The following is a 55020-nucleotide window of genomic DNA, read 5'->3' on the forward strand; positions in this document are numbered from 1 at the left end:
GATGCCGCTAAGGCTATGGATGTTGGTCTTTCCACGATGACGAAATGGGTCAGGCAACTGCGTGAAGAACGTCAGGGCAAAACGCCAAAAGCCTCCCCGATAACGCCGGAACAAATCGAAATACGCGAGCTGAAGAAAAAGCTCCAACGTATTGAAATGGAAAACGATATACTAAAAAAGGCTACCGCGCTCTTGATGTCAGACTCCCTGAACAATTCTCGTTAATCGGGAAACTCAGGGCGCGTTATCCAGTGGCCTCTCTCTGCCGCGTGTTCGGGGTTCATCGCAGCAGCTACAAATACTGGCAAAACCGTCCTGAAAAACTACGAAGCCAGGTGCTGGAGCTGCATAACATCAGCCACAGTTCAGCCGGAGCAAGGAGCATCGCGACAATGGCAGCCCAGAGAGGCTACCAGATGGGGCGCTGGCTTGCTGGCAGACTAATGAAAGAGCTGGGGCTGGTCAGTTGCCAGCAGCCGACTCACCGGTATAAGCGAGGCGGTCATGAGCACGTTGCTATCCCGAATCATCTTGAGCGACAGTTCGCCGTAACGGAGCCTGGATTTGCCCCTATATTTCCAGACACCTGTTATCACTTAACCCATTACTGGCCTGCTGCCGTAGATATTCCCGTGGCAAGCGATAACCCAGTGCACTATGCGGATGCCATTCGTTATAATGCTCGAACGCCTCTGCAAGGTTCTTTGCTGCCGTTAACCCGTCTGGTTTAGGCATGATACTGATGTAGTCACGCTTTATCGTTTTCACGAAGCTCTCTGCTATGCCGTTACTCTCCGGACACCGCACCGCCGTGTTCTTCGGTTCAAGCCCCAACATCCGGGCAAACTGCCGTGTTTCATTAGCCCGGTAGCATGAACCATTATCCGTCAGCCACTCTACTGGAGACGCCGGAAGCTCGTTGCCGAAGCGGCGTTCCACCGCTCCCAGCATTACGTCCTGTACTGTTTCACTGTCGAAGCCGCCCGTAGTGACTGCCCAGTGCAGTGCCTCACGGTCACTGCAGTCCAGCGGGAACGTGACTCGCAGTTTTTCTCCGTTATCACAGCGGAACTCGAACCCGTCAGAGCACCATCGTTGATTGCTTGCTTTCACGGCCACTTTGCCAGTATGTGCCCGTTTCGATGGCGGTACAGCGGGTTTTCGCTCAAGCAACAGCGCATTCTGGCGCATGATCCGGTAAACACGTTTGGCATTGATCGCAGGCATACCATCAGGTTCTGTTTGTCTGCGAAGCAGCGCCCATACCTGACGATAACCATACGTGGGCAGCTCTCCGATAACATGGTGTATACGGAGAAGCACATCCGTATCATCTGAGTGACGGCTGCGGCGACCATCTTAACCTCCAAAGGGTACTCCCGCCGACATAAGGCGGGAGTACCCTTTGGAGGTTAAGATGGCAAGGGGCTATGGCGAGGTCAACCGCGCAACGGGCACAAGCCCCTCATTTTGAGGTGAATATTTTTACCGACGATGCGCACAGGTTATCCCCCAAATTTGTGGATAACGTCCTGGTTGTGAGTGGCGCGGCGCCGTTGGCGGAATATTTGAACCGTGTCGGTCGTGGTGTTACGCCGGTTCAAGCGCGATGGTGTGGCAGGCTGACGTGCTGCCCTGCCGGCGCGTACACAGACCGTACTCGGCCAACACATGCATAAACCGGTCGGCGTCACCGACCACCCGAAACGTGACGGAGTGCAGATGGCGACCGTCCTGGGCAAAAGCGGCATTCAGCGCCGTTTTTTCGACGTAGAACCCGTTATGCTGTGACGGTGTCGGCACGACGCCGGACTTCCACTCTTTCGCGTCCAGCACATAATTGTCCCAGCCCAGGTCTTTCAGGGGTTCGGAGGCGTAGGTGAGTCGGAACAGGTCGGATTGAGCGGCCAGGTTGCCGCTGCAGGAGCGAAAGAGGTATTCCAGATGCTGGCGCAGGTGACCGGCCGGGCCGTGCTTACGGCCGCGGTCGAGTAACCACTGGATATCAATCGCGACGCTCCTGGGGAAGCGTTTTTGCTTCTGGGCTGTGGCCAGCCAGCGGATCAGGAACAGGTTTTCGGCATAGGGCGTGTCGGCGTTACCGTCCTGGCGCGCCAGCCCCAGCGCCGCCAGGGCGCAGAACGCCAGATGGCTGAGCGCTGAGGTGGTGTTTTCCGGGGAAACGGATGCGGTTTTATCTGTCAATGGCTGCCCTGCCCCTCAAGGCAAAGGATTAGTGGCGAATTTGTGCCAGGTCGTCAGCGGTCAGCCCGGTCATCTTCATGACCGCGTCGCGATCGAGGCCGTTGGCCAGCATGGTGCGGGCGATTTTCAGTGAGGCTTCACGCTCACCTTTTTCAATACCGCGCTGTTCACCCAACTGGATACCTTTCTGAATACCCTTCTGGATTCCTTGCTCGATACCCTTCTCGATACCTTTTTGTTCAAGCTGTTGTGCGATGGTCATCAGTTCCTCCTCGTGTTGCGGAACCCGCAGGGCCAGTTCGCGGACAAATGCCTCTGCATTCGCCGATTCACCGGCCTGGATAATATAGTGTATCAGCGAAATCACCAGTGGCGAAGAGAGATAGCCGGCCAGCAGAATGGCGGACAGCCTGTCGGTCAGCTCGGCGAGGTCGCGTTGGCGAATATGTTTCTGCAGCAGAGTCAGTGCAGCCATGCTGCGGTGGCTCATAATCTCTTCGTCGGGAATGACCGTCACATCAACCAGCGGAAAATCGCCGGTGTACAGTTTCCCGGCCAGCGTCGGATCATCAAACTCCTGCAGCCAGTTGGTCGAGTAAGGGTACGGGCTGCGTTTGCCGGTGTAGAACAGTACCGGAATGACCAGCGGCAGCTTTTTGTGGCCGGCGTCGAGGTGACGCTGCATGGCGGCGACGGCATAGCGAATGAGGCGAAACGCCATGTGCTTATCCGGGCTGGACTGGTGCTCGATAAGCACGTGCACGTAACCGTCAGCGCCGTCGTTGGTTTTCAGGCTGTAGAGCACGTCGCTGAAATACTGGCGCAGGTCATCTTCGACAAAGGAGCCGGACTCCAGCTTCAACGTGCTGAGGTCACAGATGGCCCGCAGTTCGGCCGGTAAATGTATCTCCATGAAGTCGCGGGCTATTTCAGGTTGCGTCAGAAATTGCCGGAAAGTAGCATCATGAGGCGTTGGATTTTTTTTCATGGCGCTATCGTAACATGTTCGGTCGATGGCCCACTATGGCTGAGCGAAGGCTTCACCCGTTCTCCGGGCAGAATAGCGTCGGGATGTTGCTGCCGCCAGGTTTTTAATATTCGGTAGACGCTGGCCCTGCCAATGCCTAGTTGGTCGGCAACCGCTTCGCGGGTGAGTCCGGCCAGCGTCAATTCAATCACCTGCTGCGCTTTCGCCTGAGCGGTGGGTTTTCTTCCTTTATATGCCCCTCTGGCTTTCGCGCGGGCAATGCCTTCCCGCTGCCGTTCCTGACGCAGGCGTGTCTCGAACTCGGCGAATACGCCCAACATATCCAGGAAAGCCTTGCCGGACGCAGAAGAGGTATCGATGGCCTGCTCGGTCGCCCTGAGCTTGATGTTTTGCCCTTCAAGTTCATGAACCAGATTCTGTAAGTCGCGCAGACTGCGTGACAGGCGATCGATACGTGTGATCACCAACGTATCCCCTTCTCGCAAGTAATCAAGGCAGTCATCGAGTGCCTGACGGCCCTCTTTCCTGGCGCCGGTCATTTTCTCCGAGAAGATTTTACGGCAGCCGGCTGAAGTCAGCACCGCTATCTGATGTGTCAGATCTTGATCTGTCGTGGATACACGAGCATAACCGACGAGCGCCATACGATTTAATCTCACTAGACATTAGATAATGAGATTTTTGCGTATCAAATTTACTAAATCAAGTTATGTGATACTTGTTTTGAACAAATCACCCATACTCTCACAAAGGTATACCTTAATGTGACAGAATTACAAACCCGAGGATTGCTCAGCCACTCGTCTGCTGAGAAAAGTTATGGAAAGAGTCACGGTTTTCTGCGTGGATAGTTGAGCTGGGTAATGGTCCCAACTTATTGATAGTGTTTTATGTTCAGATAATGCCCGATGACTTTATCATGCAGCTCCACCGATTTTGAGAACCACGGCAGCCTGGCGGCTGCAAATCGGGGTGTGGCAGAATATGAGCTTTCAGAGTAACCATCCAGAATGAGTTCCCATGTCACATGGAGCACCAGAAAGTCCACACCAGAATGGTGAAAGAGGTTCTGAAGAGCCTGTACATAGATTTGTGTAATTGCCTGATTTTGATATGTTCAATCCAGCATCAAATGAAGGTTAATTTATGGACGAAAGACAGTTACAGGCTCTGGCTAACGAACTGGCCAAAAACCTCAAAACCCCTGAAGACCTCAGTCAGTTTGATCGGCTGCTGAAAAAGCTCAGCGTTGAAGCCGCTCTCAATGCAGAGATGACACACCATCTTGGGTATGAGAAAAATCAGTCCAGACCAGGAGCTAACTCCCGCAACGGTTATTCCACAAAGTCAGGCAATTACACAAATCTATGTACAGGCTCCATTGTTTAAATAAAATTTAATGCTCTCATTTGCTCCCTTTAGAATATCCTCCGGTAGCGTGAACGTATAATGCCCCAATATGTTGATATGACCGTGTTTAATGGGTAATCACTTTCCTGTTCCAACCTTTCCTACTATCGTTAAAAAGTAGTAATGGTAAAAAATGCGCTCGCTTTCCAGGTAAATCGGTAGCTCGGACTATCCGGGGAGTGGCGTGCCGTTGCTCAATCTGTATCGCCTACTTTCTGCCCGCCCATCCGAGCGGGCTTTTTTCCCCTCTGTATCCTTGTTATGTCGAAAGTTAGCCCTTTTTATAAGGCCTCATCGACCACTTTCGACAACGAGTTATACATTGACTCTGCTAATGATTGCATCGGAAAGTATCGACGTGGTGAATCCCCCTGAGCGGAGGGGCGGCCAGTCAGTTACAGTGATCTATAAATGCAGCGCGAGCCATGTAGACTGGGACTGGTTCACCGGGAGGCACCCGGCATCACACTCGTTACTAAGCAAATTCGTAGCAGGTTTAATCCCCTTATTAACCCTGCTATGTTTAATGCCGGTAATGGACTGGAGTTAAATGCTGTCTGATAAATCGGTCGCTCGGTTTTCAGGAGTACTCCATTCTGTTGCTACCCTGGAAAGCCAATTTCAGCCCGCCTACTTGTGCGGTTTTTTTTTTAGCTGCAGAAACGTGGTCCTGCGCTCCCGGGAGAAAACTGAACCTGCGTATTCCTGTAGCCAGGGGGGGCATCCCGACACATCAGCTGAACGGAAAGGCGTTAAGGATATAATTCCGGACGTATGCCGTTCGTCTGTTATTCGAAATACTCTTGTTCCAGGCAAGATAAAGGTGATTTTCCGGGACAGTCTCTGCCTTCGTGACTGACGCTTTTCAGGTCATCCAGACAGTGATAATCAGGCAGAACACTCCACCTGTGACCGTCCCGTACCTTCAGGGTGATCGTTGATAAAGCAGTACTTCAGTCGGGCTCCACAACCCTGTATCTGCCGGAGAAAAGGATAACCAGCGACTGCTGGCGCTCATCCGCGACTCCTGTACGCTGAGTGGTGGGGTTTATGGTTATCGCCGAATCCATGGCGATCTTCGTGAAATTGGTGAAGTGTGAAGCAGAAACCGGATCGCCAAAATCATGAGGAAAAACAGGATACAGGCCATACATGGTTATAAAGTACCACGCGGGACCCGGGGACGACCCTCACTGATAACGCCTAACCATGTACAGCGTGAATTTACTGTGGTAAAGCACAGTCAGGTCTGGGTAACAGATATTACCTATATCCGCACCTGGCAGGGCTGGCTGTATCTGGCAGTGGTCATCAATCTTTTCGCCCGTAATGTGGTGGACTGGTCGATGAAACCAACACTGTCGCGCGAGCTGGCACTGGATGCGTTGCTGATGGCGGTCTGGCGGCGTAAGCCTTCAGAAAACGTCATTGTGCACAGCGATCCAGCGCCATCGGCGCGATGAAGCGGCTGGCGGAGCGCGGCGTGGCGGTGCCGGAGGCGGTATAGGTCATCGGCTTCGACGACATCCCGCTGGCGCCCTGTACCGTGCCGTCGCTGTCGGGCATGAAGATGCCGGTCACCGAGATGATCCAGGAGACCATCAACCGCCTGCTATCGATGCTGGACGGCGGCGAGCTGAGCAAGCGCCTCAAGCCTGATCGAGCGCGAGTCGGTGGCGGCGGGGCCATATTGGGGTGGTAACTGATCTGCCAATTTTCATACATCGCCTCAATAGACAAACCCGTCGGCCGGCCTTATATTGCTAATGAGAATCACTATCAAAAACCTCACCAACGGTCGGCGTCATCACTTACAGACAGGGCGAACATGTCTACGTCACCCCAGCGGTTACTGCAGGAATATCATCAGCAAGCGCAGGGCTATGTGCTGTCGGACATGCTGCGTGCGCGGCGCGGCGTGTTAGCCGCCGATGTCGATATCGAGATGGATGAACCCCACCGCGCGGGCCTGAAGATCGTGGTGATCCGTCGCGGGCGTCTGCGCTGTGAAAGCGGAACGGGGCCGCAGGTGGAGCTGAACAGCCCTTCGCTGTTGCTGGCCGCCGGGCGAGACGACTTCGTGTTGAACAACTTGTTCCAGGCCGGCGAACCGCTCGATTACACTCTGCTGCAGTTCTCCGTCGCCTGGCTGGAGCAGAACGATGTCCGCCTGCCGCCCAGTCTCGATGGGCGGCGGCATGCGCAGTTGGTGCCGCTGGCGGCGCCGGCAGCGCTGATCGGCCAGGCCCGGCAACTGTTTGCCTGCCCGCTGCACGAGTCGCAGCGCGGGCTGTGGTTCAGTGCCAGGGCCAACGAGCTGGCGGCGCATTGCCTGCACCAGTGCTGGAGCCGCCGCGCCGTCGCACCGCCGTCCGGCGTGCACCTGGCCGCACGCGATGTGGCGCGCCTGCAGCTGGCGCGCGAAATCCTGTTGGCGGAGATGGAGCAGCCGCCGAGCCTGGATCAACTGGCTCAGCGCGCCGGGTTGAACACCCGCAAACTCACACAAGGGTTCCGCCAGCTGTTTGGCGCCAGCGTATTCGGCCTGCTGCAGGAGCACCGGCTGCAAACGGCCTGGCGCTTGCTGAGCGAGCAGGATCTGCACGTTTCCACCGTCGCCTGGCAGGTGGGTTATACGCCGGCGCACTTCTCCGTCGCCTTCCGCAAACGTTTCGGCGTCATGCCCTGCGACGTCAAAAAGCGTTAGCCACGCAATCGAAAGAAAAAGTCTCGCCGGCGAAAGCCTTTACGGATGAGGACGTCCGCCGCTTTTGGCTACAGTAAGTGCCTTTGCCGTGGAGGATCTCATGCTTAGTGACCTGCGGGCGCTGACGCGTCCTTTCCACATCATGCTGTATTCCGCGCTGGCGCTGCAGGTGCTGGCCGGCGTCAGTTCGCTGTTTCCCTGGCTGGCGATTGCCCGGCTGGTGGACGCCGATCCGGCGGCCTATCCCTTCTGGCTTGGCGTCGCCGCCGGTGGTCTGGCGCTGTGGCTGTTCGCCCAAACGCTGGCGTTGCACCTGACTCATCTGCTCGACGCGCATTTGTGTCATTGGCTGCGCAGCCAATTGGCCGCCGAGCTGGCGGATCATCCGGCATTGTTGGCGGCGTTGGCCGAGCGCCAGGAGGCGGACGATGAAGTTTGAGTTGGTAAAAGCGTTGGCCCCGGCGCTGTTGCTGATGGCGCTGGCCGCCGCGTTGGATGGCGTCTGCGCCTTGCTGCTGGCGGCAGCGGTGGCGAACTGGCAGCAAAATCCCGGCCATTGGCTAGGGCTGCTGGCGCTGGCTACGCCTCTCTTGCTGACGGTGCAGTATGCGGCGGCCACCCGCGGTTTCTTCGCCGGCGGCGCGGTGATGAGCGCGTTGCTGCGGGCGCTGTTCCGCCGTCTGCCGCGCGCGCTGTCGCCGCAGGAGCAGGCACCGGGTCTGTTGGCCGGGGCCATCGGTCAGACGATGTCGGCACCCGCGCACCTGCTGGCGCCGTTGGTTGGCGCGGTCGCCACGCCGCTGGCGCTGATCGCCGGGCTGGCCTGCCTGAGCCCGGGAGTGGCGCTGATGCTGCTGGCGGCCTGCGTGCTGTTGATGCTGGTGTTGCGCGGTTCGGCGGCCCGGCTGCACCGGCGAGAGCGAGAGCTTGGGGAGGCCAATCAGAGTATTGAAGGGGCGCTGATGCAGTTTGCCCGTCATCAGGCATTGCTGCGCTTCGGCTACGGGCAGGCGGCCGCCGCCGAGGCGTTGACGCAACGGTTGGATGACCATCATCGGGCGCACGCTGCGCTGCTGCGCCAAAGCTTGCCATATCACTTGTTGTTCAGCGCCGGGCTGCAGCTGACGCTGTTGGCGGCATTGTGGTTCGGTGCCCATGAGGTGCTGGCGCAGCGCCTGAACGTCGCCCAATGGCTGGCGCTGATGATTGTCCTGGCCCGCTTGTTGGAGCCGTTGCTTCAGCTTTCTCACCTCGATCAGGCGCTGCGTCAGTTGAAGAGCGCGTGGGCGCAACTGCGGCAGGCGCTGAGCCTGGCGGCGGCGCACGGCGGCTGGCGACTGCGGGAAATAGGCGGAGCCTGCGCCGCCGGAGAGATGTTGGCGATCGTCGGCCCTTCGGGCGCCGGCAAAAGCAGCCTGCTGAGCCTGATGGCGCGCACGCAGGATCCGACGGCGGGGCGGGTGTTCTACGGCGGCCGTGACGTGCGCGCGCTGTCGGCGCGGCAATTGGCGGGCGGTCGCGGCGTGATGTGGCAAGACAATCGCCTGCTGCGCGGCAGCGTGCGCTGGAATCTGACCCAGGGGCGAACGGATATCGGCGATGAGCGTCTGCTGGCGCTGTTGGCGGCGCTGGATCTGCCGCCCGACGTGCTGGAAGAAGAGGTCGGCAGCGACGGCGATCGTTTCTCCGGCGGGCAGAAGCAACGGCTGTGCCTGGCGCGCACGCTGCTGCAGGGGGCGCCACGATTGTTGTTGGACGAACCGGGCGCCAGTCTGGATCTGCGCAACGCCGAGCGCGTGGCGGCCCTGCTGGCCGGCTGGCCCGGCACGCGGGTCGTCGTCACCCACGATCCCGCGTTGGCCTGTCGGGCGGATCGAGTGTGGGTGCTGGAAGGCGGGCGGCTGACGGCGGCGGGCAGCCCGGATGCGCTGCGCGAGGCGGGGGGCTGGTTCGCCCGTTTCTGCCAGGCGAAAATGACCGGCGATCGATAGAGAAACTCCGGCAATCGAAAAAGTCGCGGCGGCCGTTTTGTTAGATTGATAACGATTATCATTTAACAATAACAACCAAGGAAAAACATGCGACTCATTCACCTCTCACCAGTGGCGGCCGCGATGCGCCGCGGCGCGTTGCTGTGCGCGCTGTGCGGCACCGGGGCACTGGCGCAGGATGCGCCGGCCAAAACGGACGTAAAAGAAGATACCCTCACCGTGACCGCCGGCGCGGCGGCGCGGGATGACTATGTGGCTCCCGGCGTCACCACGCTGGGGAAAATCCCGCTGAAACCGCGTGAAGTGGCTCAGTCGGTCAGCGTGATCGATCGCCAGCAGATGGAGCAGCAGAATCTCACATCGCTGGATGCGGTGATGACGCGCGCCACCGGCGTCACCAGCGCCCCCTTCGTGTTGCTGACCACCGCGTGGTATGCGCGCGGCTTCAAGATCGATTCGTTCGAACTGGACGGCGTGCCGACGCTGCTGGGCAATACCGCCAGCTCGCCGCAGGACATGGCGGTGTATGAGCGGGTGGAGATCCTGCGCGGCTCCAACGGCCTGCTGCACGGGCTCGGCAACCCGGCGGCCACGGTCAACATGGTGCGCAAGCACGGACTGGCGCAAAACCGCGCGCAGTTTACCGCCAGCGCCGGGAGCTGGAATCAGTATCGCGGCGAAGCGGACGTGGGCGGCCCGCTGAACGCGTCGGGCAGCGTGCGCGGCCGTGCGGTGATGGCATGGGAAGATCGCGATTATTTCTATCGCGTCTCGGATCAGAAAACCCGTTTGCTGTATGCCACCGTCGACGCCGATCTGACGCCGGATACCCTGCTGCGTGTCGGCGCGCAGTACCAAACCATCGATTCCGTCACCAATATGGCCGGGGTGCCGATGGGGAAAGACGGCAGCGATCTGCACCTGCCGCGCAGCACCTATCTGAACGTGGACTGGGATCGCTTCAAATGGGACACCACGCGGCTGTTCGCTGCGGTGGAGCATCGGCTGAACGACGACTGGCAGGCCAAGCTGAGCGGCGACTATCTGCACGCCAAGTCTCGCCTGCTGTATGCCGGCGCCTGGGGCAACGTCGATCCGGCCACCGGCGACGGCGCGGCGCTGATGGGCGGCGCCTATCGTTTTCGCAATCAGCAGCTGGGGCTGGACGCCAGCCTGAACGGCAAGATCGACGCCTGGGGGTTGCGGCACGAGCTGGTCGTCGGCGCCAGCTACACCCATGCCGAAGAAGAACAGTTCACCGCACGGTTTGATTCTGTGTTTCAGGTGCCGGTGAACGTCTACCGCTGGGATCCGCACGGCGTGCCGAAGCCAGCGATCGGCGCTTACAGCTCGCCGGGGTCGACCAAAACCGTTCAGCGCGGGGTGTACGGCATGGGCCGCATTAAACTGGCGGAGCCGCTGACGCTGGTGGCCGGCGCGCGCGAAAGCTGGTGGCAACTGCGTTCGCCCAGCGACACTCTGGAAGAGAACGCGCGTCTGACCCCCTACGGCGGCCTGATCTGGGATTTCGCCAAAGACTGGTCGTGGTATGCCAGCTACGCCACGGTGTTTCAGCCGCAGAGCGGCAAAACCTGGAGCGGGCAGATGCTTAAGCCGGTGGAGGGCCGCACGCTGGAAAGCGGGGTGAAGGCGTCGCTGATGAATGGCGCGCTCAACCTCTCGGCCGCGGCGTTCCGCATCGATCTGGAGAACAACCCGCAGGTGGATCCCGATCACCCGGACGGCGGTTTCGATACCTGGTATATCAGCGGCGGCAAGGCTCGCAGTGAAGGCTTCGAGGTGGAAGGGCGCGGATACCTCACGCCATGGTGGGACGTCACGCTCGGCTACACCTATACCGACACGCGCTACACCCGCGACGCCGGCAACCAGGGGCGCGCCTACAACAGCCTGACGCCGCGTCATATGCTGCGGCTGTGGAGCGATTACGACCTGCCGTGGGATCAGCGCAAGTGGAGCATCGGCGGCGGCATCCAGGCGCAGAGCGCGTTCAGCAGCGCCAATGGCGCGACGACGCTGCGCCAGGGCGGCTATGCGCTGGTCAACGCACGGCTGGGGTATCGCATCGACGAGACCTGGTCGGCGGCGCTCAACGTCAACAATCTGTTCGATCGCCGCTACTACGCCGGGCTTTTCTCGCCGCAGTGGAACAACCGTTACGGTGAACCGCGCAACCTGATGTTCACCGTCAAGGCCGAGTTTTGATGAATATGCGCGTATGGGCGGCGTGCCTCGGCAGCGCCATGGGGGGCGTTACCCTGGCGCTGCTTTTGGCGCGCGGCTATCCCTCGGCCGACCCGCTCGATCGGCTTTACGGCGCGCTGTTTCTGGCGTTGTTCGGCGGCATCGCGTTGCTGACGTATAGCCTGCTGGAGCCGGACTGGCGTCGCACGCTGCTGCGCGCCTGGTTGTGGTGGCCGCTGCCGCTGGCGCTGCTGGAGGCGTGGCGATGAACGCCGTCGCGCGACGGGCTTTGGCGGCGCTGCATCGGGGCTGCGGCGCGTTGTTCGGCTGCGCGCTGTTCGTGGTCCTGTTCACCGGCTGCTGGAGCCTGGCCGGCGACAGCTTCACGCTGTGGTGGAACGGCGTGACGATGAGCGGCGAGCAACGGCCGTTGGCGCAGCTGCTGGACGACGCGAAAGCCTACGGTGAAGACGGCGCGGCGCCTTACGTCATGCTGCCGAGCGCGCGTTATCCGGTGATTCGCTTTTGCCGCGCCCCGGACGACTGCGCCCTCGCGTTTAGCGCCGTCAGCGGGCGGCTGGTCAGCCTGACGGCGCCGACCACGCTGTTGGTGACGCTGCACAAGAACCTGTTTCTCGGCTTTCCCGGTCGGGTGTTTCTCAGTTTGTTCGGCATCGCGTTCGCTTTGCTGCTGATCAGCGGGATTGCGCTGCATGGTCGACGGCTGCGCCAGCTGTTGCAGCTGCGGCGGCGTCAGGGGCTGCGGGTGCTGCTGTTCGATCTGCACAATCTGTTGGGGCTTTGGTGCTATCCGTGGCTGGTGATGTTCGCTTTGACCGGCGCGTTATCCGGACTCGGCGCGCTCGGTACTGTGCTGCTGGCCGACCGCGTCAGCCCCGGTGCGCCGCAGCGGGTGATGGCGCAGCTGATGGGCGGTGCGCAACCTGCACCGCCCTTGCCTGACGCCGGGCGTACTCTTGCGCAGACGATGGCGGCGCTGCGGCGCCAGGCACCGGAATTTACGCCGCAAACCCTGCAGCGCGCGCCGGATGGTGCATTGCTGGCGGTGGGCGGCGTCACTCGCGGTATTCCCAGCAGCGCGCTGTTCGAGCAATTTCGTTTCGGCAGCGGCGAGCAGCCGGCGCTGATGCGGCGCAGCGCCGCTCATCAGGGGCCATGGACGCGCACGTTCATCGCCGTTCAGCCGCTGCACTATGGCCAATACGCCTGGTTGCCGCGGGCGGCGGCGGCGGTGAGCGCGCTGCATTTTTTGGCCGGGTTCGGCGCGGCGACGCTGGCGCTGAGCGGGCTGGGATTGTGGTGCCTACGGCAGCCGCAGCGCCGTGCCGCGCGCTTTATCACCGGCGTCTGCTGTGGTCTGACGGTGGCGGGAAGTCTGCTGTTGGCCGCCCGGCCGCTGGCGGCGTTCCCTGCCGCCTGGCTGTTTTGGGGAATGTGGGGCGCGGTGGCGCTGTTGGCGTGGCGAGTTTGGCCGGGGTGGTTATTGTTCCTCAGCGGAATGGCCAGCGGTACGGCGCTGCTGGTGGCGGCGCTCGGCCATATGCTCAGCGCCGGCCCCGGCCTGTACTGGCTGGACAGCGCTTTATTGTTGGTCAGTGCGGCCCTGTTCGCCGCCGGCTCCTTGTTATGGCAATCGCGCGGTGCCTGGCCGCGCCAATTGGAGTAAAACATGCGACAACTATTGCAACATCGGCATCTGGTGCTGACTCTGGGGCTGCTCTATTTTAGTCAGGGCATCCCGATCGGCATCGCCATGGATGCGTTGCCGACCCTGCTGCGCCATGACGGCGCCAGCCTGCAGGCGCTGGCGTTTTTGCCGCTGGTGGGGTTGCCCTGGGTGGTGAAGTTTCTTTGGGCGCCGCTGGTGGATAATCACTGGTCGCCACGCTTCGGACGCCGCCGCAGTTGGATTATTCCGCTGCAGTGCGTGGTGACGATGTGCCTGATCCTGCTCAGCGCGGTCGGCATTTCCGCGGCGGCGGCAGGGCTGTGCGTCGCGCTGCTGGCCGTCGCGTCGCTGGCCAGCGCTACGCAGGATATCGCCACTGATGGCATGGCGGCGGAACACGTCAGCGGTGAGTTGCTGTCGCGCGTCAATGCCATTCAAATCGCCGGGGTGATGAGCGGCTTCTTCGTCGGCGGGGCGGGCATGATGATGCTGAGTGCCCGGGTAGGCGTGCAGGGTGCGCTGCTGGCGATGGCGATCTTCCCTGCCGTCAGCCTGCTGGCGATTGGCCGCCTCCGACAACACGCCGATCTACCGCCCGAACGCGCCGATTCGCGTCCGGCCAACCTGCTGCGCACGCTGCGCCGTCACGGGGCGGTGAGGTTGTTGACGCTCACGCTGCTGTCGGCGGTGACTGCGGTATCCGGCCTCGGGGTGTCTAAGCTGTTTTTAACCGATAACGGTTGGACACCGGCTCAGGTCGGCCAGATCAGCATGGCCGGCGGTATGGTGACGCTGGTGCTCGGGTGCGGTGGCGGAGCTTGGCTGGTGAGCCGGCTCGGGGTGTGGAAGGCGTTCGCGGTTGGCCTTGGTTGCGCGTTGGGTGCCGCGTTATGCTGGCTAGCGATGGCCAACTGGGGCTTACAATCCGGCGGCGTGATCGCCGCGGTGATTGGAGGCGCGCTGGCTTCCGGCGTGACCTCGGTCGCTATCATGACTGCCGGCATGCAGTTTGCCGCACAGGGCGATCAGGCGGGTACCGACATGACAATGGTGCAAAGCTCGCGCGATATAGGGGAAATGGTCAGCAATATGCTGATGGTGGGAATGACCGCCAGCCTGGGCTACTGTTCTTCCTTCGCGTTGGCTGCCGCACTGGCTGTGCTGCTGCTGGGCATCAATCTGGTCAACGACCGGCACTCTGCGGCGGTGCAGCGGCAAGAAGAGTGGAGGCGATAACGGGGGCCGGTTAAGCCAGGTATCGATGTTTAACCGTAGTGAGTTCATTTAACAAATGTGACAGGATCGCCGATTACTTAATAATAACCGGCTATGCCTGTAACTGTTCATCCCATTCCGGCAGTGCAAGGAAGATAATAACAGATTGTACGTGTTACCTCAGTTCCTGCTATGCCTTTTTTCGGATCTGCGGTGGAGAAATGAGTAAACCAGATATGCACAGCATATCCATATGCCACGCATCTGCACAGGGCAGGCATACGCATATGTCAGTCATTTGCATATGTGACACCTATACAAACCAATCCGACAGGCATATACTGAACATATGCACTCATACATCATGCATGATCAGCCGGAGGAACATCCATGCGCACAGTTTCGATATTTAAAAACGGCAATAACCGCGCCATCCGTCTGCCCCGGGACCTGGATTTTGAGGGGGTGAGCGAGCAGGAGATCGTCCGGGAAGGGGACAGCATCATCCTGCGTCCCGTCCGGCCGACCTGGGGCTCGTTCGCGCAACTGGACAGGGCCGATCCGGACTTTATGGCGGAGCGTGAGAATGTGGTCAGCGATGAAGGACGCTTTAAGCCATGAAGAAAACCTGGATGCTCGACACTAACATCTGCTCATTCATCATGCGCGAGCAGCCGGCAGCGGTGCTGAAGCGCCTGGAGCAGGCAGTGCTGCGCGGTGATCGCATCGTGGTCTCGGCCGTGACGTATGCCGAGATGCGCTTCGGCGCCACCGGCCCGAAAACCTCCCCGCGCCATATTCAGCTGGTCGACGCGTTCTGCGCGCGCCTCGATGCCATCCTGCCCTGGGACCGGGCCGCAGTGGACGCCACGACGGGCATCCGGGTGGCGCTGCGCCTCGCCGGGACGCCGATCGGCCCGAACGACACGGCTATTGCCGGCCACCCCATCGCGGCCGGCGCCGTCCTGGTGACGAACAATGTGCGGGAGTTTGCGCGGGTCCCGGGTCTGGTGCTGGAAGACTGGGTGGAATAATCCCGTAAAAATTTCCGTGACGGAGACGACAGACATGAATGCTGAACACACCGACTACGGCTGGCTTTTCAGTGAACCGGCTGAAGAAATTTCCGGCGATATTGTTATTGATCCGGAACTCCTTCCGGAGGAGATTAAACTCGCAGCTATCCAGATTTTGCTGGATCGGATTGACCGTGATACGGCAGAGAAAAAACTGGCCGAATTAATACAGAAGCTTGACGTATAGGAAATTGAAAAACCAGTCGGGTAATGACTCCAACTTACTGATAGTGTTTTATGTTCAGATAATGCCCGATGACTTTATCATGCAGCTCCACCGATTTTGAGAACGACAGTGACTTCCGTCCCAGCCTTGCCAGATGTTGTCTCAGATTCAGGTTATGTCGCTCAATGCGCTGAGTGTAACGCTTGCTGATAACGTGCAGCTTTCCCTTCAGGCGTGATTCATAAAGCGGCCAGGTAATGCTGCCAACTTACTGATTTAGTGTATGATGGTGATTTTAAGGTGCTTGCGTGGCTTCCATTTCCATCAGATGTCCCACTTGTTCAGCTACCGAAGGCGTCGTGCGTAACGGTAAAGCACTGCCGGACATCAGCGCTATCTCTGCTCTCACTGCCGTAAAACATGGCAAATCAGCTTCACTTACACCGTCTCTCAACCCGGTACACATCAGAAAATCATTGATATGGCTATGAATGGGTTGGGTGCCGTGCCAGTGCCCGCATTATGGGCGTTGGCCTCAACACGATTTTACGGCACTTAAAAAACTCAGGCCGGAGCCGGTAACATCGCGCATACAACCGGGCAGTGACGTCATTGTCTGCGCGGAAATGGACGAACAGTGGGGCTACGTCGGGGCTAAATCACGTCAGCGCTGGTTATTTTACGCCTATGACAGGATGCGCAGGACGGTGGTGGCACACGTCTCAAATTTGATTACCAATTTCCGGTGTATAACTTTTTCTTTCCTAATCAGGGAAAGAGTTTATCATCTGAAAGTCTGTCTGATGTACTGAGTCACAGCAACGCCAACGTTTCATCAAGAGCACTTTATTTTCATATCCCTTTCTGTGAAACCATTTGTAGCTTCTGCCCTTTTACGCGCGGAGCCTACAGAGATAGTGAGCTTGTTGATCAGTATACCCGGGCATTAATCAGAGAAATAGAAATAAAATCAGATCTTAATGATTATCATGCAGTTCCGGTAAGATCAATTTTCTTTGGAGGAGGTACCCCTTCACTTCTTTCGCCAGAGAATATTGCTCAGATTGGTTCAGCGATACATAAAAAATTTTCAATTTCATCTGATTGTGAGTTTTCGTTTGAAATTGAAATCAAGAGTCTTAATGAAGAAAAAGTTTCTGCAATGAAGGGGATAGGTGTGACGCACCCCCGTTTCGGGCTAAAGACGTTCAATCCAGTGTGGCGTGAACTGTTCAATCTGACCTCGACATTTGATCACATTAATTATGCCGCAGATATACTCAATCGTAATTTCAGAACTGTTCTTTTCGATATACTTTACGGGATGAACGGGCAGGATGAGGAAGACATTATTAGAGACTTGGAAAAGGCGGTTTCTCTAGGAACAACAAACATAGACATTTATCCAATAGATAATGTCATGACACAGTCAAAACTGCATAAATCTATTCAGGATAAGGGAATGCCCGTCACATCAGCAACCCGGAAATTTACTATGAATATGCTGGTTGACGCTTACATGCGGAGTAAAGGATTTATGCCACATAACGGCCATGGCTACGTCAGAACGGCCAATGTAGATAGTTCTGTAGTAAGTCAGGATTACAGTTTCGTATATCATGAACACGTGTACGGATATGCCGATCATGATTTGCATGGTTTTGGCGTTAATGCTGTATCTTCCCTGCGTGGACATGTCATTACGAACACATCGAGTCGTCAGAAGTATATTACTTCAGTACTTGAAAAAAATACTGTTCCATCGACTATTAGCCAGCATCCCAGAATTCTGGATGAAATGAAACCATTAATTCTTCGACTGCCCTATCATGGTGTAATAGAAAAATCTAAAGTGAGTATGTTACAAATACCATTTGCGCTACAGGAAAAACTTTCCCAACTGAAAGAGCATCAACTTGTCACGGAGGACGCTGAAAAATTATACCTTACTAAACTGGGCTGGTACTGGTATACCAATATTATGTACTGGCTCATGCCAGAGGCCGATCAGATCGCTATGAAACGGTTCATTACTGAACAGTTGGAAATTCCTGGGAAATTCATCGCTAAAAAAGAGCTTCTGTATGTCTGAATTATCTTTTTCGCTCACAGAGGCATATAAACAGCGGTATGATGACATTGTTCGTGGTGACAATGAACGCACAGGTATATATTATCATTCTGACAAAAAATACTGGATCATTTATGATTATCAGTCATGTTCACAATTGCTCAACAGTCAATATGTTACAAAGAAAAGAATGATTATTCCCCTAAGCATGTTTGATGGTGAAAAAACAGTCATTGAACGTTTTATCTCACTTATTAATCAGTCGCTGATTTTTCGGGACGAAAGTAACAGTGATGTAGTCAGGGTAATCCATCATAATTTTAAAAATATTCCCCGTGATGAGTTGATTGACCGGACTTTGTCATTGTTCAATCAGAAGAAATGCCTTAATGAATATGATCTCATTACTCTTAATAATACACTTGCAGCCAGACTAGTCGGATTAGAGCCGTCCGATACACTGGCGGTTCATGCCCACAATGTAGGAATGCTCTTCGACGGAAGGGGGCAGGGAAAAGATCATTTCATTGAAATAGCTCATTCTTTCCTTACAGTGTTTGATTCCTGCAGGAATCTGGTTACAGGCGATGTTCCATGTAGTGATATTCAGGTGTCAGATAGAGCTATAGCTTACATTGCGGCTCATCAGACGACCATGCAACTTATTGTGGCGACACTCTGGGCCATATCACACTTCAGTCTGAAAGTTGGAGCAGAGAATGCCCGTGAAGTGGTGATTGAAGCTTCACGCTTATACAGCCCCGTCCTTTCTGTAGGCAGGGTGATGTCTCAGGATCTCAGTTTCAGGGGGCAGAGTCTGAAAAAGGGGGACAGGGTAATGTTTTATACCGGCCTGGCGAATTTCGATCCCGAAGTTTTTAATGAACCATTCCAGTTTATTCCGGGACGGAAAGAAAAACCACTGTCCTTCGGAGGGTCTTCCCTTGTTGTGGTGGCTGAGGGCATGATAATGGTATGTTTTATCACCTGAGAGCATCACCATGGATGAGAAATCTCTCTATGCTCACATCCTTAACCTGACCGCTTCGTGGCAGGTTAAAGCCCTTTCCCTTGATGAAAAGGTCGGTTCTGTTACCGTTACTGTTGGTATCGCTGAAAACGTGCTGTTATCCTGCCCGACCTGCGGTAAAACCTGCCCTGTACATGATCACCGGCATCGTAAATGGCGCCATCTCGATACCTGCCAGTTCACCACCGTAGTTGAAGCCGATGTCCCCCGAATCATGTGCCCGGACCATGGTTGTCAGACCTTACCTGTTCCATGGGCCGGACCGGGAAGCCGATACACACTGCTGTTCGAGTCGTTCGTCATCTCATGGCTGAAGATCAGCACCACAGATGCCGTCAGGAAACAGCTGAGACTGAGCTGGAATGCGGTCGATAACATTATGCAACGGGCACTCAGACGTGAACTCGCCCGCCGTAAAGCACCACTGTCCGCACGTCACCTCTGTGTTGATGAGGTCGCCTTCAAAAAGGGACATCAGTACGTCACCGTCATCTCTGATACACAGGGCCAGGCGCTGGAACTCAGGGATGATCGCGGTGTTGAAAGTCTGGCGGGTTACCTCAGAAACCTGGGTGACCGCCAGGTTGAATCCATCAAAACCCTGTCGATGGATATGAACCCGGCCTATATCAGCGCAGCCCGGGTCCACCTGCCCAACGCGGTAGAAAAAATCGCCTTCGATCACTTCCATGTCGCCAAAATGCTCTGCGCCGTGGTGGATAAAACCCGGCAGTCAGAGATGAAAACCATCCCGCTGCAGGCCCGAAGAAGCGCACATCGCTCCCGTTACCTGTGGTTGTATGGCCGTAATAAACGTCATGGTCGGATAGCCGAAAGACTGGAGGCAGCACAGATGGTTCTGCCTGATACCAGTCGTTGCTGGGCAATGAAAGAGCTGGCCCGGGAGCTCTGGAGCCGTCGGTATGACGAGCAAAGCAGGCGCCTGTGGCAGGAGTGGATAGCGATGGCAAAAGATGTTGGTGTTCCGCTGCTGAGTAGTGCCGCACGGACGTTACGTAAACGGCTGTACGGGATCCTGAATGCGATGAAATATCGGGTATCAAACGGTAATGCAGAATCGCTGAACAGCAAGATACGGCTGCTGCGTATCAAATCGAGGGGGTACAGGAACAAAGAACGGTTCAAAGTGGCGGTGATGTTCCATTACGGCAGATTAAACATGGACTTCTGAGTCTCCCACCATGTTCGGGGAAGACCCCCTTCGGAACAGGTATGCATATGTGCATCGGTATGGGAATTGCGCTCAATTTTGCTTCATCGTTTATCGCCGACATCTGTGTGCGCGGTTCAATCAGGAACGTCAACATAACCGGTCTTGCAGAAGGCGTATCGGCGCTGGGTGCATCGAGTTTCAGTATGGGAATGAACGGTCATGAACTGGATGAAAGTTAAAAATTTTCGTACGCTTCTCTCATCTCTTTTCATCTCAAAGTCCGGCGATTATGCCTATGAGGTGGTTTTCGTATTTATTGTGCTGGAAAGCACGCATAATAACTACCTACTGACCGGCTTTGTATATTTTTTTCGGTTTATCCCTTTTCTATTCTTCGGCCCCGTTGGCGGCTGGCTGGCAGATAATTATCGTCTTAAAAATAACCTGTTACTCAGTGAATGGTTGCGTCTGACAGTGTCGCTGCTTCTTTTTATCACCAGTCTGAATGGTGCAGTCAACCTTACTATCCTTATTGTGGCATCAATTCTGACAACCATTGGTCGCAGTATTTTTCAACCGAGCTACCAAACAGCCGTACCCAGAACAGTGAGTGCTGACAGGCTTACCGGCGCTAACGGCGTGTCGCAGGTTGCAGAGGAAACCGCCTCAGTGGTTGGTCCCCTCCTTTGCTCTCTTATCCTGTCATTCACGGATAAGTCATGGGTTCTGTTATTTAATTCTGTAACGTATTTCGTATCAATAATTATTCTCTCAACATTTTCTGAATCTGATTCGGCGACAGGAGCGCCTTTTCGAATTAAAAAAGTATATAAGGAAACCTTTTCCAGTATTAAGCTCCTTTACCGGGACTCCTGTGGCTTGTTTATTGTTATACTGGGTTCCTCTGTCTGCATTCTGTTTACCGGCTCGGTTATCCGTTTTATTATTCCTGCCGTGACGCTTAGTCACGGTCAGGGAGAGGTGTTTACCAGCTGGATTTTTTCACTTATGGCTGCGGGAACAATCACCGGTGGGCTGCTTTACGGAAGATTTGTGCGGTCGACGTCTCCTGAAAAAGTGATGCAACATTGGTTCATTTACGGCCTGCTACTGTTGTTAATGTCCTTCACAGCCTTTTATTCATTGGCATTTCTTCTACCACTCGCGTTTGTGCTTGGTATTAGCGGAGCGTTTGTTGATATTTCTCTTGTCACAGTCATACAATCGTGGTCTCCAGAGGAGAACATTGGCAAGACATTTGGTACGTTTTCCACATTGGCAAACACAGCCGAAGCACTTTCAGGTCTTATTTCCGGGCTTTTTGCCGTAGGTGGTTTGATGATTGTTTTTGTGGGAATGAGTTCACTTATCGCGCTGACCGGCATAACCAGTATGACTTTTCTTACCCGAAAAACGGTGAAGAATAATCACAGCAGCTCGACGGGAAGAAATGAACCTGACGGCTCATCGTAAAAGCCCCACTCCAGTCTGAGGGGGATGTTAATTGGATCCTGCCCGCCCAGCAGAGCATTCGTGACAGAATGCTGGCGGTCGGTTTGCCGATATGACGATGTTGATTTCAGTTATTGTGAGTCCGACGAAATGGATTGCGGGCCGGGCAGGATAAATGCGGGCCCATTATCACTTAATGTGAGCCGGTGGCATTTTTCATTTGCAGTTAATGTGGGCCGAAAATTGCGCCGATTGCGAGTCGGGGGGATTTCGATTGCGAGCCACTACAGTTAAGCCGGTGCCGGCCAGAATTGGCGGGCGTGCCGAGGGGCTTAATGCACTGCTGAAAAGCTGTGGCTGGGAGGCCGTCAGCAACGACGACCACTGGAAACTGATGACCATCAGCGCTGGGTGACCAGTAAAGAACGGGGCGCGCGCAGGCACCCCGGTAACGTCAGTGGGTGATGCGCCGCAGATCTTCTTCAGTCAGACCTGTCATGGCCATCACTGTATTGCGGTCGATGCCGCTCTGCAGCATCGTGCGGGCAATTTTCAGGGTCGCTTCGCGCTCACCTTTCTCGATGCCGCGCTGTTCGCCAAGCTGGATACCTTCCTGGCGCCCTTCTTCACGGGCTTTCTGTTCCAGTCGTTGTGCAATAGTCATTAAAATCTCCTCGTGTTGCGGTGACCGGCGGGCCAGTTCCTGCAGGAATGCCTCGGGTCTGGCCGTGTCTCCCGTCTGCAGCATCCAGTTCATTAAAGTGACCAGCTGCTCATCGGTAGTGTAACCCGCAATCAGCAGGGTGACCAGATACTCGGTCAGCTCGGCCAGGTCACGGGTTTGTGCGTGCTTGAGCATCAGCTCCAGCAGGGCCATCCGGCGGTGCTTCATGATTTCATCGTCATCGATGGCGCCGACGTCGATGAGGGGAAAATCACCGGTATACAGTTTTCGTGCTGTTCCCGGGCTGGCAAACAGCTCTGTCCAGTTCAGCGTCCAGGGCCAGGGGCTGCCACGACCGTGGGAAAACAGCAGGGGAATAACCAGCGGCAGCTGCTCATGACCGGCGTCCAGGTGTTTCTGCATGGCGGCAATGGAGTACCGCATGAGTCTGAACGCCATATGCCTGTCGGGACTGCTCTGGTGCTCAATGAGCGTATAAATGTATCCCTCTCCCTCTGTGGTCTTCAGGGAGTACAGCACATCGGCAAAATAGGTTCGCAGATTTTCCTCAATAAAGGAGCCAGACTCCAGCTGCAGGGTGGTCAGGTCGCACAGCTGCAGCAGTTCTGCGGGCAGATGCAGAGCCAGAAAATCCCGGGCGGTATCCGTGTGGGTCAGGAAGGTTTTAAACAGCCCGTCATGGGGAACCGGTGACTTCCCGCCCTTTCTGTTTCTGCCTGACATTCCGCGTCTCCGTTGGTTTAAGTGTGCTCATCTGGCAGTATTATACCGGAGCTGAGGTCCTGGTACCTTCTGTTTCGCCGGGGACCGTTCCGGGGTGGTTCGGTCCCCTCCCCTTTATTCTGGTAATTCCGGGGTGCCTGCATCGTGACGCAGGCGCATGATGGTTTGTCGTGAGGTACCAAATTCGCGGGCAACAGCGCTGATACTGGCACCCGCTTTCAGGTGTTCAAGCGCTGCCTGCCGCTGGTCCGGGGTCAGCGCAGGTGGCCGGCCAAACCGTTTGCCCGCTGCTCTGGCCCTTGCAAGGCCTGAATGCGTGCGCTCAATCAGCAGGTCTTTCTCAAACTCTGCCACCGCCGAAATGACCTGCATGGTCATCTTTCCGGCCGCGCTGGTGAGGTCCACGCCACCCAGCGCGAGGCAGTGTACACGAATACCGGACACTGCCAGCTGCTCCACGGTCTTTCGCACGTCCATTGCATCACGGCCCAGGCGATCAAGTTTGGTCACAATCAGCACATCGCCATTTTCCATGCGATCAAGTAACCGGGCAAAACCGGGTCGTTCGCTGGCGGCCACTGACCCGCTGATTTGTTCCTCAATCAGGCGCTGGGGTTTAACTGTAAAACCGGCTGCTTCAATTTCCCGGCGCTGGTTTTCAGTGGTCTGTTCCAGTGTGGAGACCCGGCAGTAAGCAAAAACTCGTGACATGGTGTAATTTTCTGTACGAAATGGATGTACGAATTATAACGTATGTACGAAACTAATTTCACTAGGTTTTGAACAGGTGCGGTAAGCTGTGTACGAAACCGGTCGGTTTTGTACATCCTGCTGAGGTATACATAAATGCAGCGATCTCACTCTATGAGTCAGGACCTGAGTGGGTATGTGTTTATGGATTATTATTTTGATAAAATGATAAAATGATAAAATGATAAAAAATTATATTATCAATTTATTTTTTATGATAGAGTGACCTCATAACTTCCATTAGCACTTGAGGTCCCTATGAGGTGCGTCAAAGAGCACGACCGCTACTAACATTGCGATTGCCTTGGCATTACGCGGGAAGGATGTTTGCCTTTTGGATGCTGATCTTCAGTCATCAGCGGCAAAGTGGCATGCTTCTCGTGAGGAATCAGACCTGTTACCTCGCATAACCCTTATTCAGAAATATGGAAACATCAGCCAAACGTTGCGTCAGCTCGATGAAAAGTTTGATCACGTAATTGTCGATGTGGCTGGTCGCAATAGTCGTGAACTGGCTAATGCGGGAGCTGTGGCTGATATAATAATTGCTCCACATTTATGCTCACAGTTCGATCTGGACACTTTGGAAGAGCTTGAAAGCCAACTGGAGGCTTGGCAGGATCTAAATCCTGATTTAAACCTCTATATGTACCAGACACGGGCGACTACTAATCCTGTATTGCGTGGTAAAGAACGTGCAGAATTTCTTGAATACCTGAAGGATTTCCCAACCTTACCTCCTCTTAATGCCATTAACTGTGAACGAAAAATCTATCGAGATGTTGTTCCTCTTGGGAAATCTGTTTTGGAGGCAACTAACAGAACTGCAATAGAGGAGGTGGAGCAACTTATCGAAGAGGTGTATTCCAAATGGCTTTAAAACCACGGTCTGCTAAAAAACCATCCGATGCTCAGGTTGCAGCTCTCGCTGACAAACTGGCTGATAAGCAATATGGGGAGCCAGCGGTCATAGTTAAAACTGAAAAAACAGTACAGCGGAGTCTTGCTCTTCCTCTCTCGCTTGATCAGGCAATTACCCGAGTGTCAGCAGAAAACAAACTCAGCGGCTCTGGTCCGAAAAACACCAGTGCTGTCATACGAGAGGCTCTAGAGCAATATCTGGAACGGCGGAATAGCAATACTTGATAATTTATCAATTTATCAATTTATCAATTTATCAATTTATCAATTTATCAAAATATTATTGATTTTTTTTGATAAATAATGATGCGCTTTCCTGCCTGATAGTTTTGTTCTTTCTGGCTACACCGTGACTGATCTCTGTCGTAGATATGTTCAAACCCCGGCAAATTCCCGGGGCTAACACCTTAAGGTTATTTAATGCCGGGGGATGCTGCTGACGTCTTCTTCAGGTTGTGGGGCGCGACCAGGCGCATTGAACGTGATGGTGATGATCTTTCTGGCCAGCCCCTCATCGGAAAGGGCATCATCCACACTGACATCACGAATCAGTGGACTTTCCTCTTCTATATGTTGGGCAATATCCCGCAGCCACTCTGCCAGCATTTCTCTGTCCATCTTTCTCCGCTCCGGTTTTTTACAGTCAGCATCAACATACCACACCAGGAAAAGTGAAGTCTGCGTAGTGTGGTTAAAAGATAACCGCTTTATCAGGCGTGCTGTCATCCGTGCTGGTAGCGACCTGCGCAGAATACCCTCATTTTATACACAGGATTGCCCACCGAAATTGTGGACAGCAACGATGAAAATACGATGTCGCTGCGCTCCTCATTCATACCGCTCTGCTGTGAACGCCGTGCCGCTACTGTAGCCGGGCCGCTGTGCAGAAAAGGGAGGCTTCGCCACCATCCTCACCCGGTCGCAGTGATTTCAAAATGCATTTTCCGCTGTCTTCCCGTCGTTCTCCGGCTCAATTTTCGCCGTCAAACCGTCCAGTCAGCGTCTGCTTTTATCTGCGCTGCGGCTTGCGGTGGTGCCCTTGTCTGCTCCGCTTTTCGCCCGGCTGTCGTATCGGCACGGCGTAACTGGCGCCGCATTTGAATAAGGAGAATGATTATGTCCCGTCTGATTTTGGGTGACTGTGTGCAGGTAATGACTGGCATTCCTGAGAAGGCTGTCGATTTCATACTGACTGACCCGCCGTACCTCGTCGGTTTTCGTGACCGTTCCGGGCGCACCATCGCTGGCGATAAAACCGATGAATGGCTGCAACCGGCCTGTAATGAAATGTACCGCGTACTCAAAAAAGACGCGCTGATGGTCAGCTTCTACGGCTGGAACCGTGTCGATCGCTTTATGGCTGCCTGGAAAAATGCGGGATTCAGCGTGGTCGGACACCTGGTCTTCACCAAAAACTACACATCGAAGGCCGCATATGTGGGCTATCGCCACGAATGCGCCTACATCCTGGCAAAAGGTCGTCCGGCGCTGCCTCAGAAGCCATTGCCCGACGTGCTGGGCTGGAAATATTCGGGCAACCGCCATCACCCGACGGAAAAGCCCGTTACCAGCCTGCAACCACTGATTGAGAGCTTCACACACCCGAACGCGATTGTGCTGGACCCGTTTGCAGGCAGCGGCTCAACCTGCGTGGCCGCCCTTCAGTCCGGACGCCGGTATATCGGTATCGAGCTGCTTGAACAGTATCACCGTGCCGGACAGCAACGACTGGCCGCCGTGCAACGGGCCATGCAGCAGGGGGCCGCGAATGATAACTGGTTTGAACCGGAGGCTGCGTAAATGAACTATGCCGGACACGAAAAACTTCGCGCCGACGTGGCGGAGGTGGCCAACACCATGTGTGACCTTCGGGCCAGGCTGAACGATATGGAGCATCGCTGTCGCTTTGATTCCGATGTGCTTGTTGAACGCCTGACACGCCAGACGCTGTATCGCGCCAATCGCCTGTTCATGGAGGCGTATACCGAAATTCTGGAACTGGATTCCTGCTTCAAAGATTGAGAAGGAGACGAGAATGTACGGAACATGCGAAACGCTATGCCGGGAGCTGGCAGCAAAGTATCCGGGAGACACGCCACTGATGCTGGTTATCTGGTCCCCGGAAGAAATTCAGGCCCTCGCTGACGGAATGGATATTGCCCTGACCGATCATGAAATCAGGACTGTCCTGGCGCGCCTGGAGGACATCCCGGAAGACCAGCGGACTGAATCCGGTGTTTCTTCCGGTGCGGCGATGGAGATTATCAAATACGTGAGCGAAAACCGCCAGGTGTCCGTCCCTGCTGAACTGCTGGCGTCCCTGATTCAGACCGCTGAACAGGCATTGTGGAAACGTGAATGGGCCGCCCGGGATCATGGCCTCGCCGTCCCGGAATGCGTCACCCGCCGTCAGGCGGTGGTTAATCAGGCCCGCACCCTGCTGAAAAACAACACACACGAAAACGACTGATGTTATCGCCGCCTCCGGGCGGCGATACAGGGAGTTCATGAATTATGAATGAAACGCTGAACGCACTGATTTATCGCCACGCCAGCAACCTGTTGCTGGCGCAGGGCTGGCCGGAAGAGACGGATGTTGACCAGCGTAACCCGAAGTATCCGGGCTGGATCAGCATTTACGTGCGGCTGGATGCGCCCCGGCTGGCGACGTTACTTATCAACCGTCACGGCGGCGTACTGCCGCCGCTCCTGGCCTCTGCCATTCAGAAACTGACCGGAACCGGGGCGGAACTTGTTCTGTCCGGCAGTCAGTGGCAGTCGCTGCCGGTACTTCCGGCAGACGGAACGCAGGTGTCTTTCCCGTATGCCGGAGAATGGCTGACCGAAGACGAAATCAGGGCCGTTCTTGATGCGGTACGCGATGCAGTATGCAGTGTCAGTTACCAGGTGGCAGAAGATGCGCGGCGTATCCGTGCGGCGCTGACCACCACCGGTCAGACGTTGCTGACCCGCCAGACGCGCCGCTTTCGCCTGGTGGTGAAGGAAAGCGATCACCCCTGCTGGCTCGATGAAGACGACGAAAACCTGCCCGTGGTGCTCGATGCCATCCTGAACCGGGGCGCTCGTTTTTCGTCGGTGGAAATGTATCTGGTCAGTGAGTGTGTGGAGCATATCCTGTCCAGTGGGCTGGCCTGCGATGTGCTGCGTATACCTGATGAACCGTCCCGTCGCTGGTTTGACCGGGATATTCTGCGGGAGGTTGTTATGGAGGCACGGGATGAAATCCGCAGCATGGCGGATGCACTGGCAAAAATCCGGAAATGATGACGCTGGCGGGGAAAAATCTCCGCCTTTTCCAGCCGGTCCCCGGAAAGAGCAAAAGGATGTCGCCGCAGGCTCCGCTTTACCCGGCCATGCGGGGCATGGCCTTGTGGGTTTTCAGTTATGTGGCCTCAGCGTCGTGTGCGGGCTGTGCCGTGCCTCCATCGTAGCCGGGCTTCTGCGGGCGGGTTGCAAGGTAAGGTGAACCGCTGCGGTCACCCGGTCCCTCCTTCCCGTCTGCCGTGATTTTCCGGTCGTTCACCCGCTCAGATTTCGCGGACTCACCCTCCAACTCCCGTCAGCCGTGTGCGTCAGGCTGCGGCTTCCCTTGCGCCCTTGCAACCCTGCAGGCCCGGCAAAGATGGAGGCACGGCACCGCCCGGTGTCGCGGAATATGTGAACAACGGAGGAAAACATCATGCAATATGCGAAACCTGTCACTCTGAATGTTGAAGAGTGCGACCGTCTCTCCTTTCTGCCTTACCTGTTTGGCCTGGATTTTCTGTATGCCGAGGCATCTGTGTACGCGCTGGCGAAAAAAATGATGCCGGAATATGAAGGCGGATTCTGGCACTTCATCCGCCTGCCGGACGGTGGCGGTTACATGATGCCGGATGGCGACCGTTTTCATCTGGTTAACGGTGAAAACTGGTTTGACCGCACGGTCAGTGCCGATGCCGTAGGCATCATTTTGACTTCCCTTGTGATTAACCGCCAGTTGTGGCTGTACCACGACAGCGGTAGCGCAGGGCTGACTCACCTGTACAGGATGCGCGATGCGCAGTTGTGGAGCCACATCGAATTTCACCCCGAATGTAACGCGATTTACGCGGCGCTGGACTGATTAACGGACGGGGCGGCAATGCCGCCCCTGTAAAGGAGACGAGAACATGTACTGTACTGTTAAAGAAATCATCCGCGAAGTGCTGGATACAGACGTGCCGGACAGTGAATGCGTTTTTGCCGTGGTGCTGACCCGTGGGGATGTGCGTCACATAGCCCAGGACTGGAGTCTGACAGACGATGAGCTGGAAACCGTCATGCAGCGGCTGGACGATGCCTTTGAGCATGGTGCGGATGTCAGCGTTGTTCACGACGTTGTTCGTGAACTGATGGAAGAAAAGCGCACCAGCCGTCATGTGACAGTCCCGGCGGTGATGCTGGAAAAAGTGATGGCGCTGGCAGGCAGTGAAATGAAGCGCCTGTATGCCGTCGGGAGTGAGAACGGGGGCGGCGGTAACGCATTCGTCAGGGAGGAACGCGAAGCAATGGACGTTGTGTTACAGGTGCTGGACGGGGAGCACATGTCATGAATATCAGCACAGAAACCCGCGAAATTCTGCGTAATTACAGGGCCGTGATTAATGCGCGGCGTCGTGAAATGGGGCAGAAACCGCTCACCACCGCGCAGATTGTTGATGAAATCTGCGATTTTGTGGCGAATCAGCAGGCGGTTTTCCTCGGTGGTCACTATATCCTTCAGGGCAGCAGAAACAGGTGATACAAGGGCAGGCGGTGGAGGCCGCCTGTCAGCCCGCGCGAAAACCCCTGGCAGGCTGACGCCTGCCGGAAGGGAAGCGGGCCACGCTGGCGCGTCGCCCGTTACCCTTCCCGTCTGTGATGTGTCTGACTCAGGAGTGTTTCTTTCTTATGTTATGGAACTGTTCCTGATGTTGTTGTTCCTTTATCTGCTGCTCTGATTCTGACTACTGCAGTGTTGTTCTGTCTGCCGGCGCACCTTCGGCTCCCGGCTGCCTGGCGGCATCCGGTCGTCAGGCCCGACTCCGACAGGCAGCTGCTGGCGCACCTGCCAGTCTCCGCCGAACCCGCTGGCGCGGTTTCGGGCTGTCGCTACGGTCCGATGCGTGAAAACCCCGGGCTTGCAGCGACCGTTCCGGTCGCGCCGCCTCTGTCGCGCCGTGGCCTGCGCTCCTGGCATCCCGGCAAAAAGACGCCGGGATGTAAGGCGCAACGCCGTTTCGCAAACCGCGCTTCACGTCGTTGCGGCGGGTCCCTGCCCGTTGTTGTGTCCGGTGCCATTCACCTGTTTAAGCCCCTGTCGCCGGGGGCTGATACAGCCACAACCTGCCGCACTGACTGTCCAGGGTAAATGAACAGCCCACAAAATTTTTTACCCAAAATCCGGTAAAAAATTTTGCGTTCTGCCCAGGACAGGTGCGTCAGGCCGTGGCAGTGATGCCCCATGCGGCGAAGGTTCTCAAACAGGTGATGGTGAATACCGGAGGGAACAAAAGGCAGGTCCCCGCAAAACGTCAAAACCGCAGCTCCCGAAACTCAAAAGATGATGGGGGCTGAAAACCAGAGAGAGGAGAAAGCAGGATGAGTACCCGAAATATCCACGTTAACACCGCGTCGTACACGATTCTTGTTGCCGGGAGGGAAAAAAACACCGGGGAAGAGTGGGACGTCCTGGAATTCAGCAGCCTGACTGAGCTGAAAAAATATCGCAAAAGCCACCCGGAAAAGATGGCCTTCAGCTATAGCTACGCGCTCAGCCGGGGTGTGGATACGCAGTTCCGCCATATCAACATTGCGGAAGCCGATCACTTCAAACAGTTCCTGCGTCAGATTAAGCGTGCCGGCCTCGATATCCGGGCGATCTGCTGACCGGATGTGATGAATATCCCTCCCGATTGTTGCAATGTTGTTAATGGAGATCGGGAGGGATGATATTAAGCGGAAAAATTTTTTATTAAATTTATTCTTTCATAAAGGAGTAGCTGTTATGCGATTAGCTTCCCGTTTTGGTCGGTATAATTCCATCCGCCGTGAACGTCCTTTAACGGATGATGAATTAATGCAGTTCGTGCCTTCGGTATTTTCCGGTGATAAACATGAGTCCCGGAGTGAACGTTATACGTATATTCCAAAAATCAATATCATCAATAAGTTACGTGATGAAGGTTTCCAGCCATTCTTTGCCTGTCAGAGTCGGGTTCGTGATTTGGGACGCCGCGAATACAGTAAACATATGTTACGTCTTCGCAGGGAAGGGCATATTAACGGGCAGGAAGTTCCTGAAATTATCCTGCTTAATTCACATGATGGTTCATCCAGTTATCAGATGATCCCCGGAATTTTTCGTTTTGTCTGCACAAATGGCCTGGTGTGCGGAAATAATTTTGGCGAAATCCGCGTTCCACATAAAGGTGATATTGTCGGGCAGGTTATCGAGGGAGCGTATGAAGTGCTCGGTGTCTTTGATAAGGTCACTGATAATATGGAGGCGATGAAAGAAATTCATCTTAACAGTGACGAGCAACATTTATTTTGCAGAGCTGCACTGATGGTCAGGTATGAAGATGAAAATAAAACGCCAGTGACGCCTGAACAAATAATTACTCCCCGTCGTCGGGAAGATAAACAGAACGATCTCTGGACAACCTGTCAGCGGGTTCAGGAGAATATTATAAAAGGTGGATTGTCGGGGCGAAGTGCCTCCGGGAAAAATACCAGGACAAGAGCCATTACAGGTATTGATGGTGATATCCGAATCAACAAGGCGTTATGGGTGATTGCCGAACAGTTCAGAAAGTGGAAGTCATGATAATATAAGTAAAGCCCCGAAAATTTTTCGGGGCTTTACTTATATTATCATTCTTCGGCATCGCTGTGTCGTCTGATATACCTCAATTCCATCAACCGGCTTTCCGGTTGTCTGTAAATATTGTACCCGCGAAAAATGGTCTGGCAGGAGGCTGCGCAGTTACCGGGTATATATAAGATGGGTTCCCGCTTCGCGGGGCTTCGGCCAGTCAGCATTGTCACTCACATGATATTTTTGTGTGTGGCCTTCCATGCCGCTTTTGCGGCATAACCGGTATCTGACAATGTCTGTAAGATTAATTGTTCTGCACGCTGTTAATTTCCGGAAGCGATTTATTCGTGACCGGAATCCGGATACCTTTACTGCTTTTTATCCCGGTATAAATCCGGTAAACATCTGATGCGTAGGCAAGACGTCTCTGGTTCTGGCGTTCGCTCTTCCTGAATCCGGCATTGTATGCACCAACGGCCTCCCAGGAGACGCCCCATTTTTTAAAGGCTATTGCCAGATAATAAGCACCGGTATAAATGTTCATGCAGGGATCTGTTGTCAGATGTTCCGGCTTAATTCCATAGCGGGCCAGTTCGTTAAAATGCTGGGAATCTACCTGCATCAGTCCGCTGCCATATCCCGTTACCGGATTAATACCGATGGCATTAACCCGGTAAAGGGATTCTTTCCATGATATTGCTCTCAGTAAATCAGGATCTATTTTGTAATCCCGGCCTGCAAGATCAAAGCAATCAGTGGCCTGGCAGATCTCATTTATAAACATCAGGCAGATGGCTAACATCCATTTTTTCATTTTTCCACCTCTGGTGACTTTATCCGTAAATAATTTAACCCACTCCACAAAAAGGCTCAACAGGTTGGTGGTTCTCACCACAAAAAGCACCACACACTACGCAAAAACAAGTTTTTGCTGATTTGCTATTTGAATCATTAACTTATGTTTTAAATAATGTATTTTAATTTATTTTACATTATAAAAAGGATTCATTGGTGAATTGCATATGATTCACCAATGAATTTAACGCAACTCATAGATGAATCAGTAATAATAAAACAACGAGTTAAAGCTAATTGACTCTAGATTCAATTCGTGATGTGATTTGCTGCATGAATCGTAATTTTCGTAACTTGCGTCACGATTCGATTCATCGATGAATTGTCATTTTTTTATATGTGAAATAAATTTGATGCGATAAGAAAATAAAGAGGTATACATATGGCGAAAGTGCAGGCTTATGTCAGTGACGAAATTGTCTATAAAATAAATAAAATTGTGGAAAGAAGACGTGCAGAAGGAGCTAAAAGTACAGATGTAAGTTTCTCAAGCATATCCACTATGCTTCTCGAATTAGGGCTTCGTGTATATGAGGCTCAGATGGAGCGTAAAGAGTCAGCGTTCAATCAGGCTGAGTTTAATAAGGTACTTCTTGAATGTGCGGTAAAAACACAGTCAACAGTTGCTAAGATTTTAGGTATTGAGTCACTAAGCCCTCATGTTTCCGGGAATCCAAAGTTTGAATATGCGAATATGGTCGAAGATATCAGGGATAAGGTGTCATCTGAGATGGAGAGGTTCTTTCCAGAAAATGATGAGGAATAAAAAAGAATTAAAAGTTGATTTGCTTCAAATAACAGGATTTTGATCTGGTTCAATTTGATGACAATTAACCGCATAAAGGTTATATTAATTACGTGTTAATGCCACGTTAAAAATTGAAACTGAAAATCGCCGATGCAGGGAGTTCAGACCTCCCTGCATCGACTGTCCATAGAATCCTTAACGGAGGTTCCTATGTGTGCGCTGGATCGTAGAGAAAGGCCACTTAACAGTCAATCTGTAAATAAATACATCCTTAACGTTCAGAATATCTACAGAAATTCTCCCGTTCCGGTTTGTGTCCGTAACAAAAACCGGGAAATCCTTTATGCCAATGGGGCTTTTATTGAACTCTTTTCCAGAGAAGATAAACCCTTATCCGGAGAGAGTTATATACGTCTGCAGGTTGAAATTTTTCTTTCATCACTTGAACTGGAATGCCAGGCTCTTGGACATGGCTCTGCATTTTGTCGTCGTTTTAATTTTCATGGCGAAATCTATCAGATAAGGATGGAGAATGTTTCTTTTTATAATGACGAATCTGTTGTTTTATGGCAAATTAATCCGTTTCCTGATTATCCATTTTTTGCGTTAAATCAGAGTGGAAGTAATACAAATACTTCTGATAAATTAACGATATGGAATGATCTTTCTCCAGGGACATTGGTTGTTTTCTCTTTTTATATGCTGGGTGTTGGTCACGCAACAATTGCCAGAGAGTTGGGTATTACAGACAGAGCATCTGAGGATCGAATTAAACCAGTTAAACGGAAAATAAAAGAATTTTTTGAACACTTTAATTTATTCAGAGTGTCATGTATCTATAAAGGAGAAATAGATTCGCTATTAAGTATAATTCGTGAATTTTATGGTGTTAAGTAAATGTTAAATAAGGCACGCCAATTTTGGCGTGTTTTTTTTTCGTCGGTTTCTGTGCAATCATGATTTTATTAGTCGGGAAACAGAGGTGAATTGAGTGAGGAGGCGTAACGCGAGAGGCGGGATAAGCAGAACAGTCTCAGTGTATCTCGATGAAGATACAAATAACCGACTTATTCGGGCCAAAGATCGTAGCGGTAGAAGTAAAACTATAGAGGTTCAAATCCGTCTCAGAGATCATCTGAAACGGTTTCCTGATTTCTATAATGAAGAAATATTCAGGGAGGTGATCGAAGAGAACGAGTCAACATTTAAAGAACTTTAGTTTTCATCTGTCAATATTAATCAGAGGAATCATATGAATACTGTTTTAAGTGTTCAGGGTGCTTCTGCGCCCGTTGAAAAGAAATCGTTTTTTTCTAAATTCACTCGTCTGAATATGCTTCGCCTGGTTCGTGCAGTGATCCCGGTTGCTGTTCTGATGATGTTGTTCCCTGAGTTAGCTATGGCTGCTGGTAAAGGCACGGACCTGATGGCTAAAGGTCAGGAAACGGTTAAGGCGACCTTCGGTAAGGACTCCAGTATCGTTAAATGGGTTGTTCTGGCTGAGGTGCTGGTCGGTGCGGTCATGTACATGATGACCAAAAACGTCAAGTTCCTGGTCGGCTTTGCCATACTCTCTGTATTTATTGCAGTAGGTATGTCTGTTGCCGGATTCTGACAGGAAATAAAACGATGTCGGGAGACGAGAATAAACTTAAGAAATATCGTTTCCCGGAAACACTGACCAATCAGAGCCGCTGGTTTGGCCTGCCACTGGATGAACTGATCCCCGCAGCAATCTGTATTGGCTGGGGTATCATAACATCGAAATATCTGTTCGGTATTGGTGCAGCGGTTCTGGTTTATTTCGGGATTAAAAAACTGAAAAAAGGGCGGGGCAGTTCCTGGTTACGTGACCTGATTTACTGGTATATGCCAACAGCCCTGCTGCTCGGTATTTTTCATAATGTTCCCGATTCGTGTTTCCGGCAGTGGATTAAATAGAACTGATACCAGGATTGTTATATGGAACACGGTGCCCGTTTAAGTACCAGTCGTGTAATGGCCATCGCCTTTATATTTATGTCAGTGCTTATTGTTCTCAGCCTCTCTGTTAACCTCATTCAGGGGGTGAATAACTACCGTCTTCAGAATGAGCAACGCACTGCCGTGACGCCAATGGCATTTAATGCCCCCTTTGCCGTGTCACAGAACAGTGCCGACGCCTCTTATTTACAGCAGATGGCGCTGTCATTTATTGCCCTCCGTCTGAATGTTTCATCAGAAACCGTCGATGCCTCACATCAGGCGCTTCTGCAATATATCCGCCCGGGCGCACAGAACCAGATGAAAGTTATTCTGGCTGAAGAAGCGAAGCGTATTAAAAACGATAACGTGAACTCAGCCTTTTTCCAGACCAGTGTTCGTGTCTGGCCTCAGTATGGCCGTGTGGAAATTCGTGGTGTGCTTAAAACCTGGATTGGTGATTCAAAACCTTTCACTGATATCAAACATTACATCCTTATTCTGAAGCGGGAAAACGGGGTGACCTGGCTGGATAATTTCGGGGAAACAGACGATGAGAAAAAATAATACGGCAATAATATTCGGCGGCCTGTTTTTTTCCTGCAGCGTGATGGCCGCAAACGGTACGCTGGCCCCCACTGTGGTGCCAATGGTGAACGGTGGTCAGGCCAGTATTGCCATCAGCAATACCAGCCCGAATCTGTTTACCGTTCCCGGTGACCGGATTATCGCCGTGAACAGTCTGGATGGTGCCCTGACCAATAATGAGCAGACCACATCCGGCGGTGTGGTGGTTGCCACCGTCAACAAAAAGCCCTTTACGTTCATTCTGGAAACAGAACGCGGTCTGAATCTTTCCATTCAGGCCGTTCCCCGTGAAGGCGCGGGGCGTACCATTCAGCTGGTCAGTGACCTGCGCGGAACCGGAGAAGAAGCCGGTGCGTGGGAAACGTCCACGCCTTACGAATCCCTGCTTGTGACCATCAGCCAGGCTGTCCGTGGCGGAAAATTACCTGCAGGCTGGTATCAGGTTCCTGTGACAAAGGAAACCCTGCAGGCCCCGGCGGGGCTGTCTTCAGTGGCAGATGCCGTATGGACGGGGAATCACCTGAAGATGGTCCGCTTTGCCGTGGAAAATAAAACGCTGTCTGCTCTGAATATCCGGGAAAGTGACTTCTGGCGGCCGGGAACCCGTGCCGTGATGTTCAGCCAGCCTGCCAGCCAGTTACTGGCAGGTGCGCGCATGGATGTGTATGTCATCCGTGACGGGGAGGGCAACTGATGGCCAGTATCAATACCATTGTGAAACGCAAGCAGTACCTGTGGCTGGGGATTGTGGTTGTCGGTGCAGCCTCCGCGATTGGTGGGGCACTGTATCTGTCTGATGTGGACATGTCCGGTAACGGTGAGGCGGTGGCTGAACAGGAGCCTGTGCCGGATATGACCGGTGTGGTGGATACGACCTTTGATGACAAGGTGCGTCAGCATGCCACCACAGAGATGCAGGTGACGGCAGCGCAGATGCAGAAGCAGTATGAGGAAATCCGTCGTGAACTGGATGTCCTGAACAAACAGCGCGGTGATGACCAGCGTCGTATTGAAAAGCTGGGACAGGACAATGCCGCCCTGGCAGAGCAGGTAAAAGCCCTGGGTGCTAATCCCGTCACGGCGACCGGTGAGCCTGTACCTCAGATGCCTGCCTCACCGCCCGGGCCGGAAGGCGAACCACAGCCAGGAAACACCCCCGTATCCTTCCCGCCGCAGGGCAGCGTTGCTGTTCCACCGCCGACGGCGTTTTATCCCGGGAATGGTGTCACGCCACCACCACAGGTGACGTACCAGTCTGTGCCGGTGCCTAACCGGATACAGCGTAAGGTGTTTACCCGTAATGAGGGAAAACAGGGACCATCGCTGCCGTACATTCCGTCAGGAAGTTTTGCGAAAGCCATGCTGATTGAAGGGGCGGATGCCAATGCCTCAGTCACCGGTAATGAATCCACGGTGCCGATGCAGCTGCGTATCACCGGTCTGGTGGAAATGCCGAACAGCAAGACGTATGACGCAACGGGATGTTTTGTGGGGCTGGAAGCCTGGGGGGATGTCTCCAGTGAACGTGCTATTGTTCGCACCCGTAATATCAGCTGCCTGAAGAATGGCAAAACCATTGATATGCCGATTAAGGGGCATGTCAGCTTCCGGGGTAAAAACGGTATCAAGGGCGAAGTGGTGATGCGTAACGGCAAAATCCTCGGCTGGGCATGGGGCGCGGGATTTGTTGACGGTATCGGTCAGGGAATGGAGCGCGCCTCCCAGCCGGCTGTCGGGCTGGGTGCCACAGCCGCTTACGGGGCTGGTGATGTCCTGAAAATGGGTATCGGTGGCGGCGCATCGAAAGCCGCACAGACGCTCAGTGACTACTACATCAAACGTGCCGAACAGTATCACCCGGTGATACCGATTGGTGCGGGCAACGAAGTGACAGTGGTGTTCCAGGACGGCTTCCAGCTGAAAACCGTGGAGGAAATGGCGCTGGAGCAGTCACAGAGTACAGCGGAAGAAGGTAACCCGGAAAGCCCTGTGCCGAATCCTCCCTCGGCAGAAAGCCACCTGAACGGTTTTAACACCGACCAGATGCTGAAGCAGCTGGGCAATCTGAATCCGCAGCAGTTTATGTCCGGAGACAAGAACCCGCAGGGCGGGGATGCCGGCAAGGAGGGCGGAAATGGCGGGTGATGCACTGACATTCCGTGTGGCGTTTGTCGTTCGCTGGCTGCTGTGGGTCGTCAGGTTTGTGGTTATCTGGCCGCTGGCCACAATGGCCCTGATGGCTCTGTTTGTTTTATGGAAGGACAACACCACGCCGGGGAAATTACTGGTTAAGGAGATTAACTTCGTAAGACAAACAGCACCTGCCGGACAGTTCCCGGTCAGTGAATGCTGGTTTTCTTCCTCTGATTCTTCAGGCAGATCAGAAATACAGGATATCTGCTATTACCGCGCGGCTGATGCTGCAGATTATGTCAGGGAGACTGACCGGTCACTGATGCAACTGGTCACCGCATTCTGGGCAACACTGGCACTGATGTATGTCTCGCTGGCAGCGATCACCGGGAAATATCCGGTGCGACCCGGAAAAATGAAATGTGTCCGGGTGGGAACCGCAGATGAACATCTGAAGGAAGTTTATACGGAAGATACTTCTCTGTCGGAAAAAATCAGGAAATGCCATGTTTATTTCCCTGATGACAGGGCAAACAGAAACAACGGAGATAAAAATGAACATGCGTAATATTAATATTATTACTGCACGCTCTGTATCGGATAAAAGCGTATCAGATGATTTTATGAATGCTGTTCTCAGTAACTGCACCACAAGAATCGTACTTCCTGCACTGAAGGAATTCGGTTCTGAATCATTGCCGCACAATTTTAATATGGCAGCTGTCGGTGTGATGAAGAAGGGTATGTCGATGAGCTTATTTTCTTCTCCGGGAAATACAGTGGTCTCCGGACAACCCTGTGCAGGAAAAACAAATCTGACAGTAGAGTTAATTTCTGCTGTTGTGGAGAGTAATAAAAAAGGATAAGGGTAATGAAACAGATTTCTTTATTTATTCCTCTGCTGGGGACGTTATTACTTTCCGGCTGTGCCGGAACCAGTACGGAATTTGAGTGTAACGCCACCACATCCGATACCTGTATGACGATGGAGCAGGCCAATGAGAAGGCCAAAAAACTGGAGCAGTCCTCAGAAGCAAAGCCGGTTGCGGCATCACTGCCGCGCCTGGCTGAAGGGAACTTCCGGACAATGCCGGTGCAGACCGTCACCGCGACCACTCCGTCCGGCAGCAGACCTGCGGTGACGGCACTTCCGGAGCAGAAACTGCTGGCACCACGTCCGTTGTTTACGGCTGCCCGGGAAGTGAAAACGATTGTTCCGGTCAGTTCAGTTGCGCCGGTAACACCTCCCCGCCCGCTAAGAACGGGTGAGCAGACGGCTGCATTATGGATAGCGCCTTATATTGATAATCAGGATGTTTATCATCAGCCATCCAGCGTGTTTTTTGTTATTAAACCGTCTGCGTGGGGAAAACCACGTATTAATTAACTGGCCCTGAAGTTGTATATCAGCCGGCAATGCCGGCGGGCTTTCTGTATTCAAAATCTGCCTGTAAAACGAGTGCCCTGTGCGTGAAAAGGGATGGGCGGTAGCGTGTCAGAACATGTCGGGAGGAATATTCCGTGAGTGATGAAGCCGATGAAGCATATTCAGTGACAGAACAACTGACCATGACAGGAATAAACCGGATGCCCCAGAAAATAAATGTTCATGGTATTCCTGTTTATCTCTGTGAAGCATGCGGAAATCCTATTCCGGAAGCTCGGCGGAAAATATTTCCCGGTGTGACGTTGTGCGTTGAATGTCAGGCGTATCAGGAAAAGCAGAGAAAACATTATGCATAAGTCAGTCGCAGAACATATTGATTTAATTCCGGATGAACATGAGTGGATATTCAGAAAACCGAAATCTTTGTATATGCGCCGGGAAATGGCGCGTTAATTACAGGTATTCCCTTCATGGCTACCGCATTTCTCGCTTTATTTTTCAACTAAGGAATTCATGTGAATAACCCACTTGAGGCCGTCACTCAGGCGGTTAACTCCCTCGTCACAGCACTGAAACTGCCTGACGAATCCGCAAAGGCCAATGAAGTTCTGGGCGAAATGAGCTTCCCGCAGTTCAGCCGTCTGCTGCCGTACCGTGATTACAACCAGGAATCCGGTCTGTTTATGAATGACACCACGATGGGCTTTATGCTGGAAGCCATTCCCATCAATGGGGCGAATGAGTCCATTGTGGAGGCGCTCGACCACATGCTGCGCACCAAACTGCCGCGCGGGGTGCCGTTCTGCATCCATCTGATGTCCAGCCTGCTGGTTGGTGACAGAATTGAATACGGGCTGCGTGAGTTCTCCTGGTCAGGTGAACAGGCTGAACGGTTTAACGCCATTACCCGGGCCTATTATATGAACGCGGCAGCGACACAGTTTCCGCTGCCGGAGGGGATGAATCTGCCCCTGACCCTGCGGCATTACCGGGTATTCTTCTCGTACTGTTCTCCCTCAAAGAAAAAAAGCCGGGCCGACATTCTGGAAATGGAAAACCTGGTGAAAATCATCCGGGCGTCGTTACAGGGGGCCAGTATCGCCACACAGACGGTGGATGCACAGGCCTTTATCGATATTGTCGGGGAGATGATTAATCATAACCCGGACTCCCTGTACCCGAAAAGACGTCAGCTGGACCCGTATTCTGATCTGAATTATCAGTGTGTGGAGGACAGTTTTGACCTGAAAGTCCGGGCTGATTACCTGACGCTGGGCCTGCGTGAGAACGGCAGGAACAGCACGGCCCGCATCCTGAATTTCCATCTGGCCCGTAACCCGGAAATCGCCTTCCTGTGGAACATGGCCGACAACTACAGCAACCTGCTTAATCCGGAACTGTCCATCTCCTGTCCGTTCATTCTGACGCTGACCCTGGTGGTGGAAGACCAGGTGAAAACCCACAGCGAAGCCAACCTGAAGTACATGGACCTGGAGAAAAAGTCGAAGACCTCCTATGCCAAATGGTTTCCGTCCGTGGAGAAAGAGGCGAAGGAGTGGGGGGAACTGCGTCAGCGGCTGGGCTCCGGTCAGTCTTCTGTCGTGTCCTACTTCCTCAACATCACAGCATTCTGCAAGGACAACAATAAAACGGCGCTGGAAGTGGAGCAGGACATCCTGAACAGCTTCCGTAAAAACGGTTTTGAGCTGATTTCACCGCGCTTTAACCACATGCGCAATTTCCTGACCTGTCTGCCCTTTATGGCCGGGAAAGGGTTGTTTAAACAGCTGAAAGAGGCCGGAGTGGTTCAGCGCGCAGAGAGCTTTAATGTTGCCAACCTGATGCCGTTAGTGGCGGATAACCCCCTGACACCGGCAGGTCTGCTGGCACCCACCTACCGTAACCAGCTGGCGTTTATCGATATTTTCTTCCGGGGGATGAATAACACCAACTACAACATGGCGGTCTGTGGCACCTCCGGGGCCGGTAAAACCGGGCTGATACAGCCACTTATCCGCAGCGTGCTGGACTCCGGAGGCTTTGCCGTGGTGTTCGACATGGGGGATGGCTACAAGTCCCTGTGTGAGAACATGGGCGGGGTGTATCTGGACGGTGAAACCCTGCGTTTTAACCCGTTTGCGAACATCACCGATATTGACCAGTCAGCGGAGCGTGTCCGTGACCAGTTGTCAGTGATGGCCAGCCCCAACGGTAACCTGGATGAAGTGCATGAAGGTCTGCTGTTGCAGGCGGTCAGAGCCTCCTGGCTGGCCAAAGAGAACAGAGCACGTATTGATGACGTGGTGGATTTCCTGAAAAACGCCAGTGACAGCGAGCAGTATGCCGGGTCACCGACCATCCGCAGCCGTCTGGACGAAATGATTGTGCTGCTTGACCAGTACACTGCCAACGGCACTTACGGCCAGTATTTTAACTCTGATGAGCCGTCCCTGCGGGATGACGCAAAAATGGTGGTGCTGGAACTGGGCGGACTGGAAGACCGTCCGTCACTGCTGGTTGCGGTGATATTCTCCCTGATTATCTACATCGAGAACAGGATGTACCGCACGCCGCGTAACCTCAAGAAACTGAACGTTATTGATGAAGGCTGGCGTCTGCTGGACTTCAAAAATCGCAAGGTCGGTGAGTTTATTGAGAAAGGTTACCGTACCGCCCGCCGTCATACCGGTGCCTATATCACCATCACACAGAACATCGTCGACTTTGACTCTGACAAGGCCTCCAGTGCGGCCCGTGCGGCATGGGGTAACTCCTCCTACAAAATTATCCTCAAACAGAGTGCGAAGGAGTTCGCAAAATACAACCAGCTGTATCCGGACCAGTTCCAGCCACTGCAGCGCGACATGATTGGTAAGTTTGGTGCGGCCAAAGACCAGTGGTTCAGTTCCTTCCTGCTGCAGGTGGAAAACCATTCCTCCTGGCACCGCCTGTTTGTGGACCCGTTAAGCCGCGCCATGTACAGCTCTGACGGCCCGGATTTTGAGTTTGTGCAGCAGAAACGTAAAGAGGGGCTGAGTATTCATGAGGCGGTGTGGCAGCTGGCGTGGAAGAAGTCAGGGCCGGAGATGGCTTCGCTGGAAGCCTGGCTGGAAGAACATGAGAAATACAGGAGTGTTGCATGACCACAACGCAAAAAACGACTGATGTTACAGCCCCCCGACGCAGCCACTGGTGGTGGACGGTGCCGGGATGCCTGGCAATGGTGTTACTGAACGCAGCCGTCAGTTACGGCATTGTCAGACTGAACGCACCGGTGACTGCCGCCTTCAACATGAAACAGACTGTGGATGCATTTTTTGACAGCGCCAGTCAGAAACAACTGTCAGAAGCACAGTCAAAAGCCCTTTCAGCGCGTTTTAACACGGCACTGGAAGCCAGCCTGCAGGCGTGGCAGCAGAAACACCACGCGGTCATTCTGGTGTCGCCTGCCGTGGTACAGGGGGCTCCGGATATCACCCGGGAAATCCAGCAGGATATTGCCTGGCGAATGAGAGCGGAACCATGAGATGCCGGGGGCTGATTGCCCTGCTGATATGGGGGCAGAGTGTGGCCGCCGCCGATCTTGGCACCTGGGGCGATCTGTGGCCGGTAAAGGAGCCGGACATGCTGACGGTGATCATGCAGCGCCTGACGGCGCTGGAGCAGTCCGGTGAGATGGGCCGGAAAATGGATGCCTTTAAGGAGCGGGTGATCCGTAACAGTCTGCGGCCCCCTGCCGTGCCCGGTATCGGACGCACGGAGAAATACAGCAGCCGGTTGTTTGACCCGTCCGTCAGACTGGCTGCGGATATCCGGGATAACGAAGGGCGGGTGTTTGCCCGTCAGGGTGAAGTGATGAATCCGCTGCAGTATGTGCCTTTTAACCAGACGCTGTATTTCATCAATGGCGATGATCCGGCGCAGGTGGCCTGGATGAAACGCCAGACGCCGCCCACACTGGAGAGCAAAATTATCCTCGTGCAGGGCAGTATCCCGGAGATGCAGAAGTCTCTGGACAGCCGTGTTTACTTTGACCAGAACGGTGTGCTCTGCCAGCGCCTCGGCATTGATCAGGTCCCGGCACGGGTGAGCGCCGTTCCCGGCGATCGCTTCCTGAAGGTGGAATTTATTCCGGCAGAGGAGGGCAGAAAATGAAGCGAAGCCTGTGGCTGCTGATGTTATTCCTTCTCGCCGGTCATGTCCCTGCGGCATCTGCGGATTCTGCCTGTGAGGGGCGTTTTGTAAACCCGATCACGGATATCTGCTGGAGCTGTATTTTCCCGCTCTCGCTGGGCAGTATCAAAGTCAGTCAGGGTAAGGTCCCCGACACGGCGAACCCGTCGATGCCCATTCAGATTTGTCCGGCACCGCCGCCGCTGTTCAGGCGTATCGGGCTGGCCATTGGTTACTGGGAGCCGATGGCGCTGACGGACGTCACCCGGTCACCGGGATGCATGGTGAACCTGGGCTTCAGCCTGCCGGCTTTTGGTAAAACGGCACAGGGAACGGCGAAAAAGGACGATAAGCAGGTGAACGGCGCTTTTTATCACGTTCACTGGTACAAGTACCCGCTGACCTACTGGCTGAACATCATCACCTCCGCAGGCTGTCTGGAAGGCGGAGACATGGATATAGCCTATCTGTCCGAGATTGACCCGACCTGGGTGGACAGCAGCCTCACCACCATTCTCAATCCGGAAGCTGTCATCTTTGCCAATCCGATAGCACAGGGGGCCTGTGCAGCAGATGCCATTGCCAGCGCCTTTAATATGCCTCTCGATGTTCTGTTCTGGTGTGCCGGTTCGCAGGGAAGTATGTACCCGTTCAATGGCTGGGTGAGTAATGAGTCCAGTCCGTTGCAGTCCTCCCTGCTGGTCAGTGAACGCATGGCGTTCAAACTACACCGTCAGGGCATGATTATGGAAACCATCGGGAAAAATAACGCCGTCTGTAATGAATATCCGTCCCCAATCCTGCCTAAAGAACGCTGGCGTTATCAGATGGTGAATATGTATCCGGACAGCGGACAGTGCCATCCGTTCGGGCGCAGTGTGATGCGCTGGGAGACGGGAAAAAATCCGCCCAACACAAAGAAAAACTTCGGCTACCTGATGTGGCGTAAACGTAACTGCGTATTTTTGTAAGTCAGACAGGAAAAGGATAAATGATGGAAAAAGAACAGAATCAATGTTGCCAGCAACCCCTCCTGCATCAGGATGTATCTCCCACTACATCCCGGGTCACTTTCAGCACAGATAAAAAGGTACTAACGGCAGAGCAATACAGAGACTGGCAATACATTGGCGCAACCCTCAGCGATAAAATCAGCCGATACGCTGAATAAGTACGACTGGAGGCAACATGTTGAAGAACTATGCGTTTGTGAAAACGTCGATACATACAGTCGGTATGACCCTGAAGTCTCCACCTCTGGCATCGATACCGGGTATATCCGACGCCTCTCAGGCATGTGATAAAATCTCTGCCAGGCTGCGTTATGGCATCATTCCCCGACCGGAGGGGGTCAACCGTCTGAATGCCATATTGTGGCTTGCAAGAATGCGAGAGGCCGGGATTCATGGGCAGTCATCAGCGACGGCACATGAGCTTGGGCGGCTGAATGTTTTGCTCGGGCAGGTCAGCGGTGTGCTCAAAGCATGCTGGATTTACCGGGGATGGGAGGCCTCGCGTGCATCGACTATAGTGTCCATTCTGCTGATTATCCCTGCATTCCTGGTATTTTGGCTGGCGCTATATGTCGGGGGGACGATTCTGGTCTGTTCTGTCAGTATGGCGTTGTTTCTTGGTGTTGGCGTCGTGATTAACTTATGGATCAAAGATCCTGTGGGGCTTTTCTGGTCGCTGTACAGCTATATACCTTTATATGCCATACATTTATATGTGATTGAGTGATGATGAAATTATCAAAGGGTTTTATCGTTATAAATTTTAAATGCGCCGCCATTGCGATGCACTTTGAATCCGTTGGGGTGTTTGCAGTAGGTGAAAAGGCGATAGCGTGTTTTACCACCGTATCTCAGATTGAGAACCATTGCTTCAGGAAGATGAGTTAATCTTTCTTTTACGGTGAATGATATTCCTCTTTCTCTCAGGTTGTTACATAAGACTTTGCGTAGTCCCGGCCTTAAGAGGTGTGACTCGAATGTGATGGCCTTACAGGGAAAGTGACTCAAAAGGTAGCTGATATCTGCTGCGGTTTTCTCGGCGATGTCTTCATAAGATCCTGGTTGAGACATAGCTTCCGTATATCCACGGTTGATATCTACCCGAAGGTTCGACAGACAGGGAGTCAGCACCATATCGGTAATCGGGGTTTTTAATATTGATGACGATAAAAAATAAGAAACAAACCAGACGGCTACAACTGACACAAATGTCATAGAATAAAAAAGATAAACATTCTCTGTGAATAAACAGAGGGTTTTCTGTGCTGTAAAGCACAACGCTAAAGACAGTATTAATAACGTAAGTTCGGCAGGAAATGGTCTTCTCAATTTTATGAAAAGAGAATGGTTATCTTTGAAGCGAAAGCGAAGGGCTGCAGTTAACAAAACTAAAAAGATAAGCAACCCAGTCATTCTGCACTCTCCCCAATATGTTACTGCCAATGAGCGGTCTGATAAGGAAATGATACATGTATGATTGTGATCCTGTAAACGAGTTCACTTATGTTCGTGATAGGTTAAACGGCATTTTTCTTCGCCTCTCGGAAGAACCTTTTATCCGACTGAGTAAAAAAAGAATCATACAACGCCACCTCTCGGACATACAGTGGATGTTGAACCACAACCATTACCCTACACCGGGACAGGTGGATTTTTTTATCAGTCTGTTGCGGGATGATAAATTCAGTGTGGTCAGAGAGGAAGGACGACACACAAAAAGTGCAGCAGATATTCAGCTGATGATCGATGCACTAAAGGATATCCGGGATTTTTTAAAGCTGATTACCCGGTATGAAACAGAGGGGGATATTATCAGGCTTACATCGTGTTCAGCCTGGAGAAATACAGCGTTATATCTCTGTCTTGCTGCTTTCTTTGCATTGTTTATAGCTCAGGTTGTTATATTTTCAGGCTATTCCCCCCCCTGGCTGTTTACTTTAGTGGTTTCGCCTTCTTTTTTATAACATCGCTGGTTCTAGAAAATGAAGTGCTGATATTTTCTTTCATCGGTCTGGTTGTCTTTACTCTATGCATCCTTTTTGCATGGACAGGTCATTATCCCGGATAACATAAATATCAGTCATTATAATCGGTAATAGAGGCAATTATGAATAAAAGAATCACCGGGCTGGCCTGGGGGCTGAGTTTGCTCTGCACTACGGCGTCAGCCGCTGACAATATTAATACTCCCGGGGACCAGCAGTGGCTGAAGCAGCAGGAAAAACTGAGTCAGCAGTTACGTGAAAAGCCGGACACACAGTTGCAGGCATGGGCAGAGCAGCAAGTCAGGGCGAATCCCCTTCAGCATTCCGATAACCAGTTTCTCGATGAACTGGTCCGTAAACAGCAGGCTGCTCAGAAGGATAAACCACAGCAGGGCGCCGTGTACTTTGTGTCCTTCTCCATTCCCGAAGAGGGGCTGAAACGGATGCTGGGCGAAACCCGGCACTACGGTATTCCGGCCACACTGCGGGGCATGGTGAACAATGACCTGAAGACCACCGCTGAAGCCGTGTTGTCCCTGGTGAAAGACGGCGCAACTGATGGTGTTCAGATCGACCCGACACTATATACGCAGTACAGCATCCGGAGTGTGCCGTCTCTGGTGGTACGGTGTCAGGCCGGATATGACGTGGTACGCGGTAACATTCACGTCAAACAGGCACTGGAGAAAGTGGCACAAACCGGTGACTGCGCGCAGGTGGCCCGGCAAATACTTGATGCGCCCTCGAATGCCGCCGGGAGCCAGCCATGAAAGACAGACCGTACTTCATAGCGTTACCGGAAATTGTGAGGGTGGAAATGAAAACGGTTATTTCCGTGCTGACCGCGCATTTTTTTGTCCTTAGCGCCTTCATCTGGCTGGCATCCCCCGCCTGCGCTGACAGTGGAAGTGCCTATAAAGCCGGTTCGGATTTTGCGAAACAGGTGCAGGGCAATGGTCTGAACTCACTGAAAAATTTCAGTGGTGAGCAGAACCTGCCGGGGTATACCGACAACCCGGATCAGACAAAATACTACGGCGGCGTCACTGCCAGCGGAGACAGCTCTCTGAAAAGCGATTCAGCCCTGGAGTTCAGCCAGGGGGATACCGGCAAAACGATTACGGAGTCGTTCACGAACCGGCCACCGGATCAGATATCTCAGGATGCGCCGTTTATTCAGGCCGCAAAGGATACAGAATCCCGCGCCGACAGCATTGTCGGCGATACCGGACAGTCCTGTACCGCCCAGGTTGTTAACCGCAGCGAATTCACAAATCATACCTGCGAACGTGATCTGCAGGTGGAAAATTTTTGTACACGGGAAGCGACCCTGAAGGATAACGCCACCACGCAGAAAGTTAACCGAACCTATCAGCAGGTGGTGACGCTGAATTATGCCCGGAGTACCCGGCAATGGAGTGGCAACCTGACGATCCCGACCAATGGTCGTCTGCTGAATGCCTCGGTGGATGGTGAGCCTCTGGTGATCCCCTGGATTGAAGAATGCGATTCCGAAGGGAAGGTGCGGGATAGCTGCAAGAGTGCAGTCAGTGAAAGCCTGACCCTCTTTGAACGAACGTTCCCCATTGATGTGATCAGCTGGCCACGTTCAGAATCGATATGTTCAGGCGGTCAGAACACGCATTGTAGGAAATATACCTATGACGGGAAGGGGAAGATTCATCAGTCGTTTGGTGTGGACAAAGCGGTTAAAGCAGGCCAGAACTTTTCAGTAAGCAAAACATCACGGACCGTATCATCGGCCAGCCAGAAACCCGTACAGGTCACGGTCACCCTGGTGATGGAAGAAACCGAAACCGTCTACGCACCTGAAGTCGTCTGGGTTGAAAGCTGTCCGTTCAGTAAGGATGAAGGAAAAAAAACGGGCGAGGAATGTATCAGCCCGGGAGGAACGCGAACCATCACCCTCGGAGGCAGGGATTACTCGTTCACGGAAGCATGCTGGAAATATAAGGATACCTGGCTCACGCAACCGGCGGACAACGGCTCCTGTGAAAGCCTGATGAAAAATACGGCCTGTACTCTGTCATCCCGCCAGTGCGCCTTCTCCAGCGAGGAAGGCACGTGCCTGCATGAATATGCAACGTATTCCTGCGAAACCAGGACGAGTGGCAAGCAAATGATCTGCGGCGGTGATGTCTTCTGCCTTGATGGTGAATGTGACAAAGCCACGTCCGGGAAGAGCAACGACTTTGGGCAGGCGGTGTCTGAGCTGGCGGCACTGGCTGCCGCGGGGAAGGACGTCGCGGCACTGAATGGGGTGGATGTCCGGGCCTTCACCGGAAAAGCGAAGTTCTGTAAGAAGTTTGCTGCCGGCTTCAGTAACTGCTGTAAGGACGGCGGCTGGGGCCAGGATGTGGGGCTGGCGAAGTGCAACAGTGAAGAAAAGGCGCTGGGAAAGGCAAAGGACAACAAACTGACGGTGAGTGTGGGCGAGTTCTGCTCCCGGAAAGTGCTGGGTGTCTGTCTGCAGAAAAAGCGCAGTTACTGCCAGTTTGATTCGAAGCTGGCGCAGATAGTTCAGCAGCAGGGGCGTAACGGGCAGTTGCGTATCGGGTTTGGCAGTGCGAAGCATCCTGACTGTCGGGGGATTACGGTTGATGAGCTGCAGAAAATTCAGTTCGACAGACTGGATTTCACTAACTTCTACGAAGACCTGATGAATAACCAGAAAATCCCGGACAGTGGCGTTCTGACGCAGAAAGTGAAAGAGCAGATTGCTGACCAGCTGAAACAGGCAGGACAGTAAGAAATGGAAAATAACCGGGGGAAATGATGAAAGTCATATTCACTTCTAATCGTCTTGTTGATTTTCTTATCCGGCTTTTGATTACAGCGTTTGTCATTTCCCCGGTAATTATCTGGTCGTGGGATACGGTAAAAGAAACCACGGCAGACGGGATGCTTGCCGCTGCTTTCGTTATCCTTTACTCCGGTGTGCTCCTGTTTATTCTGTATTTTTGTTTTTCTGCCCTGACTGACCTGCAGAAAACCGATGAAAGAAAAAATGATGAAAGGAATGAAGATGAATAAAGCATTACTGCCACTGTTACTCTGCTGCTTTATTTTTCCGGCGTCAGGGAAAGATGCAGGCTGGCAGTGGTATAACGAGAAAATAACTCCGAAGGAAAAAGAAAATAAACCTGTACCTGCAGCCCCCCGTCAGGAGCCGGATATTATGCAGAAACTGGCCGCGCTGCAGACGGCAACAAAGCGGGCGCTGTACGAAGCCATTCTGTATCCCCGCGTGGATAATTTTGTGAAATATTTCCGGCTGCAGAATTACTGGACTCAGCAGGCCGGGCTTTTCACCATGAGTGCTAAAAAGGCCATGCTGGCACATCCCGAACTGGACTATAACCTGCAGTACAGCCATTACAACGGCACGGTACGGAACCAGCTGGCGGCAGACCAGGCGCAGCAGCGACAGGCCATTGCGAAACTGGCTGAACACTACGGCATCATGTTTTTTTACCGGGGGCAGGACCCCATCGACGGGCAGCTGGCGCAGGTCATTAATGGCTTCCGGGATACGTATGGTCTGAGTGTTATTCCCGTTTCCGTGGATGGCGTGATTAATCCGCTGTTGCCGGATTCCCGGACTGACCAGGGGCAGGCGCAGCGCCTCGGCGTGAAATATTTCCCGGCCATGATGCTGGTTGACCCGAAACAGGGCAGTGTTCGCCCGTTATCATACGGCTTTATTTCGCAGGACGACCTGGCAAAACAATTCCTGAACGTTTCTGAAGATTTTAAACCAAATTTTTAATCGCGGATTTGATTTATGAGTGAAGATTATTTGAAAATGTTTACAGGTGTTGTTCTGTTAATGCTTGTCATTATTGTTGGTTATTTCTTTTCTGAGCGTAATGACAGGAAGATGTTTCTCCTGAGCTCACTGGTTTTCCTTGTTATTAATATCGCGTGTTTATATGTGCTTACCGCCAGTCTCTGGTTTCTGTGTGGTGCAATTATGAATCAGGGCGCAGCAATGGTTGTTCCAATGGTTATTGGCTCATTACCGAACGTTACGAGCTTCGACAGGTTCAGAAGAATATTTATCTGTATTATGTTGTCATCAGCATGGTCCGGAGTGATGTGGTTTTTTATAAGGGGGCTTATGACAGGCTAAGTCATATAAAACGGTAATAAAAACCATACAAAATAATGAGGTTGATCTGATTAATATCACACAAACGCGAATATTACAGACATGAATACTCTCATGTAAATAATAACCGGAGTTTAACATGATAAGTAAATGCAGATTCTCTTTACCCCGGCTTGATATTACGGGAATGTGGGTATTTTCCCTGGGTGTCTGGTTTCATATCGTCGCCCGTCTTGTTTACAGCAAACCCTGGATGGCTTTTTTTCTGGCGGAGTTGATTGCGGCCATCCTTGTGCTGTTCGGCGCATACCAGGTGCTGGATGCATGGATTGCACGTGTCAGCCTGGAAGAGCGTGAGGCACTGGAAGCCAGGCAACAGGCCATGATGGAAGGGCAGCAGGAGGGCGGACATGTCTCTCACTAAATTACTGCCGGTCATTTTGTTGATGATGGCCACAGGTGTGCAGGCCTCCACCCGGGATGAAATTGAACGACTCTGGAATCCGCAGGGTATGGCCGTGCAGCCTGCACAACCGGCAGCAGACACATCAGCCAGAACAGAAAAGCCGGCTCCCCGCTGGTTCCGCCTCAGCAACGGCAGGCAGGTTAACCTGGCCGACTGGAAGGTGGTGCTGTTTATGCAGGGGCATTGCCCTTACTGTCACCAGTTTGACCCGGTACTGAAACAGCTGGCACAGCAGTACGGCTTTTCTGTTTTTCCCTACACCCTGGATGGTCAGGGGGATACCGCCTTTCCGGAAGCATTACCGGTGCCACCGGACGTGATGCAGACTTTCTTCCCGAATATCCCGGTGGCCACACCGACCACCTTCCTGGTCAACGTCAACACACTTGAGGCATTACCGCTTTTGCAGGGGGCAACGGATGCCGCCAGTTTTATGGCGCGGATGGATACCGTTCTGCAGATGTACGGAGAGGAAAAAGGTGCGAAATAAGCAGGTGGTGTTACTCATTGCCGGAATATCCGGCATCGCGACGGGAATAATCGTCAGCCTGAATATCCCCTTTATCCGTCAGGGGCTTTTTTATCCCGCCAGCCCTGTGGAAATTGTCGTTTCGCTGTGTCTTACCTTTTCTGTTTCTGTTGTGTTTTTTGTGGGAGCAATTGTGGGATGGATTTCGGTGTCTGAAATATATTACAGCCGCATGACCTGTCTGCATGAATCATCAGAAATATCAGAGGGAACTTATGATGAAAGAAAAAATAAATGATACAGAACCGGGAATCAAACAAATTGAAAGGGAGATTGAACGTGGTTGTGATAATGCAAAAAAATACTTCTGGCTTTTTGTGGTTTTCTTTGCTGCCGGATTGATTGTAAGGAACGTTATGCATGATTTTTTCAGTGCCGGTATTGATTCGTGGAAAGCTGACCCGGAATTAAATAATTTTCGTTATATGTGGAACACCCTGATGTATGTCATTCCGATTATGTTATATGCGCTTGCAGCTGGTTTTCTTGCTGCGGCTTCTCTGTCGCCGTTGTGCGAAATAATATTTGGGGGTGTCCGGATATTCCTGCTGAAACGCCGTATGCGCCGGGAGAACGAATTAAGGGAGGGCAAGAATGATGCCACGCATTAAACCTCTTCTGGTTCTTTGTGCCGCTTTACTGACGGTTACACCCGCAGCGTCAGCTGATGTGAACAGCGACATGAATCAGTTCTTTAATAAGCTGGGATTTGCTTCCAATACCACACAACCGGGCGTCTGGCAGGGGCAGGCCGCCGGGTATGCCTATGGTGGCTCCCTGTATGCCCGCACCCAGGTCAAAAATATCCAGCTGATTTCCATGACGCTGCCGGATATCAATGCCGGATGTGGCGGCATCGACGCCTATCTCGGCTCGTTCAGTTTTATTAATGGCGATCAGTTGCAGCGTTTTGTTAAGCAGATTATGAGCAATGCTGCCGGTTACTTTTTTGACCTTGCCCTGCAGGCAACGGTGCCGGAAATCAAAACCGCAAAAGACTTTCTGCAGAAAATGGCAAGCGACATTAACAGTATGAACCTCAGCTCCTGTCAGGTGGCGCAGGGGATTGTCGGAGGATTATTTCCTCAGACTCAGGTGTCACAGCAGAAGGTCTGTCAGGACATTGCCGGTGAGAGCAATATTTTTGCTGACTGGGCCGCGTCCCGTCAGGGCTGCACGGTCGGAGGACAGTCATCGTCTGTTCGTGACAAGGCCAGTGACAAAGATAAGGAACGGGTGCTGAAGAACATCAATATCATCTGGGACTCGCTGTCCAAAAACAGGATGCTTGATGGTAACAAAGAACTGAAAGAATTTATTATGACGCTCACCGGTACGCTGATTTTTGGGGAAGACAGCGAGATTACCCCCCTGCCGGCGCGTACCACTGACCGCGATATCCTCCGGGCGATTATGGAGGGGGGAACGGCAAAAGTTTATCACTGCAACGATTCGGACAAGTGTCTGAAGGTGGTGGCGGATGCAAATGTGACCATCGCCCGGGATAAAGCCCTGAAATCACAGATTACAAAACTGCTCACCAGTATTCAGAATAAAGCGGTGAGTGATACTCCACTGGATGACAGGGAAAAAGGCTTCATTTCCAGCACCACCGTCCCCGTCTTTAAATATCTTATTGACCCGCAGATGCTCGGTGTGTCCAGCAGCGTGGTTTACCAGCTGACGGACTATATCGGCTACGACATCATGCTCCAGTACATTCAGGAACTGCTTCAGCAGGCCCGGGCCATGATTGCCACCGGGAACTATCCACAGACCGTGCTGGACAGTGTGCTGGAGAATCTGAATCAGGCACAGCAACAGATTGCGGTTTTCCAGGGGCAGGTAAAGGTCCAGCAGGATGCATTGCTGGTTGTTGACCGTCAGATGAGCTACATGCGCCAGCAGCTGTCCGCCCGCATGCTCAGCCGTTACCAGAACAACTATCACTTCGGAGGGAGCACGCTGTGAATGAAGTCTATGTGATTGCCGGTGGTGAGTGGTTACGCAATAACCTGAACGCCATTGCCGCCTTTATGGGGACCCGGACGTGGGATTCCATCGAAAAAATTGCGCTCACATTGTCTGTTCTCGCGGTGGCCGTGATGTGGGTACAGCGGCACAACGTGATGGATTTGCTGGGCTGGGTGGCCGTGTTTGTGCTTATCAGCCTGCTGGTTAATGTCCGTACATCGGTGCAGATTATTGATAACAGTGACCTGGTCAAAGTTCACCGGGTGGATAATGTACCGGTCGGACTGGCGATGCCACTTTCACTGACGACCCGTATCGGGCATGCAATGGTGGCCAGTTACGAGATGATCTTCACGCAACCGGACAGTGTCACCTACAGCAAAACGGGGATGCTGTTTGGCGCAGAACTGGTATCAAAAAGCACCGACTTTTTGTCCCGCAATCCGGAAATCGCCAATCTTTTCCAGGATTATGTGCAGAACTGCGTGATGGGGGATATTTACCTGAACCACAAATACACGCTGGAAGACCTGATGGCCTCCTCTGACCCGTACACCATAATCTTTTCTCAGCCCAGCCCTTTACGTCAGGTGCCGAATAATAATTACAGTTTTCTGCAAAGCTCAGAGCCGTTTGTGTCCTGTAAGGACGCATCCGTCGGACTGAAGGATAAACTGAATCTGGACACACAGAGTGGCGGAAAAACCTGGCATTATTATGCCCAGCAGCTATTTGGTGGACGCCCTGATCCGAACCTGTTGTTCAGTACGCTGATTGGCGACAGTTACAGTTACTTCTATGGCTCAAGTAAATCAGCCAGCCAGATCATCCGCCAGAATGTCACCATCAATGCGCTGAAGGAGGGGATCACCAGTTATGCCGCACGTAATGGTGATTCAGCCAGCCTGGTGAATCTGGCCACCACGTCATCGATGGAGAAGCAACGTCTGGCACATGTCTCCATCGGCCATGTGGCGATGCGGACACTGCCCATGACGCAGACCATCCTGACGGGGATCGCCATCGGTATTTTCCCGCTTCTGGTACTGGCGGCTGTCTTCAACAAACTGACGCTGTCTGTCCTGAAAGGCTATGTGTTTGCCCTGATGTGGTTGCAGTCATGGCCAATGTTGTACGCCATTCTGAACAGCGCCATGACATTTTATGCGAAGCAGAATGGTGCACCGGTGGTGCTCTCGGAAATTTCACAGATACAGCTGAAATATTCCGATCTGGCTTCCACTGCCGGGTATCTTTCCATGATGATCCCGCCATTATCCTGGATGATGGTCAGGGGACTCGGGGCCGGATTTTCCAGTGTGTACAGCCATTTCGCTTCCTCTGCTATCAGCCCGACCGCCAGTGCCGCAGGCAGTGTGGTTGACGGTAATTACTCCTACGGCAACATGCAGACGGAAAACGTGAACGGCTTCAGCTGGAGCACCAACAGCACCACGTCGTTTGGTCAGATGATGTACCAGACCGGCAGTGGCGCAACTGCCACACAGACCCGTGACGGTAATATGGTGATGGATGCGAGCGGAGCGATGTCCCGTTTACCGGTCGGTATCAATGCAACGCGTCAGATTGCGGCGGCACAACAGGAAATGGCCCGGGAGGCGTCGAACAGAGCAGAAAGTGCCCTGCATGGTTTCAGCAGCAGTATTGCCAGTGCCTGGAACTCGCTCAGTCAGTTTGGTTCTAACCGGGGGAGCAGTGATTCTGTCACAGGTGGTGCTGACAGCACGATGAGCGCACAGGACTCCATGATGGCC

Annotated in this window: 64 protein-coding genes and 10 pseudogenes (1 of these 74 only partly in view); 62 read left to right on the forward strand and 12 right to left on the reverse strand. The window is 53.1% G+C overall.

What is annotated here, in order from left to right:
* Window positions 1–564: pseudogene (locus DR88_RS30070) on the forward strand (transposase); the annotation flags it as partial.
* Window positions 565–570: 6 nt separating this feature from the next.
* Here the strand turns inward: DR88_RS30070 and DR88_RS01070 are convergent.
* From DR88_RS01070 to DR88_RS31340, 5 genes and pseudogenes are all read right to left on the reverse strand, one after another.
* Window positions 571–1359, reverse strand: a pseudogene (locus DR88_RS01070) (IS3 family transposase); the annotation flags it as partial.
* A gap of 231 nt (window positions 1360–1590) precedes the next feature.
* A complete protein-coding gene (locus DR88_RS01065; protein ID WP_050511153.1) occupies window positions 1591–2205 on the reverse strand; it encodes a DUF2913 family protein in 615 nt (204 codons plus the stop codon).
* A 28-nt stretch (window positions 2206–2233) separates the two neighbouring features.
* Complete coding sequence (locus tag DR88_RS01060) at window positions 2234–3193, reverse strand: Rpn family recombination-promoting nuclease/putative transposase (RefSeq protein ID WP_032444057.1); 960 nt, start codon at window positions 3191–3193, stop codon at window positions 2234–2236.
* Window positions 3190–3837 (reverse strand): recombinase family protein, encoded by a 648-nt coding sequence (locus DR88_RS01055; RefSeq protein WP_004144467.1) that lies wholly within the window; start codon window positions 3835–3837, stop codon window positions 3190–3192. Before DR88_RS01055 ends, DR88_RS01060 begins: the two co-directional genes overlap by 4 nt.
* Window positions 3838–4067: 230 nt before the next feature.
* Window positions 4068–4136 (reverse strand): annotated as a pseudogene (locus tag DR88_RS31340) (IS1 family transposase); the annotation flags it as partial.
* 203 nt (window positions 4137–4339) lie between these two features.
* On the opposite strand from DR88_RS31340, the pseudogene DR88_RS28775 reads away from it, so the two are divergent.
* The 13 genes and pseudogenes from DR88_RS28775 to DR88_RS01010 form a co-directional block, all read left to right on the forward strand.
* Window positions 4340–4543, forward strand: a pseudogene (locus DR88_RS28775) (transposase); the annotation flags it as partial.
* A gap of 1016 nt (window positions 4544–5559) precedes the next feature.
* Window positions 5560–6045, forward strand: a pseudogene (locus DR88_RS28780) (DDE-type integrase/transposase/recombinase); the annotation flags it as partial.
* A 5-nt stretch (window positions 6046–6050) separates the two neighbouring features.
* Window positions 6051–6309, forward strand: a pseudogene (locus DR88_RS31545) (substrate-binding domain-containing protein); the annotation flags it as partial.
* A gap of 122 nt (window positions 6310–6431) precedes the next feature.
* Window positions 6432–7310, forward strand: coding sequence for a helix-turn-helix transcriptional regulator (locus tag DR88_RS01050; protein ID WP_004150709.1), 879 nt, complete (start codon window positions 6432–6434; stop codon window positions 7308–7310).
* A gap of 100 nt (window positions 7311–7410) precedes the next feature.
* Window positions 7411–7749, forward strand: a complete 339-nt coding sequence (locus DR88_RS01045; RefSeq protein WP_025862316.1) for a hypothetical protein — start codon at window positions 7411–7413, stop codon at window positions 7747–7749.
* The gene (locus DR88_RS01040; RefSeq protein ID WP_004150708.1) at window positions 7739–9301 is read left to right on the forward strand and encodes an ATP-binding cassette domain-containing protein; all 1563 of its coding nucleotides are present in this window, start codon (window positions 7739–7741) and stop codon (window positions 9299–9301) included. Before DR88_RS01045 ends, DR88_RS01040 begins: the two co-directional genes overlap by 11 nt.
* A gap of 87 nt (window positions 9302–9388) precedes the next feature.
* The gene (locus DR88_RS01035) at window positions 9389–11527 is read left to right on the forward strand and encodes a TonB-dependent siderophore receptor (RefSeq protein WP_077260972.1); all 2139 of its coding nucleotides are present in this window, start codon (window positions 9389–9391) and stop codon (window positions 11525–11527) included.
* A complete protein-coding gene (locus tag DR88_RS01030; RefSeq protein ID WP_025862275.1) occupies window positions 11527–11775 on the forward strand; it encodes a hypothetical protein in 249 nt (82 codons plus the stop codon). The genes DR88_RS01035 and DR88_RS01030 overlap by 1 nt, the downstream gene beginning before the upstream one ends.
* Complete coding sequence (locus DR88_RS0126910) at window positions 11772–13193, forward strand: PepSY-associated TM helix domain-containing protein (RefSeq protein WP_025862276.1); 1422 nt, start codon at window positions 11772–11774, stop codon at window positions 13191–13193. The genes DR88_RS01030 and DR88_RS0126910 overlap by 4 nt, the downstream gene beginning before the upstream one ends.
* Before the next feature lie 3 nt (window positions 13194–13196).
* Complete coding sequence (locus DR88_RS01025; RefSeq protein ID WP_004150704.1) at window positions 13197–14432, forward strand: RhtX/FptX family siderophore transporter; 1236 nt, start codon at window positions 13197–13199, stop codon at window positions 14430–14432.
* Window positions 14433–14801: 369 nt separating this feature from the next.
* Entirely contained in the window at window positions 14802–15032 is a 231-nt protein-coding gene (gene vapB, locus DR88_RS01020) for a type II toxin-antitoxin system VapB family antitoxin (RefSeq protein WP_032444058.1), read from the forward strand.
* Window positions 15029–15445, forward strand: a complete 417-nt coding sequence (locus DR88_RS01015) for a type II toxin-antitoxin system VapC family toxin (protein WP_025862278.1) — start codon at window positions 15029–15031, stop codon at window positions 15443–15445. The genes vapB and DR88_RS01015 overlap by 4 nt, the downstream gene beginning before the upstream one ends.
* A gap of 34 nt (window positions 15446–15479) precedes the next feature.
* A complete protein-coding gene (locus DR88_RS01010) occupies window positions 15480–15674 on the forward strand; it encodes a hypothetical protein (protein ID WP_032444079.1) in 195 nt (64 codons plus the stop codon).
* 34 nt (window positions 15675–15708) lie between these two features.
* Here the strand turns inward: DR88_RS01010 and DR88_RS0126915 are convergent.
* Window positions 15709–15906: pseudogene (locus DR88_RS0126915) on the reverse strand (IS1 family transposase); the annotation flags it as partial.
* Window positions 15907–15961: 55 nt separating this feature from the next.
* On the opposite strand from DR88_RS0126915, the pseudogene DR88_RS28790 reads away from it, so the two are divergent.
* The 7 genes and pseudogenes from DR88_RS28790 to DR88_RS31185 all read left to right on the forward strand — a co-directional run bounded on the left by DR88_RS28790 (window position 15962) and on the right by DR88_RS31185 (window position 21795).
* A pseudogene (locus tag DR88_RS28790) lies at window positions 15962–16465 on the forward strand (IS1 family transposase).
* The gene (locus DR88_RS28795; RefSeq protein ID WP_071531407.1) at window positions 16399–17745 is read left to right on the forward strand and encodes a coproporphyrinogen-III oxidase family protein; all 1347 of its coding nucleotides are present in this window, start codon (window positions 16399–16401) and stop codon (window positions 17743–17745) included. Before DR88_RS28790 ends, DR88_RS28795 begins: the two are co-directional and overlap by 67 nt.
* Window positions 17738–18715 carry a cytochrome P450 gene (locus DR88_RS01005; protein WP_032444059.1) on the forward strand — a complete coding sequence of 326 codons (978 nt, stop codon included), beginning with the start codon at window positions 17738–17740 and terminating at the stop codon, window positions 18713–18715. The genes DR88_RS28795 and DR88_RS01005 overlap by 8 nt, the downstream gene beginning before the upstream one ends.
* 10 nt (window positions 18716–18725) lie before the next feature.
* Window positions 18726–19946: an ISL3 family transposase gene (locus DR88_RS01000; RefSeq protein ID WP_032444060.1), complete on the forward strand. Its 1221-nt coding sequence runs from the start codon at window positions 18726–18728 to the stop codon at window positions 19944–19946.
* 47 nt (window positions 19947–19993) lie between these two features.
* On the forward strand, window positions 19994–20167 hold the full coding sequence (locus DR88_RS31180) for a hypothetical protein (RefSeq protein WP_153810823.1): 174 nt from the start codon (window positions 19994–19996) through the stop codon (window positions 20165–20167).
* Window positions 20148–21401: an MFS transporter gene (locus DR88_RS00995; protein ID WP_004150694.1), complete on the forward strand. Its 1254-nt coding sequence runs from the start codon at window positions 20148–20150 to the stop codon at window positions 21399–21401. Before DR88_RS31180 ends, DR88_RS00995 begins: the two co-directional genes overlap by 20 nt.
* Window positions 21402–21654: 253 nt before the next feature.
* A complete protein-coding gene (locus tag DR88_RS31185; RefSeq protein WP_153810822.1) occupies window positions 21655–21795 on the forward strand; it encodes a hypothetical protein in 141 nt (46 codons plus the stop codon).
* A 39-nt stretch (window positions 21796–21834) separates the two neighbouring features.
* On the opposite strand, the gene DR88_RS00990 is transcribed toward DR88_RS31185, so the two are convergent.
* On the reverse strand, window positions 21835–22788 hold the full coding sequence (locus tag DR88_RS00990) for an Rpn family recombination-promoting nuclease/putative transposase (RefSeq protein ID WP_004150693.1): 954 nt from the start codon (window positions 22786–22788) through the stop codon (window positions 21835–21837).
* A gap of 114 nt (window positions 22789–22902) precedes the next feature.
* Window positions 22903–23499: a recombinase family protein gene (locus DR88_RS00985; protein ID WP_025861795.1), complete on the reverse strand. Its 597-nt coding sequence runs from the start codon at window positions 23497–23499 to the stop codon at window positions 22903–22905.
* A gap of 313 nt (window positions 23500–23812) precedes the next feature.
* On the opposite strand from DR88_RS00985, the pseudogene DR88_RS00980 reads away from it, so the two are divergent.
* Window positions 23813–24418: pseudogene (locus DR88_RS00980) on the forward strand (nucleotide-binding protein); the annotation flags it as partial.
* Window positions 24409–24684, forward strand: a complete 276-nt coding sequence (locus tag DR88_RS28805; RefSeq protein WP_004150689.1) for a hypothetical protein — start codon at window positions 24409–24411, stop codon at window positions 24682–24684. The pseudogene DR88_RS00980 and the gene DR88_RS28805, both read left to right, overlap by 10 nt.
* Window positions 24685–24876: 192 nt before the next feature.
* Here the strand turns inward: DR88_RS28805 and DR88_RS28810 are convergent, their stop codons facing one another.
* The gene (locus DR88_RS28810; RefSeq protein ID WP_085956368.1) at window positions 24877–25185 is read right to left on the reverse strand and encodes a hypothetical protein; all 309 of its coding nucleotides are present in this window, start codon (window positions 25183–25185) and stop codon (window positions 24877–24879) included.
* A gap of 390 nt (window positions 25186–25575) precedes the next feature.
* On the opposite strand from DR88_RS28810, the gene DR88_RS00975 reads away from it, so the two are divergent.
* The 7 genes from DR88_RS00975 (at window position 25576) to DR88_RS30090 (ending at window position 29242) form a co-directional block, all read left to right on the forward strand.
* A complete protein-coding gene (locus tag DR88_RS00975) occupies window positions 25576–26259 on the forward strand; it encodes a DNA methylase (RefSeq protein WP_032444061.1) in 684 nt (227 codons plus the stop codon).
* Complete coding sequence (locus DR88_RS00970; RefSeq protein WP_001104873.1) at window positions 26260–26481, forward strand: YubE family protein; 222 nt, start codon at window positions 26260–26262, stop codon at window positions 26479–26481.
* A gap of 13 nt (window positions 26482–26494) precedes the next feature.
* Entirely contained in the window at window positions 26495–26929 is a 435-nt protein-coding gene (locus DR88_RS00965) for a DUF1380 family protein (RefSeq protein WP_025861806.1), read from the forward strand.
* Between the two features lie 44 nt (window positions 26930–26973).
* Complete coding sequence (locus DR88_RS31345) at window positions 26974–27744, forward strand: YubG family protein (RefSeq protein ID WP_025861808.1); 771 nt, start codon at window positions 26974–26976, stop codon at window positions 27742–27744.
* Window positions 27745–28159: 415 nt separating this feature from the next.
* Window positions 28160–28585 carry an antirestriction protein gene (locus DR88_RS00955; protein ID WP_025861810.1) on the forward strand — a complete coding sequence of 142 codons (426 nt, stop codon included), beginning with the start codon at window positions 28160–28162 and terminating at the stop codon, window positions 28583–28585.
* 46 nt (window positions 28586–28631) lie between these two features.
* Window positions 28632–29054 carry a DUF1380 family protein gene (locus tag DR88_RS00950; protein ID WP_025861811.1) on the forward strand — a complete coding sequence of 141 codons (423 nt, stop codon included), beginning with the start codon at window positions 28632–28634 and terminating at the stop codon, window positions 29052–29054.
* Window positions 29051–29242: a hypothetical protein gene (locus DR88_RS30090; protein WP_001027516.1), complete on the forward strand. Its 192-nt coding sequence runs from the start codon at window positions 29051–29053 to the stop codon at window positions 29240–29242. Before DR88_RS00950 ends, DR88_RS30090 begins: the two co-directional genes overlap by 4 nt.
* 365 nt (window positions 29243–29607) lie before the next feature.
* Here the strand turns inward: DR88_RS30090 and DR88_RS31550 are convergent.
* A pseudogene (locus tag DR88_RS31550) lies at window positions 29608–29781 on the reverse strand (hypothetical protein); the annotation flags it as partial.
* Window positions 29782–30081: 300 nt separating this feature from the next.
* On the opposite strand from DR88_RS31550, the gene DR88_RS00940 reads away from it, so the two are divergent.
* Window positions 30082–30369: a hypothetical protein gene (locus DR88_RS00940; RefSeq protein ID WP_000107526.1), complete on the forward strand. Its 288-nt coding sequence runs from the start codon at window positions 30082–30084 to the stop codon at window positions 30367–30369.
* Between the two features lie 118 nt (window positions 30370–30487).
* Window positions 30488–31309, forward strand: a complete 822-nt coding sequence (locus tag DR88_RS00935) for a DUF932 domain-containing protein (protein ID WP_032447228.1) — start codon at window positions 30488–30490, stop codon at window positions 31307–31309.
* Window positions 31310–31604: 295 nt separating this feature from the next.
* On the opposite strand, the gene DR88_RS00930 is transcribed toward DR88_RS00935, so the two are convergent.
* On the reverse strand, window positions 31605–32114 hold the full coding sequence (locus DR88_RS00930; protein ID WP_032444063.1) for a transglycosylase SLT domain-containing protein: 510 nt from the start codon (window positions 32112–32114) through the stop codon (window positions 31605–31607).
* A gap of 423 nt (window positions 32115–32537) precedes the next feature.
* Here DR88_RS00930 and traM point away from each other — a divergent pair, with 423 nt between their 5' ends.
* The 18 genes from traM (at window position 32538) to DR88_RS30100 (ending at window position 44886) form a co-directional block, all read left to right on the forward strand.
* Window positions 32538–32921 carry a conjugal transfer relaxosome DNA-binding protein TraM gene (gene traM / locus DR88_RS00925; RefSeq protein ID WP_001151564.1) on the forward strand — a complete coding sequence of 128 codons (384 nt, stop codon included), beginning with the start codon at window positions 32538–32540 and terminating at the stop codon, window positions 32919–32921.
* 192 nt (window positions 32922–33113) lie between these two features.
* Window positions 33114–33800, forward strand: a complete 687-nt coding sequence (locus DR88_RS28840) for a PAS domain-containing protein (RefSeq protein WP_071531404.1) — start codon at window positions 33114–33116, stop codon at window positions 33798–33800.
* Between the two features lie 94 nt (window positions 33801–33894).
* Window positions 33895–34122 (forward strand): conjugal transfer relaxosome protein TraY, encoded by a 228-nt coding sequence (traY, locus tag DR88_RS00920; protein WP_001254388.1) that lies wholly within the window; start codon window positions 33895–33897, stop codon window positions 34120–34122.
* Window positions 34123–34155: 33 nt separating this feature from the next.
* Complete coding sequence (traA, locus tag DR88_RS00915) at window positions 34156–34518, forward strand: type IV conjugative transfer system pilin TraA (RefSeq protein WP_001098993.1); 363 nt, start codon at window positions 34156–34158, stop codon at window positions 34516–34518.
* A gap of 14 nt (window positions 34519–34532) precedes the next feature.
* Entirely contained in the window at window positions 34533–34844 is a 312-nt protein-coding gene (gene traL / locus DR88_RS00910; protein ID WP_025861817.1) for a type IV conjugative transfer system protein TraL, read from the forward strand.
* Window positions 34845–34865: 21 nt separating this feature from the next.
* A complete protein-coding gene (gene traE, locus DR88_RS00905; protein WP_000399776.1) occupies window positions 34866–35432 on the forward strand; it encodes a type IV conjugative transfer system protein TraE in 567 nt (188 codons plus the stop codon).
* Complete coding sequence (gene traK / locus DR88_RS00900) at window positions 35419–36147, forward strand: type-F conjugative transfer system secretin TraK (protein ID WP_025861819.1); 729 nt, start codon at window positions 35419–35421, stop codon at window positions 36145–36147. The genes traE and traK overlap by 14 nt, the downstream gene beginning before the upstream one ends.
* The gene (gene traB, locus DR88_RS00895) at window positions 36147–37598 is read left to right on the forward strand and encodes an F-type conjugal transfer pilus assembly protein TraB (RefSeq protein ID WP_004150666.1); all 1452 of its coding nucleotides are present in this window, start codon (window positions 36147–36149) and stop codon (window positions 37596–37598) included. The genes traK and traB overlap by 1 nt, the downstream gene beginning before the upstream one ends.
* The gene (gene traP / locus DR88_RS00890) at window positions 37588–38154 is read left to right on the forward strand and encodes a conjugal transfer pilus-stabilizing protein TraP (RefSeq protein WP_032444064.1); all 567 of its coding nucleotides are present in this window, start codon (window positions 37588–37590) and stop codon (window positions 38152–38154) included. Before traB ends, traP begins: the two co-directional genes overlap by 11 nt.
* On the forward strand, window positions 38141–38452 hold the full coding sequence (locus DR88_RS28845) for a conjugal transfer protein TrbD (RefSeq protein ID WP_230871211.1): 312 nt from the start codon (window positions 38141–38143) through the stop codon (window positions 38450–38452). The genes traP and DR88_RS28845 overlap by 14 nt, the downstream gene beginning before the upstream one ends.
* 5 nt (window positions 38453–38457) lie before the next feature.
* Entirely contained in the window at window positions 38458–38973 is a 516-nt protein-coding gene (gene traV, locus DR88_RS00885) for a type IV conjugative transfer system lipoprotein TraV (protein WP_001403433.1), read from the forward strand.
* 134 nt (window positions 38974–39107) lie between these two features.
* Window positions 39108–39329, forward strand: a complete 222-nt coding sequence (gene traR / locus DR88_RS28850; RefSeq protein ID WP_025861821.1) for a conjugal transfer protein TraR — start codon at window positions 39108–39110, stop codon at window positions 39327–39329.
* A 159-nt stretch (window positions 39330–39488) separates the two neighbouring features.
* Window positions 39489–42116, forward strand: a complete 2628-nt coding sequence (traC, locus tag DR88_RS00880; protein ID WP_004150661.1) for a type IV secretion system protein TraC — start codon at window positions 39489–39491, stop codon at window positions 42114–42116.
* The gene (gene trbI, locus DR88_RS00875; protein ID WP_025861823.1) at window positions 42113–42499 is read left to right on the forward strand and encodes a type-F conjugative transfer system protein TrbI; all 387 of its coding nucleotides are present in this window, start codon (window positions 42113–42115) and stop codon (window positions 42497–42499) included. Before traC ends, trbI begins: the two co-directional genes overlap by 4 nt.
* Complete coding sequence (gene traW / locus DR88_RS00870; RefSeq protein ID WP_001203728.1) at window positions 42496–43128, forward strand: type-F conjugative transfer system protein TraW; 633 nt, start codon at window positions 42496–42498, stop codon at window positions 43126–43128. The genes trbI and traW overlap by 4 nt, the downstream gene beginning before the upstream one ends.
* On the forward strand, window positions 43125–44117 hold the full coding sequence (gene traU, locus DR88_RS00865) for a conjugal transfer pilus assembly protein TraU (RefSeq protein WP_004150659.1): 993 nt from the start codon (window positions 43125–43127) through the stop codon (window positions 44115–44117). Before traW ends, traU begins: the two co-directional genes overlap by 4 nt.
* 20 nt (window positions 44118–44137) lie before the next feature.
* Window positions 44138–44317, forward strand: coding sequence for a hypothetical protein (locus DR88_RS00860; protein ID WP_004150658.1), 180 nt, complete (start codon window positions 44138–44140; stop codon window positions 44315–44317).
* Between the two features lie 17 nt (window positions 44318–44334).
* Window positions 44335–44886 (forward strand): hypothetical protein, encoded by a 552-nt coding sequence (locus DR88_RS30100; RefSeq protein WP_025861824.1) that lies wholly within the window; start codon window positions 44335–44337, stop codon window positions 44884–44886.
* A gap of 11 nt (window positions 44887–44897) precedes the next feature.
* On the opposite strand, the gene DR88_RS28855 is transcribed toward DR88_RS30100, so the two are convergent.
* Complete coding sequence (locus tag DR88_RS28855) at window positions 44898–45572, reverse strand: hypothetical protein (protein WP_071531401.1); 675 nt, start codon at window positions 45570–45572, stop codon at window positions 44898–44900.
* A gap of 56 nt (window positions 45573–45628) precedes the next feature.
* On the opposite strand from DR88_RS28855, the gene DR88_RS31355 reads away from it, so the two are divergent.
* From DR88_RS31355 to traG, 12 genes are all read left to right on the forward strand, one after another.
* Window positions 45629–46123: a hypothetical protein gene (locus DR88_RS31355; protein WP_004150653.1), complete on the forward strand. Its 495-nt coding sequence runs from the start codon at window positions 45629–45631 to the stop codon at window positions 46121–46123.
* Between the two features lie 143 nt (window positions 46124–46266).
* Complete coding sequence (trbC, locus tag DR88_RS00850) at window positions 46267–46914, forward strand: type-F conjugative transfer system pilin assembly protein TrbC (RefSeq protein ID WP_025861826.1); 648 nt, start codon at window positions 46267–46269, stop codon at window positions 46912–46914.
* Between the two features lie 47 nt (window positions 46915–46961).
* Window positions 46962–48914 carry a type-F conjugative transfer system mating-pair stabilization protein TraN gene (traN, locus tag DR88_RS00845; protein ID WP_032444065.1) on the forward strand — a complete coding sequence of 651 codons (1953 nt, stop codon included), beginning with the start codon at window positions 46962–46964 and terminating at the stop codon, window positions 48912–48914.
* Window positions 48915–48940: 26 nt separating this feature from the next.
* Window positions 48941–49198, forward strand: coding sequence for a conjugal transfer protein TrbE (locus DR88_RS00840; RefSeq protein WP_025861828.1), 258 nt, complete (start codon window positions 48941–48943; stop codon window positions 49196–49198).
* Window positions 49191–49934 carry a type-F conjugative transfer system pilin assembly protein TraF gene (gene traF / locus DR88_RS00835; RefSeq protein ID WP_025861829.1) on the forward strand — a complete coding sequence of 248 codons (744 nt, stop codon included), beginning with the start codon at window positions 49191–49193 and terminating at the stop codon, window positions 49932–49934. Before DR88_RS00840 ends, traF begins: the two co-directional genes overlap by 8 nt.
* Before the next feature lie 15 nt (window positions 49935–49949).
* Window positions 49950–50297, forward strand: coding sequence for a conjugal transfer protein TrbA (gene trbA, locus DR88_RS00830; protein WP_025861831.1), 348 nt, complete (start codon window positions 49950–49952; stop codon window positions 50295–50297).
* Between the two features lie 118 nt (window positions 50298–50415).
* Window positions 50416–50700, forward strand: a complete 285-nt coding sequence (gene traQ, locus DR88_RS00825) for a type-F conjugative transfer system pilin chaperone TraQ (protein ID WP_000623730.1) — start codon at window positions 50416–50418, stop codon at window positions 50698–50700.
* A complete protein-coding gene (gene trbB / locus DR88_RS00820) occupies window positions 50687–51232 on the forward strand; it encodes a type-F conjugative transfer system pilin assembly thiol-disulfide isomerase TrbB (protein ID WP_000059830.1) in 546 nt (181 codons plus the stop codon). The genes traQ and trbB overlap by 14 nt, the downstream gene beginning before the upstream one ends.
* Window positions 51162–51509, forward strand: a complete 348-nt coding sequence (gene trbJ, locus DR88_RS28860) for a P-type conjugative transfer protein TrbJ (protein WP_011666494.1) — start codon at window positions 51162–51164, stop codon at window positions 51507–51509. The genes trbB and trbJ overlap by 71 nt, the downstream gene beginning before the upstream one ends.
* The gene (gene trbF, locus DR88_RS00815; protein WP_001763765.1) at window positions 51490–51882 is read left to right on the forward strand and encodes an F-type conjugal transfer protein TrbF; all 393 of its coding nucleotides are present in this window, start codon (window positions 51490–51492) and stop codon (window positions 51880–51882) included. Before trbJ ends, trbF begins: the two co-directional genes overlap by 20 nt.
* The gene (traH, locus tag DR88_RS00810) at window positions 51869–53242 is read left to right on the forward strand and encodes a conjugal transfer pilus assembly protein TraH (RefSeq protein WP_001673176.1); all 1374 of its coding nucleotides are present in this window, start codon (window positions 51869–51871) and stop codon (window positions 53240–53242) included. The genes trbF and traH overlap by 14 nt, the downstream gene beginning before the upstream one ends.
* Window positions 53239–55020, forward strand: partial view of a conjugal transfer mating-pair stabilization protein TraG gene (gene traG, locus DR88_RS00805; protein WP_004150645.1) — the 5' portion only. The gene runs 1062 nt beyond the window's last position; the window shows 1782 of its 2844 coding nt (coding positions 1–1782); its start codon is at window positions 53239–53241; its stop codon lies beyond the right edge, outside the window. Before traH ends, traG begins: the two co-directional genes overlap by 4 nt.

Source organism: Klebsiella pneumoniae, from assembly GCF_000742135.1.
Classification (GTDB): Bacteria; Pseudomonadota; Gammaproteobacteria; order Enterobacterales; family Enterobacteriaceae; genus Klebsiella; species Klebsiella pneumoniae.

Coding starts and splice junctions, on each gene's coding strand:
- DR88_RS01060 (WP_032444057.1), bottom strand. CDS start 3,193: ATGAAAAAAAATCCAACGCCTCATGATGCTACTTTCCGGCAATTTCTG.
- DR88_RS01055 (WP_004144467.1), bottom strand. CDS start 3,837: ATGGCGCTCGTCGGTTATGCTCGTGTATCCACGACAGATCAAGATCTG.
- DR88_RS01050 (WP_004150709.1), top strand. CDS start 6,432: ATGTCTACGTCACCCCAGCGGTTACTGCAGGAATATCATCAGCAAGCG.
- DR88_RS01045 (WP_025862316.1), top strand. CDS start 7,411: ATGCTTAGTGACCTGCGGGCGCTGACGCGTCCTTTCCACATCATGCTG.
- DR88_RS01040 (WP_004150708.1), top strand. CDS start 7,739: ATGAAGTTTGAGTTGGTAAAAGCGTTGGCCCCGGCGCTGTTGCTGATG.
- DR88_RS01035 (WP_077260972.1), top strand. CDS start 9,389: ATGCGACTCATTCACCTCTCACCAGTGGCGGCCGCGATGCGCCGCGGC.
- DR88_RS01030 (WP_025862275.1), top strand. CDS start 11,527: ATGAATATGCGCGTATGGGCGGCGTGCCTCGGCAGCGCCATGGGGGGC.
- DR88_RS0126910 (WP_025862276.1), top strand. CDS start 11,772: ATGAACGCCGTCGCGCGACGGGCTTTGGCGGCGCTGCATCGGGGCTGC.
- DR88_RS01025 (WP_004150704.1), top strand. CDS start 13,197: ATGCGACAACTATTGCAACATCGGCATCTGGTGCTGACTCTGGGGCTG.
- vapB (WP_032444058.1), top strand. CDS start 14,802: ATGCGCACAGTTTCGATATTTAAAAACGGCAATAACCGCGCCATCCGT.
- DR88_RS01015 (WP_025862278.1), top strand. CDS start 15,029: ATGAAGAAAACCTGGATGCTCGACACTAACATCTGCTCATTCATCATG.
- DR88_RS01010 (WP_032444079.1), top strand. CDS start 15,480: ATGAATGCTGAACACACCGACTACGGCTGGCTTTTCAGTGAACCGGCT.
- DR88_RS01005 (WP_032444059.1), top strand. CDS start 17,738: ATGTCTGAATTATCTTTTTCGCTCACAGAGGCATATAAACAGCGGTAT.
- DR88_RS01000 (WP_032444060.1), top strand. CDS start 18,726: ATGGATGAGAAATCTCTCTATGCTCACATCCTTAACCTGACCGCTTCG.
- DR88_RS31180 (WP_153810823.1), top strand. CDS start 19,994: ATGTGCATCGGTATGGGAATTGCGCTCAATTTTGCTTCATCGTTTATC.
- DR88_RS00995 (WP_004150694.1), top strand. CDS start 20,148: ATGAACTGGATGAAAGTTAAAAATTTTCGTACGCTTCTCTCATCTCTT.
- DR88_RS00990 (WP_004150693.1), bottom strand. CDS start 22,788: ATGTCAGGCAGAAACAGAAAGGGCGGGAAGTCACCGGTTCCCCATGAC.
- DR88_RS00985 (WP_025861795.1), bottom strand. CDS start 23,499: ATGTCACGAGTTTTTGCTTACTGCCGGGTCTCCACACTGGAACAGACC.
- DR88_RS28805 (WP_004150689.1), top strand. CDS start 24,409: ATGGCTTTAAAACCACGGTCTGCTAAAAAACCATCCGATGCTCAGGTT.
- DR88_RS28810 (WP_085956368.1), bottom strand. CDS start 25,185: ATGACAGCACGCCTGATAAAGCGGTTATCTTTTAACCACACTACGCAG.
- DR88_RS00975 (WP_032444061.1), top strand. CDS start 25,576: ATGTCCCGTCTGATTTTGGGTGACTGTGTGCAGGTAATGACTGGCATT.
- DR88_RS00970 (WP_001104873.1), top strand. CDS start 26,260: ATGAACTATGCCGGACACGAAAAACTTCGCGCCGACGTGGCGGAGGTG.
- DR88_RS00965 (WP_025861806.1), top strand. CDS start 26,495: ATGTACGGAACATGCGAAACGCTATGCCGGGAGCTGGCAGCAAAGTAT.
- DR88_RS31345 (WP_025861808.1), top strand. CDS start 26,974: ATGAATGAAACGCTGAACGCACTGATTTATCGCCACGCCAGCAACCTG.
- DR88_RS00955 (WP_025861810.1), top strand. CDS start 28,160: ATGCAATATGCGAAACCTGTCACTCTGAATGTTGAAGAGTGCGACCGT.
- DR88_RS00950 (WP_025861811.1), top strand. CDS start 28,632: ATGTACTGTACTGTTAAAGAAATCATCCGCGAAGTGCTGGATACAGAC.
- DR88_RS30090 (WP_001027516.1), top strand. CDS start 29,051: ATGAATATCAGCACAGAAACCCGCGAAATTCTGCGTAATTACAGGGCC.
- DR88_RS00940 (WP_000107526.1), top strand. CDS start 30,082: ATGAGTACCCGAAATATCCACGTTAACACCGCGTCGTACACGATTCTT.
- DR88_RS00935 (WP_032447228.1), top strand. CDS start 30,488: ATGCGATTAGCTTCCCGTTTTGGTCGGTATAATTCCATCCGCCGTGAA.
- DR88_RS00930 (WP_032444063.1), bottom strand. CDS start 32,114: ATGAAAAAATGGATGTTAGCCATCTGCCTGATGTTTATAAATGAGATC.
- traM (WP_001151564.1), top strand. CDS start 32,538: ATGGCGAAAGTGCAGGCTTATGTCAGTGACGAAATTGTCTATAAAATA.
- DR88_RS28840 (WP_071531404.1), top strand. CDS start 33,114: ATGTGTGCGCTGGATCGTAGAGAAAGGCCACTTAACAGTCAATCTGTA.
- traA (WP_001098993.1), top strand. CDS start 34,156: ATGAATACTGTTTTAAGTGTTCAGGGTGCTTCTGCGCCCGTTGAAAAG.
- traL (WP_025861817.1), top strand. CDS start 34,533: ATGTCGGGAGACGAGAATAAACTTAAGAAATATCGTTTCCCGGAAACA.
- traE (WP_000399776.1), top strand. CDS start 34,866: ATGGAACACGGTGCCCGTTTAAGTACCAGTCGTGTAATGGCCATCGCC.
- traK (WP_025861819.1), top strand. CDS start 35,419: ATGAGAAAAAATAATACGGCAATAATATTCGGCGGCCTGTTTTTTTCC.
- traB (WP_004150666.1), top strand. CDS start 36,147: ATGGCCAGTATCAATACCATTGTGAAACGCAAGCAGTACCTGTGGCTG.
- traP (WP_032444064.1), top strand. CDS start 37,588: ATGGCGGGTGATGCACTGACATTCCGTGTGGCGTTTGTCGTTCGCTGG.
- DR88_RS28845 (WP_230871211.1), top strand. CDS start 38,141: ATGAACATGCGTAATATTAATATTATTACTGCACGCTCTGTATCGGAT.
- traV (WP_001403433.1), top strand. CDS start 38,458: ATGAAACAGATTTCTTTATTTATTCCTCTGCTGGGGACGTTATTACTT.
- trbI (WP_025861823.1), top strand. CDS start 42,113: ATGACCACAACGCAAAAAACGACTGATGTTACAGCCCCCCGACGCAGC.
- traW (WP_001203728.1), top strand. CDS start 42,496: ATGAGATGCCGGGGGCTGATTGCCCTGCTGATATGGGGGCAGAGTGTG.
- traU (WP_004150659.1), top strand. CDS start 43,125: ATGAAGCGAAGCCTGTGGCTGCTGATGTTATTCCTTCTCGCCGGTCAT.
- DR88_RS00860 (WP_004150658.1), top strand. CDS start 44,138: ATGATGGAAAAAGAACAGAATCAATGTTGCCAGCAACCCCTCCTGCAT.
- DR88_RS30100 (WP_025861824.1), top strand. CDS start 44,335: ATGTTGAAGAACTATGCGTTTGTGAAAACGTCGATACATACAGTCGGT.
- DR88_RS28855 (WP_071531401.1), bottom strand. CDS start 45,572: ATGACTGGGTTGCTTATCTTTTTAGTTTTGTTAACTGCAGCCCTTCGC.
- DR88_RS31355 (WP_004150653.1), top strand. CDS start 45,629: ATGTATGATTGTGATCCTGTAAACGAGTTCACTTATGTTCGTGATAGG.
- trbC (WP_025861826.1), top strand. CDS start 46,267: ATGAATAAAAGAATCACCGGGCTGGCCTGGGGGCTGAGTTTGCTCTGC.
- traN (WP_032444065.1), top strand. CDS start 46,962: ATGAAAACGGTTATTTCCGTGCTGACCGCGCATTTTTTTGTCCTTAGC.
- DR88_RS00840 (WP_025861828.1), top strand. CDS start 48,941: ATGAAAGTCATATTCACTTCTAATCGTCTTGTTGATTTTCTTATCCGG.
- traF (WP_025861829.1), top strand. CDS start 49,191: ATGAATAAAGCATTACTGCCACTGTTACTCTGCTGCTTTATTTTTCCG.
- trbA (WP_025861831.1), top strand. CDS start 49,950: ATGAGTGAAGATTATTTGAAAATGTTTACAGGTGTTGTTCTGTTAATG.
- traQ (WP_000623730.1), top strand. CDS start 50,416: ATGATAAGTAAATGCAGATTCTCTTTACCCCGGCTTGATATTACGGGA.
- trbB (WP_000059830.1), top strand. CDS start 50,687: ATGTCTCTCACTAAATTACTGCCGGTCATTTTGTTGATGATGGCCACA.
- trbJ (WP_011666494.1), top strand. CDS start 51,162: ATGCCGCCAGTTTTATGGCGCGGATGGATACCGTTCTGCAGATGTACG.
- trbF (WP_001763765.1), top strand. CDS start 51,490: ATGAAAGAAAAAATAAATGATACAGAACCGGGAATCAAACAAATTGAA.
- traH (WP_001673176.1), top strand. CDS start 51,869: ATGCCACGCATTAAACCTCTTCTGGTTCTTTGTGCCGCTTTACTGACG.